This is a genomic window from Enterococcus durans NBRC 100479 = LMG 10746 (assembly GCF_001544215.1).
GTDB lineage: Bacteria > Bacillota > Bacilli > Lactobacillales > Enterococcaceae > Enterococcus_B > Enterococcus_B durans.
Window position 1 is genome coordinate 1 of record NZ_BCQB01000027.1, and the last position, 44,025, is coordinate 44,025.

General features: G+C 38.6%; 39 protein-coding genes, 1 pseudogene and 1 other annotated feature. Of the genes and pseudogenes, 7 read left to right on the forward strand and 33 right to left on the reverse strand.

The genetic code is table 11. The features are described from left to right. Positions 1-49 precede the first annotated feature (49 nt). The 16 genes from ED2_RS08760 to ED2_RS08830 form a co-directional block, all read right to left on the reverse strand. The gene (locus ED2_RS08760) at positions 50-415 is read right to left on the reverse strand and encodes a DUF6037 family protein (RefSeq protein WP_227644974.1); all 366 of its coding nucleotides are present in this window, start codon (positions 413-415) and stop codon (positions 50-52) included. A gap of 423 nt (positions 416-838) precedes the next feature. After that, positions 839-1,048, reverse strand: coding sequence for a hypothetical protein (locus ED2_RS08765; RefSeq protein WP_016176531.1), 210 nt, complete (start codon positions 1,046-1,048; stop codon positions 839-841). Positions 1,049-1,066: 18 nt separating this feature from the next. After that, a complete protein-coding gene (locus ED2_RS08770; protein ID WP_374188686.1) occupies positions 1,067-1,627 on the reverse strand; it encodes a hypothetical protein in 561 nt (186 codons plus the stop codon). 1,493 nt (positions 1,628-3,120) lie between these two features. Beyond that, a complete protein-coding gene (locus ED2_RS16390; RefSeq protein ID WP_220150113.1) occupies positions 3,121-3,234 on the reverse strand; it encodes a putative holin-like toxin in 114 nt (37 codons plus the stop codon). Between the two features lie 193 nt (positions 3,235-3,427). After that, complete coding sequence (locus ED2_RS08775) at positions 3,428-4,819, reverse strand: L-cystine transporter (protein ID WP_005879894.1); 1,392 nt, start codon at positions 4,817-4,819, stop codon at positions 3,428-3,430. 203 nt (positions 4,820-5,022) lie between these two features. Next, the gene (locus ED2_RS08780; protein WP_005879896.1) at positions 5,023-5,409 is read right to left on the reverse strand and encodes a DUF1149 family protein; all 387 of its coding nucleotides are present in this window, start codon (positions 5,407-5,409) and stop codon (positions 5,023-5,025) included. Positions 5,410-5,477: 68 nt separating this feature from the next. Further along, positions 5,478-6,083, reverse strand: coding sequence for an HAD-IA family hydrolase (locus ED2_RS08785; RefSeq protein WP_025479959.1), 606 nt, complete (start codon positions 6,081-6,083; stop codon positions 5,478-5,480). A 45-nt stretch (positions 6,084-6,128) separates the two neighbouring features. Then, entirely contained in the window at positions 6,129-6,797 is a 669-nt protein-coding gene (locus ED2_RS08790; RefSeq protein ID WP_005879900.1) for a 2,3-bisphosphoglycerate-dependent phosphoglycerate mutase, read from the reverse strand. An 11-nt stretch (positions 6,798-6,808) separates the two neighbouring features. Further along, on the reverse strand, positions 6,809-7,249 hold the full coding sequence (locus ED2_RS08795; protein ID WP_060789750.1) for a hypothetical protein: 441 nt from the start codon (positions 7,247-7,249) through the stop codon (positions 6,809-6,811). 55 nt (positions 7,250-7,304) lie between these two features. Continuing rightward, positions 7,305-7,976: an LCP family glycopolymer transferase gene (locus ED2_RS08800; RefSeq protein ID WP_016176528.1), complete on the reverse strand. Its 672-nt coding sequence runs from the start codon at positions 7,974-7,976 to the stop codon at positions 7,305-7,307. 128 nt (positions 7,977-8,104) lie between these two features. Further along, positions 8,105-8,482, reverse strand: a complete 378-nt coding sequence (locus tag ED2_RS08805) for a P-II family nitrogen regulator (protein ID WP_005879906.1) — start codon at positions 8,480-8,482, stop codon at positions 8,105-8,107. Continuing rightward, positions 8,479-9,252, reverse strand: a complete 774-nt coding sequence (locus ED2_RS08810; protein ID WP_005879908.1) for a DUF1538 domain-containing protein — start codon at positions 9,250-9,252, stop codon at positions 8,479-8,481. The genes ED2_RS08805 and ED2_RS08810 overlap by 4 nt, the downstream gene beginning before the upstream one ends. Then, complete coding sequence (locus ED2_RS08815) at positions 9,249-9,932, reverse strand: DUF1538 domain-containing protein (protein ID WP_005879910.1); 684 nt, start codon at positions 9,930-9,932, stop codon at positions 9,249-9,251. The genes ED2_RS08810 and ED2_RS08815 overlap by 4 nt, the downstream gene beginning before the upstream one ends. A gap of 283 nt (positions 9,933-10,215) precedes the next feature. After that, positions 10,216-11,097 carry a carbohydrate ABC transporter permease gene (locus tag ED2_RS08820; protein WP_005879912.1) on the reverse strand — a complete coding sequence of 294 codons (882 nt, stop codon included), beginning with the start codon at positions 11,095-11,097 and terminating at the stop codon, positions 10,216-10,218. Next, entirely contained in the window at positions 11,094-11,963 is an 870-nt protein-coding gene (locus ED2_RS08825; RefSeq protein WP_025481324.1) for a carbohydrate ABC transporter permease, read from the reverse strand. Before ED2_RS08825 ends, ED2_RS08820 begins: the two co-directional genes overlap by 4 nt. A 221-nt stretch (positions 11,964-12,184) precedes the next feature. Beyond that, entirely contained in the window at positions 12,185-13,474 is a 1,290-nt protein-coding gene (locus ED2_RS08830) for an ABC transporter substrate-binding protein (RefSeq protein WP_016176526.1), read from the reverse strand. A gap of 223 nt (positions 13,475-13,697) precedes the next feature. On the opposite strand from ED2_RS08830, the gene ED2_RS08835 reads away from it, so the two are divergent. Both ED2_RS08835 and ED2_RS08840 read left to right on the forward strand, forming a co-directional pair. Beyond that, entirely contained in the window at positions 13,698-15,158 is a 1,461-nt protein-coding gene (locus ED2_RS08835) for a response regulator transcription factor (protein ID WP_025481323.1), read from the forward strand. Then, positions 15,155-16,867 carry a cache domain-containing sensor histidine kinase gene (locus ED2_RS08840; protein ID WP_005879920.1) on the forward strand — a complete coding sequence of 571 codons (1,713 nt, stop codon included), beginning with the start codon at positions 15,155-15,157 and terminating at the stop codon, positions 16,865-16,867. Before ED2_RS08835 ends, ED2_RS08840 begins: the two co-directional genes overlap by 4 nt. Before the next feature lie 163 nt (positions 16,868-17,030). Here the strand turns inward: ED2_RS08840 and ED2_RS08845 are convergent, their stop codons facing one another. The 3 genes from ED2_RS08845 to ED2_RS08855 are packed head-to-tail and all read right to left on the reverse strand — an operon-like array spanning position 17,031 to position 22,084. After that, on the reverse strand, positions 17,031-17,984 hold the full coding sequence (locus ED2_RS08845) for a beta-galactosidase small subunit (RefSeq protein ID WP_005879922.1): 954 nt from the start codon (positions 17,982-17,984) through the stop codon (positions 17,031-17,033). After that, positions 17,965-19,842, reverse strand: coding sequence for a glycoside hydrolase family 2 (locus ED2_RS08850; protein ID WP_005879924.1), 1,878 nt, complete (start codon positions 19,840-19,842; stop codon positions 17,965-17,967). Before ED2_RS08850 ends, ED2_RS08845 begins: the two co-directional genes overlap by 20 nt. Continuing rightward, on the reverse strand, positions 19,826-22,084 hold the full coding sequence (locus ED2_RS08855) for an alpha-galactosidase (RefSeq protein ID WP_016176524.1): 2,259 nt from the start codon (positions 22,082-22,084) through the stop codon (positions 19,826-19,828). Before ED2_RS08855 ends, ED2_RS08850 begins: the two co-directional genes overlap by 17 nt. Positions 22,085-22,196: 112 nt before the next feature. On the opposite strand from ED2_RS08855, the gene ED2_RS08860 reads away from it, so the two are divergent. Next, on the forward strand, positions 22,197-23,234 hold the full coding sequence (locus ED2_RS08860; protein WP_005879927.1) for a LacI family DNA-binding transcriptional regulator: 1,038 nt from the start codon (positions 22,197-22,199) through the stop codon (positions 23,232-23,234). Between the two features lie 262 nt (positions 23,235-23,496). On the opposite strand, the gene ED2_RS08865 is transcribed toward ED2_RS08860, so the two are convergent. Both ED2_RS08865 and ED2_RS08870 read right to left on the reverse strand, forming a co-directional pair. Beyond that, positions 23,497-24,627: a 5-methyltetrahydropteroyltriglutamate--homocysteine S-methyltransferase gene (locus ED2_RS08865; protein WP_016176523.1), complete on the reverse strand. Its 1,131-nt coding sequence runs from the start codon at positions 24,625-24,627 to the stop codon at positions 23,497-23,499. Between the two features lie 85 nt (positions 24,628-24,712). Continuing rightward, positions 24,713-24,942 (reverse strand) — a binding site (T-box leader). Positions 24,943-25,128: 186 nt separating this feature from the next. Then, positions 25,129-25,812: a MerR family transcriptional regulator gene (locus ED2_RS08870; RefSeq protein WP_016176522.1), complete on the reverse strand. Its 684-nt coding sequence runs from the start codon at positions 25,810-25,812 to the stop codon at positions 25,129-25,131. Between the two features lie 62 nt (positions 25,813-25,874). Here ED2_RS08870 and ED2_RS08875 point away from each other — a divergent pair, with 62 nt between their 5' ends. Further along, a complete protein-coding gene (locus tag ED2_RS08875) occupies positions 25,875-27,614 on the forward strand; it encodes an ABC transporter ATP-binding protein (RefSeq protein ID WP_016176521.1) in 1,740 nt (579 codons plus the stop codon). Between the two features lie 11 nt (positions 27,615-27,625). Next, a pseudogene (locus ED2_RS08885) lies at positions 27,626-29,394 on the forward strand (ABC transporter ATP-binding protein). 144 nt (positions 29,395-29,538) lie between these two features. Here the strand turns inward: ED2_RS08885 and ED2_RS08890 are convergent. Both ED2_RS08890 and ED2_RS08895 read right to left on the reverse strand, forming a co-directional pair. Next, the gene (locus ED2_RS08890) at positions 29,539-31,071 is read right to left on the reverse strand and encodes a WD40/YVTN/BNR-like repeat-containing protein (protein ID WP_016176518.1); all 1,533 of its coding nucleotides are present in this window, start codon (positions 31,069-31,071) and stop codon (positions 29,539-29,541) included. 75 nt (positions 31,072-31,146) lie between these two features. Continuing rightward, positions 31,147-33,957 carry a bacterial Ig-like domain-containing protein gene (locus ED2_RS08895; RefSeq protein WP_016176517.1) on the reverse strand — a complete coding sequence of 937 codons (2,811 nt, stop codon included), beginning with the start codon at positions 33,955-33,957 and terminating at the stop codon, positions 31,147-31,149. 182 nt (positions 33,958-34,139) lie between these two features. Here ED2_RS08895 and ED2_RS08900 point away from each other — a divergent pair, with 182 nt between their 5' ends. Beyond that, positions 34,140-35,186: an AcpB/EbpR/MafR family transcriptional regulator gene (locus ED2_RS08900; protein ID WP_060789751.1), complete on the forward strand. Its 1,047-nt coding sequence runs from the start codon at positions 34,140-34,142 to the stop codon at positions 35,184-35,186. A gap of 53 nt (positions 35,187-35,239) precedes the next feature. Next, positions 35,240-35,569 (forward strand): hypothetical protein, encoded by a 330-nt coding sequence (locus ED2_RS15400; RefSeq protein WP_123839728.1) that lies wholly within the window; start codon positions 35,240-35,242, stop codon positions 35,567-35,569. 381 nt (positions 35,570-35,950) lie between these two features. Here ED2_RS15400 and ED2_RS16045 read toward each other — a convergent pair whose 3' ends face one another. The 10 genes from ED2_RS16045 to ED2_RS14980 all read right to left on the reverse strand — a co-directional run. Then, positions 35,951-36,079 carry a hypothetical protein gene (locus ED2_RS16045; protein ID WP_005879939.1) on the reverse strand — a complete coding sequence of 43 codons (129 nt, stop codon included), beginning with the start codon at positions 36,077-36,079 and terminating at the stop codon, positions 35,951-35,953. Between the two features lie 218 nt (positions 36,080-36,297). Continuing rightward, on the reverse strand, positions 36,298-36,951 hold the full coding sequence (locus tag ED2_RS08910) for a CBS and ACT domain-containing protein (RefSeq protein WP_005879941.1): 654 nt from the start codon (positions 36,949-36,951) through the stop codon (positions 36,298-36,300). Between the two features lie 3 nt (positions 36,952-36,954). Then, the gene (locus tag ED2_RS08915; protein ID WP_005879943.1) at positions 36,955-37,659 is read right to left on the reverse strand and encodes an ABC transporter ATP-binding protein; all 705 of its coding nucleotides are present in this window, start codon (positions 37,657-37,659) and stop codon (positions 36,955-36,957) included. Next, on the reverse strand, positions 37,659-38,435 hold the full coding sequence (locus ED2_RS08920; RefSeq protein WP_005879945.1) for an ABC transporter ATP-binding protein: 777 nt from the start codon (positions 38,433-38,435) through the stop codon (positions 37,659-37,661). The genes ED2_RS08915 and ED2_RS08920 overlap by 1 nt, the downstream gene beginning before the upstream one ends. Continuing rightward, the gene (locus ED2_RS08925; RefSeq protein ID WP_016176515.1) at positions 38,416-39,384 is read right to left on the reverse strand and encodes a branched-chain amino acid ABC transporter permease; all 969 of its coding nucleotides are present in this window, start codon (positions 39,382-39,384) and stop codon (positions 38,416-38,418) included. Before ED2_RS08925 ends, ED2_RS08920 begins: the two co-directional genes overlap by 20 nt. A 9-nt stretch (positions 39,385-39,393) precedes the next feature. Then, positions 39,394-40,272, reverse strand: coding sequence for a branched-chain amino acid ABC transporter permease (locus tag ED2_RS08930; protein ID WP_016176514.1), 879 nt, complete (start codon positions 40,270-40,272; stop codon positions 39,394-39,396). A 166-nt stretch (positions 40,273-40,438) separates the two neighbouring features. After that, positions 40,439-41,605, reverse strand: coding sequence for an ABC transporter substrate-binding protein (locus ED2_RS08935; protein WP_005879950.1), 1,167 nt, complete (start codon positions 41,603-41,605; stop codon positions 40,439-40,441). A 637-nt stretch (positions 41,606-42,242) separates the two neighbouring features. Beyond that, positions 42,243-42,791 carry a carbohydrate-binding protein gene (locus ED2_RS08940; RefSeq protein WP_016176513.1) on the reverse strand — a complete coding sequence of 183 codons (549 nt, stop codon included), beginning with the start codon at positions 42,789-42,791 and terminating at the stop codon, positions 42,243-42,245. 528 nt (positions 42,792-43,319) lie between these two features. Continuing rightward, entirely contained in the window at positions 43,320-43,772 is a 453-nt protein-coding gene (locus ED2_RS08945; protein ID WP_005879954.1) for a beta-galactosidase trimerization domain-containing protein, read from the reverse strand. A gap of 102 nt (positions 43,773-43,874) precedes the next feature. Then, positions 43,875-44,025: IS3 family transposase (locus ED2_RS14980; protein WP_010777241.1), on the reverse strand; the 151-nt coding region annotated here is incomplete at its 5' end.

The following is a 44,025-nucleotide window of genomic DNA, read 5'->3' on the forward strand; positions in this document are numbered from 1 at the left end:
TAATTCCTAGCCAAAGTGATTAGATGGTTATTTTTTGTCCTTATGGTCACTAATCAGCAAAACAGATGTCGCAAAAGCGATCATCAGAATAACAAAAACTTATCCGTCTATCTAAACCAAACTGCTCATATAATTTAGGTCTTTTACGTCTTGTTTTTTCATCATTATACTTAGATCTATAAATTTGATCTCCTTTTTTATTTACTCCGTTTTCTTTCATACCAAAGCAATACTTTCCATCAGGATAAGTATTTATAACTTGCAAAATAGCTTGATCAATTTTTCTAATTACTAACTCCTTAAATTTAGAAGGTACTTTTTCTTCCATTGATCCCAGCACCCCTTTTAAAAGGTCTTTAAAATGACTTTTCTTTGAGGTACTACGATCAATTTCAAAAAAAACGATACAAATCAATAGGGTTGGGGATATTCGGCCATCTTACTCGACAGAAACATTCAAAACAATCTTCTAAATTACCATCTTTAAATACTCTAACCATACATATCGCTTTTCTATCTTTACGCAAATCTTTTTCTGCTATACTTAAAACAGCGATACAATCGTGTTTATTATAAATAAAGTATAGCCCCCTGATGAAAAATTTGAAACGAGTATCAAGGATATTTGATCTGGAATTCAATAATTAATTTTTATTCTTTTCCTCTTGACTAAACGTAGGAAAGAGAGTGGGACAAAAATCAGAAAAAACCTGATTTTTGTCCCACTCTCAATTTAATAAAACATAAATTAAAAATTTCTATCAAACAAAAATTACATTCAGACTGTAGACAAAGCCCATTTTTTTAGCTTTTTCATTTATAGTGGGGAACATGGAAACTAATTTTTCTTATTTTTGTCTTTTTGTTCAAGCCATAATTTTATTAAATAGAATATCATTAAAAATAGAGCTGTGTAGAATCCAGAGCCAATAAAATCTCCATTGATCATATATTCAATTAAAATACCAATTAAACTTGCAATAAAGAAATATATAATTAAATCAAGATACGGATGAAGTTTTTTAAATTTATGATATGCTTTTAACATTTTTAGCCCTCAATTCAATTATTCTGTCTTATATCTTGTCGCTACAACTTTTCCTGCAGCGTCATAACCTCTCTGATAATAAAATCCAACCCAACCGTTGCCATTTTTATCCCATTGTTTAGCTACAGCTGCCCCTGGTGCACCTCCTATTTCTGTCCATCCACTTACAGCTAATAGACCACCTATTGCCTTAGCTGGAAGACCCACAATACCAGCAACTGCGCCAACTCCGGCAGATAGACCAGTATTAATTGCACCTGCTAAAACACCTGTTGAAATAGCAATATTAGTATACTCCCAACCACCCCATCGTGATACAGCAGCTCTTGCAACCCTGTTTGATTGCAGCTTAGTTGTATCTGCACTCTCATCGTAAACAGTTACGATAGGACCTTCTTCTGTGTAATCCACCGTAACATTTTCAGGAAGATTACTAGTTAAAGGTGTAGAATCATAGATTGGATTCGTTTCAGCTTCAATATCCCATAAACTAGTTGGAGCTTCAGTATTGCTCTCTTCAGTATCGCTTTCGGCTGCATATACACCCAACCCTGTACCATTCAAAATCCCTAACAACATTAAAGATGTCATTCCTAAACAAAGAAACTTAGACTTCGAAACTTTTAACTCCATAGATACACTCTCCTCATCTTATCATTCTTAATTATGAAAAATCAATACTTAACAAAAGATCACTAATACCAACAAACTATTTGATCTTATACGTTTCCCAAATAGATTATAGATAATTTTCGTAAGCGCTTTTGTTAAAAATATCATAACCAATTTTCTCTAAAAAAAAGCAATTTATCCTAAAAAAGCAATTTATAGTCTTGAACTGTAATTATTTGATTAATGAAGTCATTTTTACTCTCATTCGACATTTTAAAAAACATAAAAAATTATTACTAGACATTGCCTAAAGCATAAAGTCGTCATTTTTTGTACTTGCTTTATCGTCGACAAAAATCCCACATCACAACTTGCAGAATTTTCTAAAACTGAAATTTCCATTGAAAAAAAGGGGATTTTTGCCACAATCAAAAATTTCTAAATCATTAAAAATCGTTTTTTTCACTCATACTTTCCCATTCTTTGTTTCCTCACAATTGTTTTTATGCTTGTTCATTTACCGTATGTAACAATCTACAGCTGTTTGTTACAATATCATATCCAGTCGAAAATAAAATGCTATATAAACAAGCAAGCTTGCCCATGTATTTCCTTGGTGTCTATAATCCTTTCTCTCACAGCAACCGACCGAAACATACTAACGAAAATGAACAATCAAATCTAAAAACGAAAGGAGATTTATGAAACAAATCATAGTATGAGTGAAAGAAACGAACAGCTGCCCTCCCTCACACCTACCAAAAATGGTTGTTGAAGAAACTAATAACTCTTTTTTATTTAAAAACCCAGCCAATAAAAAAAACATACTCTTTTTCTAATCTCCTATCATTCAATGTATTATAATTGGTTGAGAAGTAAAAAACTAAGGGTTACATGCACATTTTATTTCTATGTGCCATGTAACCCTTAATGCAGCCTTTTTGTATGATCTCTTCATCTTTTTTGATAATTATTATTAGCAATTGCACACCCATTACAAATATAAAAATTCATATCAATAGTGCTTAGTTTAGAAACAGCGTTCATCACGCCAGATAAATGAGCGCTGCCACATAGTGGACAGAACATAGAAGAAATATACAATCGTTCATCTGAAAATTCTAAATCTAACTCAATATAAAAGTTGAATAATTTAAAAATAGTATTAATTAACTATTAAAATTCATTAGCAACTCCCTTTACTTTATTTCTAAAACTATCTTAACTGACACATGACAAAATTTTAAATCAAGATATTCCAGTTGCGAAGATAGCTAAATAAAAGGGATTTTCTATGTAACCCATATAAAGCTTACTTGCAAGAATCAACAACTTAAGCTAATATAAAGGAAAGGAACTATGCGCTAACATAGTCCCCAATGTAGACCCGTTAAAAAGACGGTGGCATTAGTTTTTTATAGTTTTTAACCATCTAACTTCTACCCAAAGTGATTAGATGGTTATTTTTTGTCCTTATGGTCACTAATCAGCAAAACTAATGTCGCAAAAGCGATCATCAGTTGAATTGCTTCAAAAGTTGATACTTGCTTACTCCCTTCTAGGGATAAAGCGATGAACCATAGGCATCACCCCATTTTCAAGAGATTAGCCACCATCTTTTCACTTTTCGGAATAATTAAAATGATTCTATCAATAGATTGAGATATGATAAACCTCGATGCGTTGAAATTGACCAAAGGGTTCATAAAAAAGCATGACTCGAACGGACAGTTTCTGTCTCACTCAGTCATGCTTTTCTTTTAATATTTAAGCATTTACGTCGATTACTTTTGAATCATCTTTAATTGCATCTCGATCTAGATCTTTGATCCTTGCACTTGTAACGATTCCGGCAACCATACTACCACTGACATTTGTTGCTGTCCGGGCCATATCGATCAATGGTTCTACGGAGATCACTAAGCCAACGATTGCAACTGGTAAGTTCATCGCACCTAATACGATCAATGAAGCAAATGTTGCTCCACCACCGACACCAGCAACACCAAATGAGCTGATCGTTACAATTGCTACCAACATCAAAATGAATTCTAAACTAAAGACATTGATTCCCGCAGCTGGTGCAACGATGGTTGCTAACATAGCTGGATAGACACCGGCACAGCCGTTCTGACCAATAGATAACCCAAAACTAGCAGAAAAGTTTGCAGTGGCTTCATCTACACCTAGCGCTTTTGTCTGCGTTTCAATATTCAATGGCAAAGCGCCTGCACTTGAACGGGATGTAAATGCAAAACTTAAGACAGGGAATGCTTTTTTGAAATAATCGATCGGATTCACTTTTACAGAAATCAAAATCAGTGAATGAACGATCAAAACAGCTAATAACGCAACATACGATGCCAATACAAATTTCCCTAAGTTGACGATCGCAACGAAATCGCTAGTTGCTAATACGTTCGTCATCAATGCAAAAACTCCATAAGGTGTCAAACGCAAGACTAATGTGACGATTCGCATCACGATTTTATATAAGCTATCAATCAAATTTGAAAAGAATTCTGCTTCTTTCGGTGCTTTTCTTTTTACTCCTAAGTAGGCGATCCCTACAAAGGCAGCAAAGATAACGACGCCGATCGTACTTGTTGCACGAGTCCCAGCTAGATCCGCAAAAACATTCTTAGGAATAAAAGATAGGATCTGTTGGGGAATCGTCAATCCGCTTACCGCTTCTTGTCTTGTGGCTAATTCAGAGATACGAGCGGTTTCCGCAGCACCTTCTGTGAATTTTGCTCCTTGAAGACCAAAAAGCATCGTTGTACCAATCCCAATCAACGCTGCGATGGCAGTCGTCGCTAATAACAAAGTTAAAACAGTTGCACTGATTTTCCCTAATTTTTCAGAGACTTTCATTTTAGTAAATGCGCCAACGATCGACACGAACACTAATGGCATGATCAACATTTGTAAGAAGCCCACATAGCCTTCCCCTACGATATTGATCCATTGCATCGATTGACTCACAACTGGGTCATCTACTCCGAAAATCAATTGTAATAAGCCACCAAAAACGATCCCGATAGCTAGTGCCGTATAGACACGTGTTGAAAATTTTGTATGGCGCTTTTGCATTCGATAAAACACATATAATAATGCCGCAAAAACTAGAACCACTAAAACTGTGATGAGTGTTGTCATTTTTCTCCTCCTCTAATTTTGAATGACAAGTCCATCGAAGGAAGTAAAGGTTCCCGAAAATGACTCTTCAGACATTTTCCTGAAAAAAATTTTTTCAGTGACTTAACCATTTTAGACTATTCAAGAAGAAATAACAGTTATTTTGCTTACAATTAGTAATAGAAAAAATGATCAGCGATAGCTTTTAACTATCGCCGATCATTTTACGCTTCTTTTTCAGATTGAAAATTCAGTTTCACACCTGGTTGGTCTAGTGCAATCTCAGTCACTTCATATGCTAATCGTTTAACGATATCAAATAACGGAGCGACCAATTGATCAACCTCTTCTTGTGTTACATCACTTTGACCCTCGATTTTACGATTGAGGACATGGTTGATTTGACTTACACTTCCAGATAAAACATATGTATCGAAAACCAATCGAAACTCTAACCGAGCTCCTACGATACTGTGCTCTTTCGGATAGTTTTCAATGGTTTCCTTTAACGGTGAAAATCCTACCTTCAAGTCTGTTTCTACCTCTTGATCTTTTGGCTTCATATCATAATGAAATGACTCCACTACTTCTTTTTGTCTTCTGATTTCCATGTAATCACTCCTTTCCCAAATTATAACATACCTGTGATTGAAGAGGGATACTTATTTGTGAGCTCCCTCTAAATCGCAAGGATTTTCCTCAAGTCATCAATAACATAATCTGCAGGTATTTCTCCGAGAAAATGATCGATATCATATAGACAAGTGAGAACCCCCGCCCGTTTTCCAGCCTCGATATCTAAACGCCGATCACCGATCATCATCGTTTCTGATTTTTTCATCTCGAAACGTTCAATCAGATAATTCAAGGCGTCAGGGGAAGGCTTGCGGGGAAAATTCTGATCGATCCCGACAACTTCTTCAATCAGATCTGTCAGCCCGTAATTTCCAAGCAATTCCCATGTTGATTCCGTGAGACGATGGGTCAGAATAAAATGTCTAGCCCCATGATTTTTCAATGAACGCAAGACTTCTTCAGTTGCTGCAAATGGTTGTGGTTTCAAAGAACTTTCACGTTCATATTGATGGAATACCGGAGTGAATTCCTCTTCTTCAAGCTGATATTCCTCTCTAAGCTGACGGGTAGAAAATTTCTTCATTGTTTGGTAAATCTCTCTAGGATCTTTGATGATTCCAAAATCTTGAAGCGCTTTTGCTGCTCCTTCAACCATTGCTGGATAACTATCATATAATGTTCCGTCAAAATCCCAGATGTAATTCTTGATTTCCATGTGATTCTTTCCTTTATACAGTATTTTTCCGCTCAGTTTTTATAAAAGAGACTTTTCGATGATTTCCAACTGATCATTGAACGTGTACTGGATGGGTTGCGCATTTGGGATATCGATCGTATCCATCTGGTCTTCTGGCACATTTTCCAGATACTTCGTCAACGCCCGCAAGCTATTGCCATGTCCAACGACTAAAATGTTTTGCTGATCCAATAACCGTGGCGCCAAGTTGTCTTGCCATAATGGGATCACCCGTTCAACGGTCATCTCTAAACTTTCACCGTGGGAGATCAATCGTGGATCAAGCTGGTCGTATCTGCGATCAAAGTGGTTTTCGGCTGCTAATGGTGGGACTTCTTTATACCCTCTGCGCCACTTTTTCACTTGTTCTGCACCAAACTCGGCTTTCATTTCCTCTTTGTTTTTCCCAACTAAAGCACCATAATGACGTTCATTCAATCGCCAAGTCTTATCAACAGGAAGATACAGTTGCCCCATTTCCTCTAATGCCACTTGGGAAGTTTTGATAGCCCTTTTTAACACAGACGTATAGACGTGATCGAAAAGCAATTCATTTTCTTTCATCTTTTGACCAGCCGTTCTTGCTTGTTCCATTCCTTTTTCAGTCAGCGCGACATCAAGCCAGCCTGTCCAGTAATTTTCAAAATTTGCTTCACTTTCACCATGTCTTAATAATACTAGTTTCATCACATTCCCACCTAAACTTTCGTTTCAAATTGAGTACCGCATTTTTTACAAGTCACACGTATCCGCCCTTTTCCTTTAGGTGCTCTTTTATTTTGATGACAAGTTGGACAAGCAAAGAATGTATAGTGACTCACAGTCGCTTTCTTTGGTTGTTTGCTTGAAAACCGATGTGCCTTCTCTTTTATCTGTTCAGCAAACTTCAAGAAACGCTGATTTTCATTCAGCCTTGGATAGATTTTCGTTGAAAGGAAACGATAAAGGATTACGCCTATCAAAAGAGCAAAAACGAAATAGCCGATAAAAAAAGGTAGCCAGCTACGGAATAAACTGAACAACAATGCCCCAATCAGCAATAATCGATTCAGCGCATCGAACTTCCCATATCTCCCTATAATCAGTCGATTGTAATTCCTTCTTAATTTTATTATACGTTCAAACCAAATTTGTGCCATAAGAATTCCTCCTATTCCTGTCTATTATGTCAAAAAAAGCAAAAAAGGAAAAGGCTCAATTAGCCTTTTCCAATGTCAAACCATGAAGAGCATTTCGATTTTTGGTAAAATCAATGACGATGACTTTCTTCTCATCTTCTCTATTCACCACACGAAACGTGTCGTTTAGAGGAAGCGTCAGTTTTTTCGAAGGCACTTCTTTCAAGCGTAAAAAGCGTCTAATCAGTGAGATCAGTTGAGGAAACTGTATAGAGGTGTGCAGTAGTTCTGGATGTTTCTTTAGCAATTGTGTTGTTTTCAATAGATTTCGTTTTTTTCCGATTTCTTTTAGGAAACTTTTTAAAATCTTCTGCTGTCTTTGAAAGATGGAAAAAGAATTTTTTTCGTCCACCTGATAACGCATCTGATCTTGTAATTCTTGATCTGTCAGATGGATTTGCTGTTGGTTCTCTTCTATTGTCATCCCATTAGGAAACAATTCAAATACGACCTGATCCCAGCTCTCTAATGAAAGCTCAAGGTAATCTTTGACTGGCAACTCCAGTTCTTTATTGAAAAAAGCTAAGATAGCATCCAGTCCTTCTGATCGATAAATTTCTCCCAAAGTCAAGCCTTCTAAATGGAATTCTGGCGAAAAATGCAACAGTGTTTTATCTTCAGTTAATTGAACATAAAGAAAGGTTGAACGTTCAATGGCTTTGTCCTTTAAAACAACTAAAAAATTCATTTTACTCCTCCTTTATCTACTTTAAAATAGCATATTCAAAGGAAGTTGTCTGGAAAAAAGAGAGGGATTTCATAAAAATTTAGTAATTTGCTTGTTTGTGCTTTTTGCCTAAAATTAGAGTATTTTACTTATGAATCATCTTCTAGTAATTCTTTCATGCCGATCGTTTCACGGTATTGATGGATCTTCGTGATCCCGATCACTTTGTCGACGTCGATACTAAAACAGATCCCATTACCTGGTACATCGATATGTATCCCTTTGCCAATAGCATCCATTACTTCATTTGTGATACTGTCAGGAACAAGGGTCAAAACGATATCTTTTTCTGGTGAGATCTCCAACCCTAAAAACTTGCCCGTATCATGCACGCCAGATCCCCGGCCATGTAGGATCGTCCCGCCTGCCGCTCCAGCAGCTTTGGAATAGTCGATCACATCTTCTCCTATTCCGCCGTCAACGATCGTGACGATCATATGCAAATTCAAAGCGACTAAATCTTTCATTGTGTTTCCTCCAACTGTTGTAATTTTAGTTTTTCTTTCTGATCTTTTTCATCTTTTCGCTTATAGATATAGCCCAAAACTAAGGTGGACAAGATTGGCGTCAGTGCAATCATCGCCACAACTCCGAATCCGTCGATAATCGGATCTCTACCCTCGATTTGCGCTGCAATAGACACACACATGGATAAAAGAAAGGTCGAACACATCGGCCCTGTAGCCACTCCGCCATTGTCGAATGCCATAGCTAAAAAAAGTTTGTCTACTTTTCTACCTAAAATAAAGGCTAGACCGTAACCTGGAATCAGGAAGTAATAAAGAGAAAAACCTGCTAGTAATCGCCACATAGATAAGCCTACAGCTAGTCCAATACCAATCGATATCACTGCTAGCATGACTTTTGCTCGAATCCTTCCTTCACTTAGTTCTTCCACCTGTTTTACCATGACATGGATCGCTGGTTCAGCAAAACCCACTAAAAAACCCATGATAAAACCTAACGGAATCAATAGATGATTCTGTTCAATTGCAGCAATCGCGCTTCCTAAATGCTGTCCCACCGGAACATAGGCCATATTGACACCATGCAAAAACAAAACCAATCCAATCGTCGTGATCAAAAAACCTTTAAGAATGTTCCAGAATCGTTTTCTGCGTATACGGAAACTAAAAAAATTCAGCAAAATAAATAGCAGAACAATTGGTAAAACTGCTAAGACCACTTCGTACAGGATCACCTCGATCCCAGCAAATAATTGTTGGATCGTGCTCATTGGAAAATCACCCCCAAGATCATCACCGCTAGTATCGGACCTAAAGAAGCAATGCCGACCATACCGAAACTATCATTTTCGTTTTTGCTTTGCCGGATCATACTCGTCATTCCTCCAGCTAATGCCAAAATAAAAGGAACTGTGACAGGGCCAGTCGTCACACCACCAGAATCGAATGCAATCGGCATGAATTCAGTAGTGGTAAAAAAAGATGCAATCAACACACCTAAATAACCGATTGCCATCAAGCGATAATAAGATACTTTGAATACGACACGTAATAGAGCAAAAGCTAAAAAGACCCCCGTTCCGATACTCACGATCCCAATCAAAAGCAATCGGCCAATCTCACCATCTGAGATCTCATACACCTGCTGTCCCAATACTTGAACAGAAGGCTCCGCAATAGTGATAACGATTCCAATAATGAAGCCTAAACTGATCAAAATCGGTAGATTCCGTTTCTTGATCAGGTATTTACCAACCAAGTCGCCAACTTCCATCATTGAATAGTCTGCGCCAAACAAGAATAATGTCATACCGATCATCATAATCGCCGCTCCAAATAGAAACGAACCCATCTCTTCTGAAGTGAGTGGAGCGAATATAACTGTTAAAATAACTATCAACACGGTCATCGGTACTATTGCTGTGATAACTTCTTTAAAGTTTTTTAGCATGTATCCTCCTCCTTTATTCCATTTTACCTGATATCCATCCAATTATCGAGCATAAAAAGAAAACGTTCACATTTTATTTGAGAATTCCTGATTGATTTTTTTATAACAAAAATTTTAGTGGAGTGACAAATTTTAATGACGACACATTAGGATCAAAAGATTTATTAGACACTGGCATACTCGTCTACTCGCAAAATAAGTCGAATAATCCTGAAAATAGAAAAAGATATTCTCAGATTATTCGACTTATTCATTTGCGTGTCCATGCTCTTTTCATTGACACTTATTTCACAGAACCGATCATCCCTTGCACGAACTGTTTTTGTAAGACAAAGAATACGATAGCAGTCGGTAACGTTGCAATCACTAGACCAGCCATGATCATGCCGTAATCTGGTGTATAAGAAGCACCCATTGCTGACAATACTAACGGAACTGTACGTTTGTCTGGTGATTGCAAAGCAACCAAAGGCCATAAATAATTGTTCCAACTACTCATAAAGGTAATGATCGCCGCAGCTGCGTATGTGTTCTTAGCTGTTGGCAAATAGACTCGAAAGAAGATACTTAACTCTTTTAGTCCATCCAATCGTGCAGCTTCGACTAGGTCTTTCGGAAAGGACTTTGCATTTTGACGGAAAAAGAAAATCAAAAACGCTGTACTCACGGAAGGAAGAATCACTACTAAGAAACTGTTGATACCTAAAACTGTGCCATTCAATTGTGAAAACATCCGATAGAGCGGGATCATCAACGCCGCAAAAGGCACCATCATCGATAAAAGCAAAATATTGAATACTTTTTCTTTTCGCTTACTTTTATAAATCTCAAATCCATACCCTGCCATAGAAGAGATCAACAGCGCAAAAACTGTTGTGACGACTGCGATCATCGCAGAATTTCCCAAGGAGCGCATAAAATTCAAGTCATTTGAAAAAAGATTTTGAAAATTGACGATCAGATTGTCGCCGATTTTTAGTTTTCCTCCCGAAATATCGATCGCTGTATTGGTCATTCCCAAAATCATCCATACAAAGGGAAAGATGGAAATAAATGAGATGATACTTAAAGCGGTGTATTTGAACAAATCAAGAAAACGAAAAGAACTTGTTTTCTTTTTTTCAACGGTTTTTACTACTTCATTCCTTTGAACGACTTCTTTCATCGACTTTCCCCTCCAACCTTAGTTTGTATAATTGATAAAAGTACGATAAAAATCACGATGACAAACGAAACTGCCGCCGCATAGCCAAAATTTGGAGTGAATTTATAGCTTAGATTATAGATGTATTGTGAAAGCGTGGTAGTTGCATTTGCAGGACCACCGCCAGTGATGTTTTGTACTTCATCAAACAGTTGGAGTGTACCGATCGTCGAAGTGATCGACGTAAATAAAATGATCGGTTTTAAATTAGGGATCGTTACTTTAATGAATTGTTGCCACTTTGAAGCCCCATCGATTTCCGCCGCTTCATAGATCTCTGGATTGATATTTTGCATTCCCGATAAAAAGAAAATCATATTATACCCTGTCCATCGCCAAGTGATTGAAATAATAATCAAGACTTTAGCCCAAACCGGATGAGTCAACCAGCCAATTGGATCATCGATCAATCCAATCGATACAAGCATATTGTTGACCAGACCAGATTGTGAAAAGAGACTTTTCATAATTAGAGAATAACTGACCATTGAAGTGATACAAGGTAAAAAAATAGCTGTTCGGAACAATCCCTTCATCTTCAATTTCTTATCATTCAATAAATTAGATACAAAAAGTGCCAAAAACAACATGATTGGAACTTGTACCAGTAGATATGAAAAAGTATTAAAAAATGCTTTTTTGAATGTCGTATCGTTCAACATCCGCTGATAATTCCCCAACCCATTGAAGGTCATATTGACTGGGGGACCGCTTTGAAAAGATGTGATCAGCGCAAGAATCATAGGAATAAATACCATGATCGAAATCATTAGGACTGGTAGGATCAAAAAAGCATTCCCATTCTTAAATAAATCTTTTCCTCTCATTCTATTACCCACTTTCATTATACCGATTCTAACTTTCTTGCTACGAGGCTCCCGACAAAACAGTTAGAATTTTTTTTGTAGGAGCTATACACGAAGCGGTTTGCTTAGACCTCGCTGATCTCCGACGCGCTTCGTGTTAGCTACTTATCTACTTATTTAACAACCATTCATTTCATCAACGTCTCGACTAGACGAATCGTCCACTCAGCTGGATCATTTCCTTAATTTGCTAATTGTGCTTCTACTTGTTTTTGTGTATCTGCTAATACTTTATCTGTGTCTTCTCCATTGATGATCCGGTGCAACGATTCTGCTACAACCGCTTCGATCGCATACGTTTCTTGTCCATAATTCACTTCTGGTATCTCAGCTGTCCATTTAGAAAAATCATCGAATACTTTTTGGCCACTATAAAATTCAGAAGGTTCTTGATACACTTTTTGATCCTTAGCACTTAACATCGTTGAGACTAACCCGATTTCTTTCGCTAAAGTTCCCATCAAGTCAGCATTGGTAGCAAACGTCTCTTTTAAGAAATCCTTGGCATTCTTTTCTCCAGAAACACCTTTGATCAGGTACCAGCCCGCACCACCTAAGTTTGACGCTTGTGCTTTTTGCATGTCAGCAGGAAGTGAAGGTGTTGGTGCAATTGCCCATTTTCCTGATTGATCTTTTGCTCCTTGGATCGTTGATGAATACCAAGCACCGATAGGACTTGATGCGATAGCCCCAGACTGGATCGCTGTTACACCTGCATTCCAATCAGACGTTTGTTCCACTAAGTCTTCTTTCAACAATGTTGCAAAGAGATTCAATCCATATTTCAAAGATTGATTATTTTCGATAGTGACAGTTTTCCCATCTTCTGCTGTATACCATTCACCAGCTTCTTGCATGATCATTCGAACTCTTCCAAGGTCAGATGGGTTGACTTCAGTGATTTTCTTACCCGTCTTTTCTTTGACATCTCTCGCTACTTTTACATAATCATCCCAACTTAGATTTTGCATATCTTCTTGGCTATACCCTGCTTCTTCAAGAAGGTCCGTACGATAAAAATTAGCAGTCACTCCTGAATCAAAAGGAACACCATAGATTTTATCGCCCACTTTGTTCACTGCGAATTTATAAGCCGCAAAATTATCTTCATCAACAATATCTGTTAGGTCCGAAAAGGCATCCGGATAGGAATTCAAATAGCCTTGAATACGATAATCCTCGATCAGGACGATGTTCGGTAAGCCATCGGTATTTCCACTCGCCAATGCCGTATTCAATTTTTGCACGATATCATCTTGTGACATAGTCACCACTTCCACATCAACGTCTTCATTCTCATAGACTTTCTTTGCTTCATTGACCGCCTTGATATTAAAAGTTTCATCCCATGCCCACACTGTTACTTTGTCATCATTACTTGCTGCTGAATCAGAAGAATTCCCACATCCCGCAAATAAAGTTGCAGCAGCAGTTAAAATCGCGGCACTTGCTAAAATCTTTTTGAAATTCATAGTCAACCCGTCCTTTTTCATTTATTGTTTAAATACAGTTTGTATATTACCAAACATTGTAACCGTTTTCTCGTATTTTCGTGTTCCTCCAAAAAAAGTCCTAAAATAAGAAAAAAATCCAAATATCCATTTGGTCAAAATGAACTACTTCGTTGAAATGTACTTGCATTTCTTTTTAAATCCACGTATTTTAAAATTAGCATTATTTAAAGGAGGTACTTTTTTGACAAATTTAATGTTCATCGATGATGAGAAAACCATTTTACACGGCTTGACGAATCTAGTTGATTGGTCTAGCCATGACATCAATATAGTAGGTGCCTTTTCCGGCTCTTTGGAAGCGCTTGATTTTTTTGACCATCAACCTGTGGATATCGTAGTGACTGATCTGATCATGCCAGAATTGGATGGCATTGAACTTTCCCGCTTATTCAAAAAGAAACAACCAGATGTCCAAATCCTTGTTCTTTCAAGTCATGATGATTTTCAACTTGTAAAAGATTCTTTTGTTGGTGGCGTTTCGGACTATTTACTTAAACCAAAATTGAACCCGGAGAATCTACTTTCAGCAATCACGAAGTTAGTGCACAAGAAACAGAAACTCCCTTCCACAACGGAGTCTTTGAAGCAAGATTTAGCGAATTATTTTTCCGGACAGACAACTGCTTTATCCCCAAAAAAATTTTCCTATCCTATTTTTTATCTTGTTTATAACGAAATGAAAGAGCTGACTTATCTGAAAGAAAAATCTCTAACCGGTGAATGGCCACTTGAATTTTTCCCTTTCACGACCCTCAATCGTGGATTCGGCTGCTTGATCAATACGGCTAGTACCGATATTTACCCTCAACTTATCGACTATCTATCAGAAACCAGTAAGACGAAGGAGACCCTTTGTATCCTCTCCAAGGAACTTGATTTTTCTGAACTTTATACTGAGTTTACGCTCCTCAAAAAGAATGGTAAGGGGCAGTTATTTTATCATTTGCACAAAGGATCACTGGTAGCAGATCAGCTAACTCCACTTGTTCCTCATTATGAAACGAGTACGAAAAGCTACCTCACAAAAATAGTGAACAAAGATTATTTGTCAGCAATCAGAGAATTGAGCGCTACAGTTGAAACGATGATCATCCTAAGAATCGATCCTTTATTTTTGAAACATGAAACAATGAATCGACTCTATGCGCTGATCCATGCAATGGACGATGAAGAAGAGAAACATTACGAATTGACCAAATTAAAAATAACTTTGACGGCACAATTTGCTGATGCCTTCGCTATTGAGCGTTTTGTACAAATATTTACCAACATCATTCAACAGTTGATGGTCTGGGTCGTTCCTGAAAAAAAAGAGACTTCTGCTATTTTAACATTGATCTATGAATACGTTCAGAGAAATTACTACGAAGACCTGTCTTTACAATCTATTTCAGAAAAATTTCACTTTTCTTATAGTTATCTTTCGACTATTTTCACGGAAAAATACGGCATCAACTTTACAAAATATCTAAAAAAAGTGCGTATCCAACATGCAAAACGACTCTTAACAGAAACAACTGACCCTCTTTCAGAAATCTGTTCTCAAGTGGGTTATACCGACTTAGGCTACTTTTCACGAGTATTTAAAGAAGAAACAGGGATGAGTCCTTCCCATTACCGCAAAGGAAGCATGGTGAAATGAAAGCAAAACTCAAAGAATACGAATTATTTACAAAATTATTCATCATTTTGTTTATTGCACTGTTCACTCAAGCAATCATCATTTCACTTTTTATTTATCACCAATCAAAAGAGGCTTATATCAACCTATTTGATAAATCGAATGAACAAAGTTTAGTAAAAATCCAACGAGATTTTGAAATGCTGAATGATAATATCGAAAAGACATTATCTTCGATTGCCGAAAATCCAGGGGTAGAAAGTTACTTTTCTACGGAAAACCAGCCTGCGTTATCGCAGCTTTCAGATTTAAAAGAGATCCATCAGATGACACTCGGCTTCACCGCTATTTCTCCTTATATCGATTATGACCTGATGATTTTTGGAGAAAACGGGCGGACCTTTGTTGGAAATGACCTCATCGCTAGTATGGATGCGAACGCTTTTTTTCAATTGGAGATCCGCAATAAGATCGATCAGGTATCTGCATCAACTCAAATGGTCTTTGTTGATTTTGGACTTACACAGAAAAATCAAGCAGAAAAAAGTATTCTTTTTGTCAAAAAATTGCAGACTTCGCTGAATCGAGTTTATGGCTATGCTGTCATTGCTATCTCTTCCAAACAAATGGCGCATCTCTTCAGCACCATGATCAATCCAGATATTTCAAAAATCTATTTGCTTAATGAAGAACAGACTGTTTTTTCATCAAACGAAGCTGCTATGATTGGTACGACTTCCGACTTGTTTACTGATTTGACCAGCAATGGAACAAAAGCGATCGGCTCTGCACGCTTGACCAGGCTTCCTCTGTATCGACAAAATTCAACACTTATCAGTAAAGTCGATAGCAATTTAGTGACCAATCAGATGGGGATCCTCTTCCCAATCATTTTCTTCAATTTGATCATTCTTATCCTCGTGGGAGGCGTCGTTTTTAGCTACATGAACCGCCAGACGAAGTCGATCTATGCCTTGATCCATTCGATCAAACAAAACAAAGAAACGGCACCGAATGCCCATGTATCGATCCAAGGAACTTACGAAACAAAAGTACTAGGTTCTACGATCAATCAGTTACTTGATACGATCGAAGAGAGCCACGAGCGATCGATTAAAGCCGAAAAGAAAAAACGTATCTTGGAGATACAGACGATGCAAGCGCAGATCCAGCCTCATTTTATTTACAACACATTGACAAGTTTGAAGTTTCTGATTTGGCAAGGAAAAAATGAAGAGACCATTACTGGGATCGACCATTTTATTGATTTGTTAAGAAGTACGATCGGGAAAAAGGAGGAACTGATCACTGTCGGTGAAGAATTGAACAGTGTGCAAAGTTATATCCACATTCTTGCACTTCGTTATGGGGACGAAATTTCTACCCGGATCATGGTACCTGAGGAATTATTTTCTTTCAAGGTCCCGAATATGATGATCCAACCAATCATTGAGAATGCATATCTCCATGCTTTTCAATCGAAAAAAACAGGATTTATCACGTTATTTGGCAAGCTTCATGACGATTCTTTGATCTTTGAGGTAGTGGATAGCGGAGATGGATTCGATACTAGTTTAACGAAAAAAACGACTGATTTCTTTTCGGGAATAGGGATCAAAAACGTTGATGAACGCATCCGCTTATCCTTTGGTGAAGCATATGGTCTCACGATCGAATCTTTTATTGGCGTCGGCACGACCGTCAGGATCACTTTACCGATCATAGAATAACTCTGAATTTCTGTAAAAAAATCCATTACCAACGTACGATTTTTCCGCTACAGTTTGCCCTCAGACTTCTTTTAAGCAACAAATAGCAACCAAGTTTCTCCATCGAGAGGTTTGGTTGCTATTTGTTGCTTTTTTAATTACTTTTTTGAATACAGCGGTCAGGTTACTTTATCACAAAAGAGAATTCATGATCTTCTTCTCCACTGATATGATAGTCGTCTTCCACATCTGCACCCCAACTATTGATTCCACCTACACCTCGAACTCTCCCCAACATCGTCAAAACAGTTCTTCTTGCTGGTGGCAATTCTTCTCTATGGGTCGCGTTTTCCAATTCCTCTGCTGTGTATGGCAATGCAGAAAAAGCAAAATCTCCTGTTACTTGTTCAAATCGTAAAGAAAATTTTTCCTTTTCTTTTTCTACATTGCTCAAGGTAGTGTCTCTCGTTATCTCTACCCATTTTGTTTTCATATGGACACCACAATCTTGTGGTACCAGATAAGGAGTCACTGGCAACCCAGTTATTTTATAGATACCTTCTACTCCACCAGCCATTCGGTCAGGATACGTTTCTCCAGACAATCCCTCATAGGTAAAACTCGTCGCCTGCGTTGGCATGATAAACCGTATTCCTAAAAGAGGTAATTCTGGTACCCCTTTTTGACCATGGTACACTACATTGACCTTGATTTCCCCAAGCGCATTGATCCGGTAGCTGACAACTACTTCCGTTTTTGGTACTGTATTGTATTCTAGTGTGAATAGGATCTCTGCAGAAGATACGTATTCTGTATTTGAATACTGATTATTGACCGGCGCGATCGGCAATTCGATGGCTGTATCTTCTATCTTTACCTGGATCTGTTTGACTTTTGGATACTTCCCTGCCCCTAACCATACAGATGAACGATACCCAAACCCATTGCCGCGATCATTGTCTGTCAACGCTCGCCAAAAAGTAGGCAAGGTCTCACGATAAAGCCATTCTTTTCCATTTTTGTTCAATGATTCCATTCCACCTCTTGTATAAGAAAAAATATAATGGAATCCTTTCCCTTTCAGCCCCAGTGTACAATCTCCGTAAATGACCCTTAACTTAGTCGCTGTATTTTCCATAATAATATCTTACCTCCTGTAAAGCTGGCTTCTCTTCTCCATCTGCAAAGACGATCCCATTTCCAGAAAATTCATAATCACTAGGACGATCATCAAAATCTCCCCCATAACGCATCACCTTTTGATTCGTGATTGGATCGATCATTTGGATTGCTTGATCTTTAAAATCCCAAATGTATCCACCTTGATACATCGGATACTGTTCTAACAATTCCATGTACGAGGCCATACCGCCTAATGAATTGCCCATATCATGCATATATTCGCATAAAATAAAAGGTTTTTGTGCTTCTTCTTCAAGATAGGCACGAACATCTTCTGGGGAGGCATACATACAACTTTTCATATCTGAAATCGTTTCTTCGAATCGGGGGTTAGGGAAGTTCCCTTCGTAATGCACCAACCGATCCGGGTCTTTTTCTTTGTAATAGTCATTCATCAAACGAATATTTTCTTCTGCATAGGATTCATTTCCGAGAGACCAAAATAAAATACTTGTATGATTCTTCAACGTCTCGAAATTTGTTTTTGCCCGATCCAATACATTTTCACGCCACTGGGGAATATTTCCAGGAACATTGTAGGAGGGTTCGAATGCCCCCATCTTCTGCCAGGAGCCATGGGATTCTAAATTGGTTTCTGCCATAACATGGATACCTGCTTGATCACAAAGATAATACCAGGCGATCTGGTTAGGATAATGGGAGGTTCGAACACCATTGATATGTGCGTTCTTAATGATCTTTACATCCCGTTCCATATCTTCAAGCGTGATTGCTCGTCCTTTTTCCGGATGCCATTCATGTCGGTTGACACCATTGATGATCAACCGTTTTCCATTTAGATACATGATCTTATCTTTGATCTCGATTTTACGGAAACCAAAAGGATAGTGGGTATATTCGGTTACTTCTCCGTCCTTACGGGTCTCCAGTTCGATCCGATACAAGCGTGGTTGGAAATGTCCCCAAAGTTCAACCTTTCCTAGATCAACACGATGAGAAAGCGAAGCGGTCAACACCAATTTTTCTTCATAGATTTTTCTTTCTGTCGGATCAAAGATACGAAGATGCACTTCACTGTCAGGAAGGATATTTTCAATCTTGATATCCATTTCCACCTGTCCATGTTGCAATGTTTCGTCCAATTTAGGGCGCAACCAGATATCTGCCAAATGATTTTTTCCTTTTGCAATCAGTGTAACATCGCGAAATATCCCAAAGAAACGAAAGAAATCCTGATCCTCGATAAATGCTGCTGTACTTCGCTTATGGACTTCTACAGCCAGCTGGTTTTTTTCTTCCAGATAAGGTGTCAAATCAAATTCAGCAGGGGTAAAGGAGTCTTCTGCGTAACCAATAAAGTGACCGTTCAGCCAAATATACATCGCCTGTTCTACACCTGCAAAATGGATCGAGACCTTTTCTTGTTTCATCTTCTCATCTAAACGAAATGTTGTGATATAGGAACCAACAGGATTATATTCTGCCTGAGAGAACAGTCCTTTCGTTTGTGCTATGCTAGCCGTTGTGAATGGTGGGCGACGAAACTCATGGCCTTCCCAAGGATACATCGTATTGATATAGTGGATCTTGTCATAGCCAGCTAACTCGATATGACCAGGAACAGCTATTTCATCAAAATCACTGCTATCAAAATCCTTTTTATAGAAATCTACTGGACGACTCTGTGCATTTTTTGAGTACTTGAACTTCCATATTCCATTCAAGGATTGGATACGTGAGCTAGCTGTATTGATTTCTGATTTTGAGCCATAGATCACATGGTCACTGTGTGCTTCTAACTGATTTACTCGAAATACTTCTGGATCATCTAGCCAATCAATTGTTGCGTTCATTTGCGTTCTCTCCTTCTTCCACTTTGATAAAATGAATGAGCGATGTTTGAAAATCGCCATAAAAATCCGGATAATAAAGCCCTACTGTCATCAATTCAGAACCAGAATAGATCTGCCCGGTTTGTTGATCACGGTAAAAATCTTCCTCCGCCAAACCAGCTAAACGGATTTCGTGGAAGTCCGGCTGCGCATTTGCTAATTTTCTGCTTAAAAACAATACCGCTTCTTCCTGATCTTTTGCGACAAAAATCCAAGAAGCAGTTGCCTGCTCAAAAGGATCATGCAAACGATAGAAATCACCATACTGAACGGTTCGCCTGATTTCTTTATAAAAAGCGACTTGTTCCTTCACTTCGTTCTTTTCTTCCTCGGATAAGTGTGTCAGATCTAGTTCGTACCCAAACACGCCACCCATCGCAACATCACCACGTGTTTTCAAACTAGTCACACGGCCAGTCTGGTGATTTGGTACAGCAGAAACATGTGCAGTCATGGCAGAAATAGGATAGCCTAGACTTGTCCCATACTGGATATTGATCCGTTCCACAGCATCGGTATTGTCACTCGTCCATGACTGCGGCATATAGTGCAACAAACCAGCATCAAATCGCCCGCCACCACCAGAGCACCCTTCCCAAAGGATCTCTGGATAATCCGTCGTAAGCCGTTCCATCAGTTCGTATAAGCCTAAAACATAGCGATGGAGCACTTCTCCTTGATTCTCTTTTCCTAAAGAAGCAGAGTAAGCATCTGATAATGAGCGGTTCATATCCCATTTGACATAGTCGATGTCAATCGTATCCAGCAGTTTGCGTAATTGCGTTTCGATTGCCGCACGTACCTCTTCACGTGTAAAATCAAGCACATACTGGGAAAGTGAAACAGCAGGTGTTCGATCAGGTTCAGACATCAAATAATCTGGATGATGCCGATAAAGTTTTGAATCAAGAGAAATCATTTCCGGTTCTACCCATATCCCAAACTGCAAGCCAGCTTGGTGGGTGTAATCAGCAAGCCCTTTTAATCCATTTGCTAACTTGCCCCGATATTCATACCAATCCCCCAAAGAAGAATTATCCGCATCCCTTTTGCCAAACCATCCATCATCTAAAACAAACATCTCAAGTCCAAGTTCTTTTGCCTCATCGATGATGGCTTCCAATTTTTTACTCGTAAAGTCAAAATAAGTCGCTTCCCAATTATTGACTAGAATCGGGCGCTGTTGGTATTGATGTTTTCCTCTGGCAACTCGTTCTTGTAACAACTGATGTGTGACTTGACTCATTTGGTTCAGTCCTTGATCAGAATAAGAAAGGAGGATCTCAGGAGTTTGAAAACTTTGATTTGCAGCTAACAGCCAATGGAAATTATAGGGATTGATGCCCCCGATCACTCTGGTCTGATTGATTTGATCCTTTTCGATCTCAAAAGAATGGTTTCCTGAATACACAAGGTGTATCCCGATGGCTTCGCCTGCAAACTCTGTCGTATGCTTATTCGTTAATGCAATAAACGAGTTCATCTGGTGACTGCTTGACCCTCGCCGGCTTTCAAAGGATTTGATTCCAGCCAAAATTGGCTGTCTTGAGATTTGCCGTTCTTTGACATGGGCGCCTGGTAATGCAATCACCTCATCAAATCTACCTGAATGAGTAAAATCGATCTGGAAAGAAGCTGCTTTCTCAATAGCGATCGTTTCTGTTGTTTGATTTCTGATATTCACACAGCGAGTGACCACCGAGCGATTGCGATAGATCGTATACATCAAGTCAACGTACACACCTAACTCACGATCCTTTAACGTGATCACCAACGTTTCCGCTTCCTTCGCTTGTAAAACATAGGCATGGGGCAATCCTGATAAAGCAGGTTTCCCCTCACTTATTTGATAATCATGGTATCTAAGATCCAGTAGATTAGAGCCATTTTCTCTACGAATCACCAGAGCAGGCAAGCGGTAATCCATCCCGCCGTGGCTAGAGTATTCTTGTGGCAGCGTATCTTTTGAAAAAGAACGATCATCATTTAACGGTGTATTCCCGGAGAATCCACGATCTCTTCTAGGATAGTTTTTATGATGGCGGTACCCCTTGATCCTCTTCCCAAAATAAACATGGGCTAAGACATCCGATTCTTCGATTTGGATAATGTAGGAAATCGTGTCATTCGCCAAATGAAATATTCGGTCTTTTTCATCGTATGTTACTAATTCAGCACGCTCTATATCTTTTACTGTTTCCATCTCTTCACCTCTCCACAAATAGTAACCGTTTACTTTTCTTACATTTCCTGTATACTGTTTACTAAACAAATTTGTCAATAACAATTCAAAAAATTTTTTTCGAGGTGGTCATATGGTTGGTATTAGAGATGTAGCCAGAAAAGCGAATGTTTCCCCTACGACAGTTTCACGGGTCTTGAATGAGGATAAAACGATCAATGTAGCAGATCAAACAAGGGACCGGATTTTTGCAGTCGCTGCCAGTTTGAACTACGATATCAATAAACGAAAATATGTAAAAAAACGATTACCTTCAATTGGAGTCATTTCAACGATTAGCAAAGCCAGTGAAGAACAAGATAGTTACTATAAAGAATTACGTGCTGGATTGGAAGAAGAAGCCAGCCGTCTGCATATCGGCATGAATCGAATCTATAATCTATCCGATAATCCTACAGAATGGAAAGATTTGGATCAGTTAGGTGCGATCATCGTCGTTGGCACTGTGACGAAACAATCCATCTCTGATCTCCTAAAACAAAACAAACATTTGGTTGTAGTCGATAATCCAGACATCCAACAAGAAGTTGATATGGTTTATGCAGATTTAGAACGAATGACCAACTCCGTATTAGAACTTTTTTTAGAAAATGGACATCAGAGGATTGCCTATATTGGCGGATATCAAGTAGATATGGATGAATTCGGCGGGAAAACAATCACAGAAAACGAAAAAAGAAGTCGTGCCTATCTTCATTTTATGCGCGACCATCATTTAGAGAGCCACATCACTCATTATCTAGGCGAATGGACAGAAGAATCAGGGGAACGACTTGCCAGTGAACTACTAGCTGACAATAAAACAAATTTACCCACAGCAATTCTCATCGGAAGTGATCCAATCGCACTTGGCGTTTACAAAGCACTAGAAAAACAAGAGCTCCAAATCGGAAAAGACATCGTGCTTGTGAGTTTTGACAATATCGAAGCAATTTCGACTCTCTCCCCTGGGTTAACAAGTGTTGCCATCAGTGCAAAAGCGATTGGTAAATCGGCTGTTCGATTGGCTGTAGAACGAATCGACCACCTTAGAGAAGAACCAATCATCGTCACCTATCCGACACGACTGATCATAAGAGAAAGTTTCATTCCACAAACGAAACAAACTTAAGGGCAATAAAAAAACGTTGGTTCGCCACCTGTTTAACACGTGCGAACAAGTAGCGTGCCAATGCTTTAATTGAGCGTGAGACAAAAGTAAGAAACTCTTTTGTCTCATTCTTTAAAAACGGATAAATGGTGGGAGCAGAAGCAACTCCTTCTTAAATAAGCCAAAATTCACAAAAATTTGAAAAGCAATTTTCATTGATTTCTTCCTATTTCTCGGAGTTAAACACTTCTGTCCCAACCTCTTTTTCGATGAACTAAACAAATCATTTCCATACTTCTTCTGCAATACTTTTGACGAATGCCAGCTTTTCCCATTGTTCCTCTTCAGTCAATATATTGCCTTCTTCAGTGGACGCAAAGCCACATTGTGGGCTAAGGCATAATCGATCTAAAGGCAGATACCGAGTTGCTTCGTAAATGCGTTCGATGATTTTCTGACGATCTTCTAGTTTCCCGCTTTTAGTAGTGATTAGTCCTAAAACCACTAACTTATCCTCGGATACTTTGGCAAGTGGTTCAAAGCCACCTGAGCGCTCACTATCGTATTCCAAATAATATGCTTGGACATTTTCTTGCGTGAACAAAGGATCTGCCACATCCTCATACCCACCAGCTGCAGCCCATGTCGAGTGATAATTTCCGCGACAAACATGCGTGTTCAGCGTCAAATCGTCTGGCTGATCTGCTAAAACAGCGTTGTTGATCGTTAGGTACAGTTGTGCTAACTCCTTGCGCACTTCTCGTTCATCCTGTTGCGTTTCTGCTAAAAAGCCTTTAGGTAAAGGAGCAACTAATACGCCCCACGTACAATCATCCAATTGGATCGTGCGGGCTCCTGCTTGATAAAGGTCGGCGATTACTTGGCGGTAAGCTGCAACGATGTCTTTGATCAATTCGTCATTTTCTGGATAGGTTTCTCGAATCTTTGGTAAAATATCCGGACGAAGCAGTTCCACTAAAATTTGAGCAGGAGCAGGAATCGTTTGTTTTACTTCGATCCCGGCGCTAGTATGCTCACGAGTAAACCGAAAATGGTCAATAAACGGATGTTCTTCTCCTGAAATCTTACCAGTGACAGTAATCGTTCCAGGACGTGTTTCTTCTCCATGGAAAAAGTAGCCGTGTTCTGGCACAAAAAACTCGATGCCATTTAGTCCATAGAAGAAATCCAAATGCCACCAACTTCTGCGGAATTCCCCATCTGTCACAGCCTTCAAGCCAAGAGCCTCTTGTTTTTTGATCAAGTCGATGATGGCTTCATCTTCTACTTTCGTCAATTCTGCTTGACTGATTTTTTGTTTGTTAAAGTCCTCTCTTGCTTGTTTCAATTTTTCTGGTCTTAAAAAACTCCCTACAATATCATAACGAAATGGTGATGTTCTACGTGTTGTCATGTGTTTTCCTCCTCTTTAACAAATGCGCGTGAAGTTTCACTGAGCAAAATGAAAAAAGCACCCGTTCCTTTTAACCATTACAGATAAAAGGGACGAATGCTTCGTGTTACCACCCTAATTCACATTATTCTCGTAAACAATGTCTCAACAGTACCTAAGATACTCGGCAAGATAACGGTCACAGTCCGTTTGATTTGCGTGAACAAATCAAAATGCTCAGAGTTCATCTTCACTGACGAAAGGATCTCCTTTTTCACCCACCGGAGTCTCTTTGTTCCTTCACCATTCAGCTACTCTTCTCTTCAACGCTTCATTATTTGCTAATTAATATCCCACTTTCTTATCAGATTGTCAATGTTTTTTTCATTTTTCTTAAAAGAAAACATCCTTATCACATAATCTCCAGCCATGCTTGGTAGTATTCTTCGAACACATCTTTCTTCGTTGTATTCGTCAATAGATATTGACCGATTACTCGTCCAGATTTTAGTCCCTGTTTTTCTAATTTTTTTTCACCTGATCGACATTGTTATTTTTAGTGTTCCCGACTTCGACTTTCAGCAAAAAACGACGATATTTCTTGGCTGGATCTTTTCGCCAAACGGTTTTAGACATGGGTAGAGCATTCGTCTGTTCATCTGTACAAAAACCATAGATCATTTCATCACTGATCGAAAAATCAAAGACACTGCCAAAACTGGCATACGTTTCTAAATAAGCTTTCGAATCTAAAATATCGTCAGAATCAACGGCAACGATGGCCTCAAAAGGCGGCGTTTCTTCTAGAAAGTCATTATTTTGGTGTGCAAGCATCAGCTTCAATTGCTCTTTTCGTTTCAAGATTTCCTCATGCTTCTTTTGCAACTCTACTTTTTCCAGATAGATCCTTTGTTCTGTTTGAGCAATCGTTTCATAGTGTTCTTCCAGCGTTTTTCCATATAAATTTTGCATTTGTTTGATTGGAACATCAAGCTTTCGGTAAAAATCAATATCATAGATTTGGAAAATAGCATCAATATCAAATAGTCGATAATCATTTTCCTCATGTCGGCTCGAATGGATCAAGCCTTGCTCGTCCCAATACCGAATCGTCGATTTTGGCACATTCAACAATTTGGATACTTCCCCGATCGTATACAGTTTTTCCGTATTCTCACCCCATTTGCAGTTTAACTTTTTTTCCATTGACCTTCAAGCAACTTGAAGGTGTAGAATTCATATTTGTCAGAAAAAAAGGAGGAAAACATATGCAATTACTAAAACAATTTTTACAGAAGAATAAAAAAATCGTTTTTTTCACTTTTTTATTTATCTGTTTGCAGATCATCGGGACCCTTGGCGTTCCCAAGCTAGTCGCAACACTGATCGATGTTGGTATTGCCAGTGGTGAGAAAACGAAAATCTATGCGATTGGCGGGCAAATGCTGATTGTTGCATTATTCGGTTCACTGGCAGCAATTGCTTCCAGCTACTTTTCCGCACTAGTATCCGCTAAGTTTGGCTACCAAACACGTGAAAGATATTTTGCTAAGTTCCAGCAATTATCCATCAAAGATGCCGATCACTTTGGTACTAGTTCTCTGTTAACACGAATGACAAATGACGTGGACAACGTCCAACAGATGCTTGTCTTATTTTGTCAATTGATCTTGCCTGCACCGATCATTGCGCTCTTTACTTTGGTGATGATGTTCCAATACTCGTTTACCTTAACAATGATCACGTTGACTTCTGTGGTTCTTTATGCTGGGGTCATTTATTTTTTAATGAAAAAAGGTACGCCTCTTTCATTAAAGATCCAGCCTAAAATGGACCGGATCACGATCACCTTAAGGGAGTTTTTTACTGGAGTCACCATGATCCGTGCATTCAACAATCAAGAGTATGAGGAACGACGGACAAATCAAACATTTGAAGAGTATGCGGACCAGATGATCAAAGTCAATCGGATATTCGCTTGGGTGACTCCAATTGCTTTCTTACTCATGGGGATCGTTTATAGTACTATTTTGTGGTTTGGTGGCACATTGGTAAGTAATGGTTCGCTCCAGATTGGGATCGTTACAGCAATCGTTGAATATTCGATGTTGACCCTAGCTTATTTGATGACAGCGGCGATGGTCTTAGTTGTCATTCCTAAATCTATTTCTTCTCTGAAAAGAATAGAAGAAATGCTTGAGGCACCGATTGAAATTAAAGAACCAGAACAGCCAAAGAATGAGTTATTGTCTCTGACTGAGGAGCCAATTTTGTCTTTTAAGCATGTTTCATTTAGTTATTCAAAAGATTCTGAACCTGTACTAGAAGATCTACATTTTGATATTCTTAGAGGAAAAACGACTGCAATCGTAGGCGGTACTGGTTCCGGAAAAAGCACGATTGCTAAACTACTTCTACGTTTAAATGATACAACCAGTGGCGAAATCCTGCTTGGCGGGCAACCACTTCAAGAGTTGGAACAAACAATGATCCGTCAAATAATCAGTTATGTGCCTCAAAAAGCTTTCTTGTTCAGCGGGACCATTCGTTCAAATCTTGCCATGGGACATGAGGAAGCATCAAGCGAGCAACTAAACAAAGCGCTGCGCATCTCTCAATTGGAAGAAGTCTTAGCTAAATTACCCGCTGGTCTAGATAGTTTTGTGGCTCAAGGCGGCGACAACTATTCGGGCGGACAAAAACAAAGAATGTGTATTGCCAGAGCATTGATCAAGCCGGCTGAGATTTATGTGTTTGATGATAGTTTTTCAGCACTAGATTACAAAACTGATGCTACTTTAAGACAGGCTTTACAAGATGAGATGTCGGATAAAACCCTCGTCATTGTCGCACAAAGACTCAGTACGATCATGCACGCAGATACTATCATCGTTTTGGATAACGGTAAGATCGTCGGGGAAGGTACGCACGAACAACTACTCGCCAATTGCGATTCTTATCAGGAATTTGCGAAATCACAAGGAATAGTGAAGGAAGGGATAGCGTGACGAAAAACAAAATGAATAGCAAAAAACAAAGTTTGATGCGTTTTTGGAAAATGATCCAAGCAGATCACCCTATTTTTTACGGCTTGCTTCTTTGCAGTTTGATCGGTAATTTGTTAGTCGTCGCAATGCCGATGATCATGGGTATCGGCATCGACCAATTACTACAGCGAATCAGTGAAGTCGGCATGATGAACATGTCGCTCTCAGACATAAAAGATACCCTTTTGATGCCAGTCATATTACTGATTACCTTTTCTTTTCTCAGCAGTATCACTTCATTTATCCAAGAGCGGACAATGGCCACTTTAAGTGAAAAAATCGCCCTTACTGTTCGAAAAGAAATCACAAAAAAATTCAAAACACTACCGATGGCTTTCTTTGATCAACACCAGGTGGGCGAGATCATCAGTCGAACAACGACTGGATTGAATCAGGTATCTCAAGTCTTACTCACTGGGATCAACCAATTTTTCACGTCATTGGTGACGATAACATTTTCTATTGTAATGTTATTTTACATCAATACAAAGTTGACATTACTCGTTATCCTATTGATTATTGGGAGTGCCTACGTAACCCACCGATTTGCAAATAAAAACAAACAGATCTCAGATAAAATCAAGCAGAACTTGGCTCTTTGAACAATAAAATGGAAGAATATCTTGCAGGAAATCTAGTGATCAAAACTTTTAATCAGCAGGATCAGGCCATCGAGTCGATACGCAAGATCAATCAAACGCACTATCAAGCCTTTAAAAAAGCACAATTTATGAATTTTGCGATTTATCCAGTCATTCGTCTAATGAATCAACTTGCTTTTATCGTTAGTGCGATTCTTGGAGGAAGTCTGGTTTTATCTGGTGGCATCACCCTCGGCCTACTGCAAGCATATCTCCAATACATCAATCAAATTTCAGAACCGATCTCCACTGCTTCTTACGTTATCAATGCTATCCAATCTGCGATGGCTGCGATCGACCGGATATTTGAGATCATGGATGAGCCAAATGAGCTACCTGATAGTCAAGAACAACACCTCTCTTCACCTAAAGGAGCCATCGAATTTAAAGAGGTGCGCTTTGGCTATACTCCAGATAAACAATTGATGGAAAATGTAACTATTTCGGTCAAACCTAAACAGACGATTGCGATCGTTGGCCCTACTGGAGCAGGAAAAACGACACTCGTGAACCTATTGATGCGTTTTTACGAATTAACAAAGGGGAAAATCGAGTTTGACCAGATTGACATCACCAAGTTATCAAGAAATGAGTTGCGAAAGCATTTTGGGATGGTCTTACAGCATACTTGGTTGTTTGAAGGAACTGTTGCCGAGAATATCGCCTACGGGAAACGCCAAGCGACAAGAGCGCAGATCGTCCATGCAGCTGAAATAGCGCAATGTGACCATTTCATCCGAACCTTACCAAACGGTTATGATACAATCATCTCAAGTGAAAACGGCACTCTCTCACAAGGTCAGCAGCAGCTTCTAACTATCGCTCGTGTCGTATTGGCTGATCCTGCTGTCGTAATCTTGGATGAAGCTACTTCTAGTGTAGATACACGAACAGAAGCATTGATCCAGCAAGCAATGAGTGCCTTGACAGAAAACCGTACTAGCTTTGTGATCGCACATCGACTGTTTACCATTGAAAATGCGGATTTGATCCTCGTCATGGAAAACGGTGACATCGTGGAACAAGGCACTCATACAGAACTATTGAGCAAACCCACGCTCTATGCTAGCTTGTATAACAGCCAATTTCAAACAACGTAAAAACGGTAAAGACTGTTCATGGTTCTTAGTGAAATCGTTCTTACTTCAAAAAAAGCAAAAACATCAATGGACTAATCCTTTCTTTTTGGATCTGTCCATTGATGTTTTTGCTTTCTTTAATAGTGCGCCTCACCATTTAGTTCACTAATCATTGATATCTACTTGGGATAATTGCTGTTCAAATTGCCACGTCTCGCCATTATCGGTCGAGGTAAACAGACAAGCAAACATTTTCCCAATATCGATCGAATTTGCCTTCAAAAGATAAAATTTTGCTTCTAACTTATTTGCGCTGACTTGGGTCACCTCGTTCGGCGATTGGAACAAGTCCAATCCTCCTGTTTGATAATCCGCAGGAATGGTCACAATAGATTCTTTGAACGACCTTCCGCCATTGGCTGTATAGTAGAGTTTTTCTCTGGTAGAAACAAAGCCGAGAGAAGTTGTTACAAAACTAACATTTTGGATTGGTTGGTCGATCACTGTGCCACCTGTTGATATCCAAGACTTTCCTTTATCGTTTGTTGTATAGATCTGTAAACTTTCTGCAGACATCCCATTATCAGTAGACAACATGACGATTCCTTGATCACCGTTCAAAAAAGTTGCTTTTCTATACCTCACACGTTCTCCATGATTCGTAATTAGATTTTTGCCCCAAGTCTTCCCAGCGTCAGTCGAAGTCAGCATATATACATCTTGCTGATCAGGTGAATAGAGAAACCAAGAAAAATCAGGAGATAGATCAAATGTTTTATCCATCCAGTAACCAACTGGAATAGTTCCAGAAGTCAGTGTATAGTCTCCAAAGCGGACCCAGTCAAGCTCGAGCGGTACAAATCGCCACTGTTTACCTTGATCTGTTGTCATATATAATTTTTTCGTCTCCTGATCAATCTTCAAGTCATTCGTCTGACTTGCCACCAATTGAACTTCTTTTTTTGGATCTTTCAAGAGATTCCCATCATCGGACCGTTCTGAAGAATGTGTCACTGCACCTTTAGCGATCGTTGATCCATGTATCCCACTGATTGGACCTCCTGAAGCGTAGAAAAAAGCCCCGCCTAGACCTAACAGCAACAACCCTGCTCCTAGTGCAAAATGCCGACTGAACACAGTTCTTATTTCAGGAACAGTTTCCATTGTTTCATCCGTTTCTATAAAAATAGCGTACCGATCCATGCCATGCCACTTGTAAATACCCAAAAACAAGGACACATCATCAATCGTTTTGGAAAGAAAAAAACAATCCTTTTTTGCTACGGTCATTTTCAGTTCATTCTTTTCAAACAAAAAAATAGAAGGAAAATCTTGTATAGGGGCTTTGGCATAGAAATGATTTTCTACTCGTTTTTCGATCCACTGGTCAAAGTGTCGGGAAATATGGTGATATCTTCCCCATAAAAAAGAAAACAATAAGAACAAAATCACCATGACAAAAAAACCACATGCTTTGGAAAATCCATAGAGATTCGTTACACGATCGATCGAAGAATAAGAAATCCCTCTATTTAGTAGATACTGATAGACGACTCCCGCAAGTCCATAAAAAAAGAACAGCGCTCCGATAAAATAAAACCCCAACATTACACTCATTTTTTTCGTTTGCTTCTTGATAATCATCATTATTTTTTGTTTGGTGGAAAGTAATTCAATAATCAATAGTTCATTGTCCATAAAAGTCAGACTCCTTTTTTACAGTATGCCGTAAAAAAAGGAGTCTGACTAGTCTATTAAAAATCTATTTACCGTTTATTTACTTTTTTTGTCTTTTTTATAAATCAGTGTCAACGCTACAGCCAATATCCCAAACCCTAAAGCTGTTGCAAAAGAATGACGTTCACCTGTTTTAGGAAGATTTTTCCCTTCATTAGTAGTAGAACTTGCTGGCTTAGTTGTGGCTTTTGGCGTTGTGGTCTGCTGATTGTTCGTGTTGTCTGTTGGCGTTTGACCATTTTGATTAGGCGGTTTAGGTTTACTATTGGTTTCTTTCTTGACGACATGGATAAACACTGAAACAGATTTCCTACCATTTTTGTAAGTGACTGGGTAAATCCCGACTTTCGATGTGTCGACTGATCCGTCAACCATGTTCATCTCAAAAGGAACACTTTTTCCTTCTTTGTCTGTTGCCGAAAGAAAATTATCGAGCGGATCCCACGAATCTCCTACGCTGAGTGTCGAATCCTTCGCATGGATCGTTTCTTTGTTTTCTTTGACCGTTACTGTTGTCTGTTGTTCAGCTTGTCCATTTCTGAACACTACTTTATAAGTTCCGATTTTCTTACTATCTACTACCCCACTCACCATCTCTTTTATAAAGAACAACGGACTCCCCGCCTTGTCTGTCGCTGAAATAAATTGATCCGCCGGGTTCCAAGTATCCCCTACATAAATCGTCAAATCTTTTACTACGATTGTTTCTTTATTTTCCTTAACAGTAACCTCTGCAAGCTGGCTCGCACTTCCATTCGTATAAGTTACCTGATAGTTGCCAGGGACTTTAACATTTACATCGCCAGTGACCATAGTAGGATCAAATGCAAGACTATTCCCATCTTTGTCTGTTGCCGAAACAAAATTTGCAGCCGGATCCCACTTATCTCCCACATACAATACTGAATTTCTGATGACGATACTTTCCAGATTTTCTTTCACTGTGACAGTGCTTACTTGACTTGCGCTTCCATTCGTATAAGTGATCGGTGTTATGCCCGCCACAGAAGTATCTACTGTTCCAGTGACCATGCTAGGATCAAAATCCATCGCATTGCCGTCTTTATCAGTCGCAGAAATAAAGTTGTCTGCCGGGTCCCATAAGTCATTAACGTAGAGAGTCGCATCTTTTACAGAAATCGATTCTAGGTTGAGCGTTTTTTGCCAAACATAGGTGTCCGCCATCGTACCAGTATAAGTAGCCATCAATTGATCCGAGGTCAGTATATGGTCTCCTTTTGGTATCGCTACTGTCCCTGCTCCGACATTTTGCCAATAGCCGGTATTGGGTTCAACTGTAGGAATAGCCGGAAGATTGGCCTCAGACAGAAATTGAAAATTAGGTCCAAGGGTCAGGGTTGATAATTGTGACATTCCCGAAAATGATTGGTTCATTTCCTCTAATGCTCCTGTAGATACTGCGGAAATATCTAGTGCTTTTAATTTTGAACAGTTTGTGAACATATAATTCATAAACTTGATTTTTGGTGTAGCAAAATTAGACACATCTACCGCTGCAAGGGCACTACATCCATAAAACATATAGCTCATAGTCGTGACATTACGCGTATCAAAATTAGACACATCCACATCTGTCAGGTTGTGACAACCATAAAACATGTAGCGCATTGAGGTTACGCGACTTGTGTCAAACCCCTCAACAGGCAAAGACGTCAGCGCTGCGCAGTTATAAAACATGTAATGCATGTTGAGGACCTTGGCTGTATCAAAATTCTGAAGTGACAGTGCCCTTAGTCCTGAACACCCATAAAACATAAATGACATATCCGTGACTTGGTGTGTATCAAGGCCCGACACATCCAGTTGGGTCAGCTTACTACAACTGCGGAACATATGGCTCATGTCATCGACATTTCCCGTATCAAAATTGGAGATATCCAGTGTAGTGAGCTCTGAGCAGTTGTAAAACATGTAGCTCATATTCGTCATTCCGCTCGTATCAAAGGAAGATACATTTAGTGAAGTGAGCGAATGGCAGTCACAAAAAATACTGCCCATCTGTGTCACATTGCTTGTGTTGAAAGTCGATAAATCCAGTGAGACAAGCTGTGAACAGCCATAGAACATATAGCTCATATTTGTCACATTCGTCGTGTCAAACCCAGATACATCCAGATTGGTCAATTTAGAACACCAGTAAAAGAAATACCTCATATCCCCTACATGACTCGTATCTAAATACTCTAGATTCTCGATCATCGTCACTTGGTTCATATCAAAAAACAGGCCAAGAGAGTGGGCATTTGCCAGCGTAGGTGCCGTAAAAATAATCTTAGTGATCGAAGAGCGATAAATATACCACGGTGCTCTGACACTCATTGTAGCTTCACCTAATTCGCCACCGTCTATGTATAATACCCCTTGCGCATCAATACGCCAAGGACTCGTTCCATATGTACCGCTTGCTAAATCTGTATCCTTTGCTATGTCAGTTGATTCCGTCGCTTTTTCTTTTTGCTCGTTTATTGCCGTTTTTTCTTGCTCATCCATCAGTACATTTTCGGGTGGGGAGGATTCGGTAACCTCTTCCGCAATAGGGATATCTATCGTCTCATCGACAGGGGATTCTTCGCTAGGCTCAACTGGTTCCAATGGCGTCGTAGTTGCTTCCTCAGGTATTTTTTCAGGTAGTTGTTCTTCATTATTTTCTGGAGATGAAGTAACTGTATTATCTATCTTCCCATCATCTTTCTTCTCTTCATCTTGTGGAACGCTCATTTCTTGTTCAGCAACTTCTTCTGCGTAATGATTTGCCGCTGTAGAAATAAAAGTGTTGCCAGCAAGCATCAAAGCAAGCGAGACTTTAAAAAATTTCTGTCTGAACATTGGTCTTTTCCTCCTCATCCATAATCATGCACTTTAAATTTTACTGTTTATTTGCGACAAAAGATTTCTCTTTTTTTCTTTCAAAGAAAAAAAAGGACAAAATTTCATCTAAAAAATAAAAAGATAAATAAAAAATACGTATATACTAAAAAAATAGTGATTACATGATCTAGGAGATCTCTATGGATAATTTATTTTTTAGACTACAGGAGAACAAACAATTCCAACGTCAGATACTGATCCTTCAATATTTAAATAAGAAAGACCACCCTTCTACATCGCAGGAACTCAGCAACGTAACAAAAACATCGTCACCGACTTTACGCTCTGATATTGATGCTTTACGACAGATTCTTCCAAAAGAAATGACAATCACATTTCAAAAAAGAATAGGTTACCAACTTATGGTACCTCGTTCTCCAAAAATCGAGACCATTATTTTAGATCTAGCAAAACACACGCCTGTCTTTCAATTGATCGATCAGTATTTCCGTGGACGGATACGCTCACTACAATCAGCAGCTGCCACCCTTTACTCATCGCAATCACGCATTCGAAAAATCATCAAAGAAATGAACAAAGAACTGCAGATTTATCACTTGCAATGGCGGACATCACCAATGAAAATCCAAGGAAGTGAGGCAGATATCCGTTGCTTTCTTTTTGATTTTTATCAAAGTTTCAATATTGATTTTATGGCAGAAGGTATTCCTGTTGATTCAAATTTTATAAAATCTGTTCAAACACTTATCGGCCTACCGATCGATACTCTAAAGGCACAGCTCTGGCTGATTATTTTAACGAAACGATTATCTCATAAATATCCCATTGTACTTGACCTTGCATTAAAAGAAGACATTACTTTTCGAGAAAGCTTCACTCAGTTCAAGAAAAGAGTCAGGTACCTATTCAAAGCAACTTTCAGAACTCAGACGATTCCTCAAGAGGAGTTGATTTGGCTATACATAGTCTTTCTAAATTGTGTCGTCTATTCAAGCGATGCTGACCAATTCTGCTACCCTGAAGACCGTGAACACTACGATACATATCATCAGTTTTTTCTACCAATGATTCCCTCTGTTGAAAATACTGATGAACTATATGCTTTTTCCGTTAATCTAAGGCTTTTGTCTCATGTTTCTAGCCATTATCAAAAAAATCCCTTAAAAGACTCCTTTGATTTGCCGTTACATTTAAAAAACTTTATGAAGACTGGTATATCTATTTAAAAACACCCACTGTACAGCATTTTTTTCCCATTCTTCATCCTGAACATGTTGCTTTGTCCTTTACCATGTTCCATTATTCTTTACTAAAGGCAGTTGACACGACCCAGATCAAGGTATTCTTTTCTTTTCATGGTAATGCCGGTCTCTCCTCTTACTTGCTGAAATTAGTGGAACAGATCATTCCTCGATCCATTCAGCCATTATTTACAACAGGCACACATGATTATAGAAAGGTCCTTTCCTCTGACGTGTCATTGATCGTCTGCAATCATCGTTGGGATAATTGGAAAAATTGCCCTGTTTTTACACTTTCTTCTCTGCCACAAGAAAAAGAGTGGTTGGACCTTCACCAACTACTTTTAAATCTGAGTGCGTTCAACTAAAAAGGGTGTGGGACAAATCTAAAAATCAGTTTCCCTATAGACTCTCGAATAAACGGCGGGAGCAGAAGCAACTCCTTCGGAAATAAGCCGAAATTCACAAAAATTTAAAAAGCAATTTTCGTTCATTTCTTCTTATTTCTCGGAGTTAAACACTTCTGTCCCAGCCTCTCTCAAATAAACGTCGTCCAAAAATCAGGTCTTTCGGCAATTTCAAAAAAAGAGGCTAGGACAAAGTAAGAAACACTTTTGTCCCAACCTCTTTTGCACAAATCGTTCCAACATAATTAGTTATTTCAAAAAATAAGTAAAAATATCCAAGAATATTGAAAATCACATGAATCTTTTCATACTCTTGACATTCAACCACTCTCTTCTTTAAACCTACTTGTTATATATTTTTGGTCCTTTACGCATATTGCTGCGATCATTTTTTGGTTCTTGCATTTTTTTTGAACGACCGCCGCCTTGTTTCTTTTTGATCAATTCAAGCATTTTTTCTTTTGTGTCCACTGATTTTACACCTCTTTTGATTATCCTATTGATTTTCATCATTTTTTTCGCTAACCATTACAGGAAGACTGATATAGTATACCAATATTACTTCCTCTTTAGTAGTCTTCAAGAAGAAAATTAGCTATTTCTCTAAAATATACCCTACCTTAACGAAAAGATCCCTAAAAATTAGATTTTTCATCTAACCTTTAGAGATCCTTAGACTTTCGACATACCTATTTTTTTACGTTTGTCAGCATTGCTTCTAATACAGTATAGCCCTCTGCTTCCAAAAATTCTTTCAACTCTTTAACCTCTTGTGTAGAGATTTGGAATTCGATGATCGTTTCTGTTTCATTACGATTCACTACAACTGTTGCAATGTTATAGCCATGGGATGAAAGCACTTGGCAGACTTCAGCTAATACGCCTCGTTGGTCTTTTTCGATTCGAAGCTGGATTCTTGTGCCCCCATCTGTATAACCAGTGATTTTCAAAAAAGCGTCAAATATATCATTATTTGTGATGATTCCTACCAAGTTTTCTCTCATGTCTACGACTGGTAAGACCCCAATATTCTTCTTTCTCATCAGATAGATCGCATCTTCTAATAAATCATTCGGTGCAATAGTTTGTACGTCCCGGATCATTACATCATTGACTGTGGTTTTATTCAATAGGTAATTTATTTCAAACACACTCAGACTGGTTGCTTGTGAAGGCATTGCTGCTTGGATCGTTCCTTCAGTGATCAAGCCAATTAAACTATTATTTTCAACGACAGGTAACCGATGGATCTCGTACTTTTTCATCAAATCAACTGCATCAAATATTTTTGTTTGAGGATCTACCACGACCAACTCTTTCGTCATAAAATCTTTTACGCTCATCCTTTATCCTCCCAAATATGCTTTTTTCACTTCTTCACTCGCTAGTAATTCTGCGCCAGTTCCTTGTAAAACAATTTTCCCCGTTTCGATTACATACCCGCGATCTGCAATTGACAAAGCCATTTTTGCATTTTGTTCAATCAATAAAACGGTGGTACCTTGTTGTTGGATTTCCTGGATGATATTGAAAATCTCTTTAATGAAAATCGGTGCCAACCCCATTGATGGCTCATCAAGTAACAACAGACGTGGTTTAGACATCAATGCACGCCCCATCGCAAGCATTTGCTGTTCTCCCCCCGACAAAGTGGAAGCATCCTGATTTTTACGTTCCTTTAGAATCGGAAAACGTTCGTAGATTTCAGAAAAACTTTTTTTGATTCCTTCATTATCTTTTCGTAAAAAGGCACCCATTTCTAAATTTTCTTGAACAGTCAATCCTGGAAATACATGACGCCCTTCTGGTACTTGCGAGATGCCGTGGGTCACGATTTTTTGTGGAGAGACCTTTTGGATTGGCTTTCCTTCAAATTCGATCGTTCCAGATGAAGGCTTAACGAGCCCTGAGATCGTCCGTATAGCAGTCGTCTTACCTGCTCCATTTGCGCCGATCAATGTCACGATTTCCCCTTCATTGACTTCCAAACTGATTCCTCTCACTGCTTGGATCACACCATAATGGACAGATAGATCATTTACTTTCAACATTATAGGTCACCTCCAAGATATGCTTCAATCACTCGTTGGTTACTCCTAATTTCTTCAGGAAGTCCTTCCGCAATGATCTGTCCGTATTCGAGTACATAGATTCGTTCACAAACTTCCATGACTAAACTCATATCATGTTCGATCAGCAAAATCGTGATATGGAATTCTTCTTGGATTTTTCGAATCAATTTGGTCAATTCAGCAGTTTCTTGTGGATTCATCCCCGCTGCAGGTTCATCTAAAAAGAGGATTTGCGGATCCGTCGCTAATGCACGGACAATCTCTAATCGTCGTTGTTCCCCATAAGGAAGGTTACTAGCTAAAGTTTCAGTTTTTTCAGCCAGATCGAATATTTCTAACAGTTGGCGTGCTTTGCTTTCCATCTTTTCTTCCTGTTTATAAAATGATAGTAGGCGGAAGATACTGCTAAGGAATCCCTCTTTATTTTTGGCATTCATCGCAATTAATACATTGTCCATAACTGTCAGTTCTTTGAAAAGTCGGATATTCTGAAATGTTCGGCTAAGGCCCAATGTAGCAATCTTATAAGGGGCTAATTTATTCAATAGTTCCGACTTTCCATCTTTTTCTAAACGAATTTCTCCTTCACTTGGTTCATATACACCAGTCAGTAAATTGAACAGCGTCGTTTTCCCTGCACCATTAGGGCCAATCAGCCCAACCAATTCATTTTTTTCTAAGGAAAGATTCACATTTGAGACCGCAGATAAGCCACCAAAATTTTTAGTAAGATGATCAACCTTTAGTAACGTCATTTACTGATCCTCCTTTTTTTCTAAAAATTTTTTTAGCAGACAATTCCCAAGTTCCTAACAAGCCACCTGGTTTGAAAATCATGATGATGATCAATGCCAAAGAATAAATGATCATTCGCAAAGAACCAAAATCCTGTAGATACATATTTAATACGCCTAGAACAATTGCGGCTACTATTGAACCTGTTACACTGCCTATTCCACCAAATACCACGATGATCAAGATATCGATGGACTTTTGAAACGCAAAGTTTTTCGGCGCAATCGATCCAATATAGCTTGCAGATAATGCACCTGCGATACTTGCAGTTGCCGCACCGATCACAAAAGCGATAACTTTGTATTTTGTTGTGTTGACTCCCATAGATTCTGCAGCAATCTCATCATCACGAATCCCCATTGTTACCCGACCAGCACCACTATGGATATAGTTAACCGTGATCAACGTTGTAACGATCACAAATCCATAGACTAAAGGCCAGTTGACGAAAGACGGAATCCCGAATAGTCCAGAAGGTCCGTTTGTTATACTTTCCATATTAACGATCGCAATACGAATGATTTCTGCAACCCCTAAAGTCGCAATCGCTAAATAATCTCCCTTTAGTCGTAATGTTGGAATCCCTACAACAAGTGCAACCACTGAAGATAATAAAATTCCTACGACTATTCCTGTAAAGAAGCCACCCATCGTTGGATTGTTCATCGCAAATAGCGAACCACAATAGGCGCCGATCGCCATAAATCCTGCGTGCCCTAATGAGAACTGACCAGAAAAGCCAATAACCAAATTCAATCCAACGGCTAAAATAATATTGATGCCGATTGTTACGATAATATTATCGATAAATAAATTGACTAACCCACTGCTGTAAGCGGCGTACAGTACGCCATATATAGCCAGCAACAAAACTAGCCAAAAAATATTGAGTTTCAATCGTTTTTTCATGGCGTTCACCTACACTTTCTCTTTAACATTTTTCCCTAGTATTCCTGCAGGGAGAACCAGTAAAATCAAAATCAGTACAGCATACACAACAGCATCTTTATACATGGATAAGCCAAGTGCATTCGCAATCGTTTCGATCATCCCAATCAAAAAGCCACCTAGAGCTGCTCCTGGAATACTACCGATTCCACCTAATACTGCTGCGACAAATGCTTTCAACCCTGGCACAGTTCCCATCGTCGGATCGATCGAATTGTAATAAAGACCGATCAAGACACCAGCAGCAGCGGCTAAAGCTGATCCTAATGCAAAAGTAAAGGAAATCGTACGGTTGACATTGATCCCCATCAGTTGGGCTGCATCACTATCGACACTAACTGCCCGCATCGCTTTCCCCATCTTTGTCTTCTTGATGATCAACTGTAATAAAATCATCAAGATCAAGGCAATTGCTAAGATCAACAATTGGATATTACTGATCGTGATGAATCCTAAATGATATTCGACTCTTTTGATCACTTGAGGAAACGCCCGATTATTCGAACCGAAGAAATAGATCATGATATTTTGAAGAAAATACGAGACACCTATCGCTGTAATCAATGCAGCGATCCTCGTTGATTTTCTCAAAGGACGATAAGCTAAAAATTCGACTACTACCCCTAATATTGCCGCTCCGATCATTGAAATGATCATTGCGATAAAAAAGTTCAAGTGTAATTGGTTAATTAAGTAAAAACCAATGAAACTTCCAATCATATATACTTCACCATGAGCAAAGTTGATCAAGCCAATAATGCCATAAACCATTGTATAGCCTAATGCCAATAAGGCGTAAATGCTTCCTAGAAAAAGACCATTTACTAACTGTTGAAGAATGACTTCCATATACTCACTTCCAATATCATTTATTTAAAAAGTAAACAACTCATGCTTTCGTACCAGATCCATATAAAACAAAAAAATCATGGAACGATTTTTTATCCCATACCCGTTGCTTTTTTTTCAAAAAAGAAAGGGCAAGACAACCTTCATTGTCTCTGCCCTTCTTCCATTATTCTGGGTTTACTGCATCAGCTGAACTTTCTTTTCCGTTCGTCAAGCCAAGAACAACAGCAGATTTTTCAGGGTTATGATTTTTATCAATAGAGATCGACCCTGTTACGCCTTTAAAGTCTTTCAAATTCGCTAGACCTTTTTGGATAGAAGCGGAATCAGTTCCTTCTTTTTCTGCTGCTTGTTTAACCATATAAACAGCATCATATGCTAATGCGGCAAATTGAGAAGGTGCCGTATTGTATTTCTTTTGGAAAGCATCAACAAAGGCTGGGACTTTGTCGCTTGCAGGAGCACTTGTTGAAAAGTGAGCTGTGTAATAAATGTTCGATGCATTTGCTGCACCTGCAGTTTCAACGAATTTTTCATCTCCAAAACCGTCTGCGCCGACAATCGCTTGTTTGATACCCATTTCACGTGCTTGTTTAACAATCAAGCCTGCTTCTGTATAATAAGCTGGAATATAAAGAACATCGAAATCTTTATCTTTGATATTTGTTAAAATTGCTTGGAAGTCTTTATCACCTGCTACAAAGTTTTCTTCATCAACGATTTGGCCTTTGTATTCATCTTTGAATGCTTTTGAAAGACCTTTTGCATAATCACTTGAACTATCACTTAGAATAACTGCTTTTTTCGAATTTAGTTTATTATCAGCATATTGTGCTAAGATCGTTCCTTGGAAACTATCTTGGAAACAAGAACGGAAAGCATATTTTTGAACTTTGTCCCCATCAACTGTGATCGAATCATCTGTACCTGATGGTGTGATCATCGGAACGCCTGCTTTTGTTAGGTTAGCCAATGAAGATTTAGAGGCACCGGAAGTCGCAGGTCCGATCTGGGCTACTACTTTCTCATTCGTTGCCAAGTTAGCTGAAACAGAAGCTGCTTCATCATTATCTGATTTATTATCTTTATCGACGATTTCAATCTTCTTGCCGTCAATCCCTCCGTCTTTATTGATTTCATCAACAGCCAGTTTGATACCGTCTGATTCTACATCTCCATATGCTGCTACGGCTCCAGATAATTCCAGATTCACCCCTAACTTAAAGGTCTTCGCATCCGCGCTGTTCCCCTCTTTTTTTACGGAAGTCCCGCTTCCACAGCCGGCAAGTGCCAATGCAGCCGCTGCTACTAGAAATATCATTCTTTTTTTCATTTTTGTGTCCCCCTAATTAAATTAAAGCTGAATATGTATTAAAATATACTCAAAAAGAAAACAGTTGTCAATGAATTTTCTGAAAATTTTGAGAATTCAATTTATTCTGTATATTACATCGCCTTGTGAACCATAAAAAAAAGAATCAACCTGAGTATCCATCAGAATTGATTCTTTTTCGAGATTTTAATGGGGGTTCTCATGTTTATTTAATTCTAATAAGAATGACTAATATAGCTTCATTTCCTATTAGCTTCAAGAGAATGTTGCTCTTACTTTTCTAAAAGACAGCAACGAAAGGACTATTTATTAGTTATTTTTATTTCTTTATTGCTTAACTTTTTTCATTTGGCTCAGTTAGTTACGCTTTGACATTGACAAGTCAACATTTTGACATTTTTTCCCCATTGATGCCAAAGTTATACGCCCCATCAATCATACTGTTCACATGCTGAATTAGCAGTAAATATTATATACACGATGATCCCTTCAACACTAATCCCCATTTTTATTCAACGCAAGCGTTACCACTTTTTTCATTTTTTAGAAAGATCAGTCTTAGTTTTTTAGTTGAAGGATTCTATTTAGGTAGCATAGAGGAATCCACTTTTATTTGTTGGATTTTCTTCGCTTCTGGTCAACTAAGATACCACAGTGTGACAATGTCTCCTTCATTCAATTCTCTATCAGCTTTTCCATAAACATTCATTGAACCTATAAAGGAAAGAATACAGTAATAATTGACTTGCTTATTCACTGAAAAATAGTATTTATTATTGATTTCAACTCTATAACTGTCATTCAATTGAGTACTATTTCTCGGGATACTAAAATACACTTCTGTTCGGTTATCTTTATTCAAAGCCACCGATAACTTCCCATCGAATGAAATATTGGTTTCCTCACTTACTTCAATAAACAATCCTTTTGCATCTTCAGGATTCCATTGTGCAGCGCCAGTATTTTCGTGTGTCTGTAATACTTTATACTCCTTTCCCTTGTAACTAACGATTTCATTCAAATTGTATAACTCTGGATTTTCAATTGTGCCTACTTTCCATTCTCTGACACTCGTAGCTACCTCTTGGATGTTATTTTCTTGCATGACCGTCTGAGTTGCCCCCTGGATCGTCCCACCAAACATACCAAGTGCGATTCCTAAAACTAACAAATTTTTCTTTTTCATGATTCTCCTCCGTTTTTTTTGATTTTTGTTACAATTTGATTATAATATGATTTGAAAACACTTTTCCTACACTTTTTACAAAAATAATTAAAAAACGTTATTTTATAATTAGAATAAGAAGTATAATTATGCTATTTCGAAAGTATTACGTATATTAAATACTGCTTAAACCGTTACTAATTTTGATATCTGATAAATTATACCTATCTGATAGTATATGTATGATATTTGTTGTTTTTAATTTACTTTGTTATTATTTATTGCTTACACCAAAAGAACAAGAGGTCGAGACAAATCTAAAAATTAGCTTTGTCTCGACCTCTTGTTTTTCTTATCACTCCAATAAATGATAAAAATGAAAAGGACTAAAATATTTTTCATCTATTATCAAATAAACTATAACTAAAAGTTACTACGCTATAGTTTCTTGTAGTTTAGAGGATAGTTAAATCGTAAACTAACTCCTACAATATAGATTGAAAACTACCTAATCTATAAACTTCCTAAGTGACGAGATTATCCTTGAAATCATTTTTTTGCAACGTAAACCACTCGTACTTCATAAGGTGCTAATAAAAGCTGCAGTGGCACTGCCTGGTTGGTTTCCAAATCAACCACGTTACGAACCAGTGTCAGCTGCTGCTCTTGCTCAGAAAAATTCATGATAAAGTAATAGTCTCGCTCAGCATTTGTTCTCCCTTGAATCGACACTTCTGGATTAGGCTTTGCAATAGCATCTTCTGTAAGATTAAGTTCACTAGCCAACTGTCCATAAAAATGTTTGAAAAAATCATGACTGGTACGAGCAGCTAAATAATAAGCTGTACCTCTGCCAAAACAATTCTTCGTTATTGCAGGTGTGCCATGATAAAACTCTGACTGATAGACTCCTAACACTTGCGCTGATTTTGCTTCGATAACTGCTGAGTAATCCTTCGTCTCAAAAAAATGATCTTGGAATGGCAACAGTTTTTTTGACAAATTTTATAAGGTGCAGAACTTCTTTCCGTATGCTATTCCGATTGTCCTTGACAATGAGCCTCCTCGGATGTGACGATCTTCGGCAGGAGCTAACAGTTAAAGTTAGACTGCCTCGCTAGCGTTAGCACATCCGAGCTCATTATCAAGGATTCGCTGCGCCAATCTCTGGTTACGGTAACCAACCGGTGTCTCGTAGCCAAGTGTACCGTGCAACCGAAGGTGGTTCCACCAATTGACATAGTCAAATAACTCT

Excerpts from the sequence above, each read along its gene's own strand:
- ED2_RS08795 (WP_060789750.1), bottom strand. The coding sequence starts at position 7,249 with ATGGCACAAATTTGGTTTGAACGTATAATAAAATTAAGAAGGAATTAC.
- ED2_RS08800 (WP_016176528.1), bottom strand. The coding sequence starts at position 7,976 with ATGAATTTTTTAGTTGTTTTAAAGGACAAAGCCATTGAACGTTCAACC.
- ED2_RS08890 (WP_016176518.1), bottom strand. The coding sequence starts at position 31,071 with ATGGACAATGAACTATTGATTATTGAATTACTTTCCACCAAACAAAAA.
- ED2_RS08825 (WP_025481324.1), bottom strand. The coding sequence starts at position 11,963 with ATGAGAGGAAAAGATTTATTTAAGAATGGGAATGCTTTTTTGATCCTA.
- ED2_RS08815 (WP_005879910.1), bottom strand. The coding sequence starts at position 9,932 with ATGCTAAAAAACTTTAAAGAAGTTATCACAGCAATAGTACCGATGACC.
- ED2_RS08900 (WP_060789751.1), top strand. The coding sequence starts at position 34,140 with ATGGATAATTTATTTTTTAGACTACAGGAGAACAAACAATTCCAACGT.
- ED2_RS08790 (WP_005879900.1), bottom strand. The coding sequence starts at position 6,797 with ATGAAACTAGTATTATTAAGACATGGTGAAAGTGAAGCAAATTTTGAA.
- ED2_RS08810 (WP_005879908.1), bottom strand. The coding sequence starts at position 9,252 with ATGAGCACGATCCAACAATTATTTGCTGGGATCGAGGTGATCCTGTAC.
- ED2_RS08855 (WP_016176524.1), bottom strand. The coding sequence starts at position 22,084 with ATGGAAACAGTAAAAGATATAGAGCGTGCTGAATTAGTAACATACGAT.
- ED2_RS08940 (WP_016176513.1), bottom strand. The coding sequence starts at position 42,791 with ATGAAAAAGAAAAATTTGTTAGTTTTAGGAATCGCACTTGGTATGTTT.
- ED2_RS08775 (WP_005879894.1), bottom strand. The coding sequence starts at position 4,819 with ATGACAACACTCATCACAGTTTTAGTGGTTCTAGTTTTTGCGGCATTA.
- ED2_RS08895 (WP_016176517.1), bottom strand. The coding sequence starts at position 33,957 with ATGTTCAGACAGAAATTTTTTAAAGTCTCGCTTGCTTTGATGCTTGCT.
- ED2_RS08865 (WP_016176523.1), bottom strand. The coding sequence starts at position 24,627 with ATGACAACACGTAGAACATCACCATTTCGTTATGATATTGTAGGGAGT.
- ED2_RS08860 (WP_005879927.1), top strand. The coding sequence starts at position 22,197 with ATGGTTGGTATTAGAGATGTAGCCAGAAAAGCGAATGTTTCCCCTACG.
- ED2_RS08910 (WP_005879941.1), bottom strand. The coding sequence starts at position 36,951 with ATGAGCGTAAAAGATTTTATGACGAAAGAGTTGGTCGTGGTAGATCCT.
- ED2_RS08765 (WP_016176531.1), bottom strand. The coding sequence starts at position 1,048 with ATGTTAAAAGCATATCATAAATTTAAAAAACTTCATCCGTATCTTGAT.
- ED2_RS08875 (WP_016176521.1), top strand. The coding sequence starts at position 25,875 with ATGCAATTACTAAAACAATTTTTACAGAAGAATAAAAAAATCGTTTTT.
- ED2_RS08840 (WP_005879920.1), top strand. The coding sequence starts at position 15,155 with ATGAAAGCAAAACTCAAAGAATACGAATTATTTACAAAATTATTCATC.
- ED2_RS08845 (WP_005879922.1), bottom strand. The coding sequence starts at position 17,984 with ATGGAAAATACAGCGACTAAGTTAAGGGTCATTTACGGAGATTGTACA.
- ED2_RS08820 (WP_005879912.1), bottom strand. The coding sequence starts at position 11,097 with ATGAAAGAAGTCGTTCAAAGGAATGAAGTAGTAAAAACCGTTGAAAAA.
- ED2_RS08770 (WP_374188686.1), bottom strand. The coding sequence starts at position 1,627 with ATGTTGTTAGGGATTTTGAATGGTACAGGGTTGGGTGTATATGCAGCC.
- ED2_RS08920 (WP_005879945.1), bottom strand. The coding sequence starts at position 38,435 with ATGACGTTACTAAAGGTTGATCATCTTACTAAAAATTTTGGTGGCTTA.
- ED2_RS08915 (WP_005879943.1), bottom strand. The coding sequence starts at position 37,659 with ATGTTGAAAGTAAATGATCTATCTGTCCATTATGGTGTGATCCAAGCA.
- ED2_RS08935 (WP_005879950.1), bottom strand. The coding sequence starts at position 41,605 with ATGAAAAAAAGAATGATATTTCTAGTAGCAGCGGCTGCATTGGCACTT.
- ED2_RS08805 (WP_005879906.1), bottom strand. The coding sequence starts at position 8,482 with ATGAAAGATTTAGTCGCTTTGAATTTGCATATGATCGTCACGATCGTT.
- ED2_RS08830 (WP_016176526.1), bottom strand. The coding sequence starts at position 13,474 with ATGAATTTCAAAAAGATTTTAGCAAGTGCCGCGATTTTAACTGCTGCT.
- ED2_RS08930 (WP_016176514.1), bottom strand. The coding sequence starts at position 40,272 with ATGGAAGTCATTCTTCAACAGTTAGTAAATGGTCTTTTTCTAGGAAGC.
- ED2_RS08870 (WP_016176522.1), bottom strand. The coding sequence starts at position 25,812 with ATGGAAAAAAAGTTAAACTGCAAATGGGGTGAGAATACGGAAAAACTG.
- ED2_RS08925 (WP_016176515.1), bottom strand. The coding sequence starts at position 39,384 with ATGAAAAAACGATTGAAACTCAATATTTTTTGGCTAGTTTTGTTGCTG.
- ED2_RS08850 (WP_005879924.1), bottom strand. The coding sequence starts at position 19,842 with ATGAACGCAACAATTGATTGGCTAGATGATCCAGAAGTATTTCGAGTA.
- ED2_RS08780 (WP_005879896.1), bottom strand. The coding sequence starts at position 5,409 with ATGGAAATCAGAAGACAAAAAGAAGTAGTGGAGTCATTTCATTATGAT.